Here is a 57,671-nt window from a genome sequence, read left to right as displayed (position 1 = left end):
GACCTTAGCAAGCCGGAACCTATGACAATAATCTCACCAGCAGAGGGAGAAATGAGTTTGCTCAAAACAGTAGCGCCGAATGTTGTGCAATCCATTCGTGCTTTCCGGGTGCCTGATTTACAAAAAGAAGCGGCTAGCCTTGGTCAGCATTTTTTATATGCGTATTGCCTGGAAGCTGCGACCAAACAACAGGTTCTGGGAAAAATTGCGACGTCATTTGGCTTTCCCAAGCATTTTGGTAAAAATTTTGATGCCCTGTCGGATTGCCTGACGGATCTCATTCATCAATCTGGTTCTCAGCCAGGTTTTGTAGTCGTGCTGGAGCAATTACCTAATACACCGAAGTTTGATAAGGAAGCGCGGGAAACCTTATTGGATGTTTTTAGGGATGCCGCTGATTTTTGGGCGGACAGGAAAGTTGCTTTTAGAGTTTTCTATTCGTTCGAATAAGCAATAACATGATACTTTGCCATCAAATATAGGTCTTGCTCCCGTCAAATGACATGTATTTGACATGTATTTCTTGTTCATAGCGACAATGTCGCTTGGTACCGATGATCGAATTATTTGAGGCTCAGGGCCTTACAGCGGTACAATGCTGCCATGAAAAAGATTGTGATTTTAATTTCTGGACGTGGCAGCAATATGCAAGCGATCGTTCAGGCAGCTAAAACAGAGCAATGGGCAGCGCAAATTGCGGCGGTAATTAGTAATCGGGCAGATGCTAGCGGACTTGAGTACGCCGCCAATATGGGTATCCCAGCTGTCGTCGTTCCAAGCAAGAATTTCACCTCGCGTGATGCATTCGATGCAGAGTTGAAAATGGTCATTGATCAATTCTCCCCGGATCTGATTGTGCTGGCGGGATTCATGCGCATTCTGACCACACCATTTGTCGAACATTACATGGGGCGCATGATCAATATTCATCCGTCTTTATTGCCTAGTTTTGTTGGTCTTGCCACCCATCAACAGGCGCTGGACGCCGGTGTCAAGATCCACGGTGTTACTGTGCATTTTGTTACGCCGGATCTTGATCATGGGCCGATTATTGATCAGGCTGCGATACCGGTATTCCATGACGATACAGCAGACAGTCTTTCTCATCGTGCTCTTGAGCAGGAACACATCATCTATCCCAGAGCGGTGAAATGGTTTATCGACGATAAACTAAGCATTGTTGATCAGCGCGTTCGCGTAGAGCTACACTGATTTGCTCGTATTACCGTTCGCCCGGACTCTTTTTTGTGATGAGTCAGGTGCTGCAGTCAACTAAAGAATTGAAAAAGGAAACCAAATGAGATTACCTCCGGCCATTGTTGGTCACACAGAAGAAGTGTTGCGTGAAATTCTGCGCTTTACAGGTCCCGCAGACGTGACCTTGTCGCGCTATTTCCGCGAGCATCCTCGCCTCGGGTCGCGCGAACGTGGCGTTGTTGCGGAGGGTATTTACGGTCTTCTGCGTAATAAAAGTGTTTACACGAGTTTTTCTGAGTCCGGCAGCGGCCCGGCAATGCGTCGCCTGACCTTATTGGGGCTGGCAGATGCGGTAGGAGTTGATTCTTTGGGTGGTCTGAGTGAAGAAGAGACGGAATGGTTGCAGCGCGTCATGCTGATTGACCGTAACCATTTGCCGCCTGCATTGAAATCGAATTTGCCAGGTTGGTTGTGGGAAAAATTCTTGGCTAAATTCGGTGAGCCAGAAGCTTTGGCTTTGGCCGATGCCTTAAATACACCAGCCTCACTGGACTTACGTGTCAATACGCTGAAGGGGAATCGCGACGATGTGATTGCCGCTTTAGCTCAGGCGCCGATTATCGCGGAGCCTACGCCTTATTCTGCGCTGGGATTGCGCATCAAGAAAAAACCAACCATCCAAAATTTGCCGTTGTTTAAAGACGGCACAATCGAAGTGCAAGACGAGGGTAGTCAGATTCTTGCCCAACTGCTGGGTGCGAAGCGCGGTGAGATGGTGGCTGACTTCTGTGCCGGTGCTGGCGGTAAAACTCTGGCGCTGGGTGCCAGTATGCGTAACACAGGCCGTTTATACGCCTTCGATATCTCTGAAAAACGTCTGGCAAAATTAAAGCCGCGCCTCGCAAGAAGTGGTTTGTCAAACGTGCACCCAGTTGTCATCGCGCACGAAAAAGACGCCAAAATCAAGCGTCTTGCCGGTAAGTTAGACCGTGTCCTAGTCGACGCACCCTGCAGCGGTTTGGGTACTTTGCGTCGTAATCCGGATGTCAAGTGGCGCCAGACGCAAGTCGGTGTTGCTGAGTTGAACGTCAAACAGGCATCGATACTAGATAGCGCAGCAAGACTGGTTAAGGCAGGTGGTCGCCTGGTCTATGCAACATGTAGCGTTCTTGACGAAGAAAATGAAGCGATTGTTCAAGCTTTCATTGCTGCGCATCCTGATTTCAGCTTGTTACCTGTGTCGCAAGTGTTGGCTGAGCAAAAAATTGATTTGGAAATGGGTGACTATTTAAAGCTGATGCCACATGTGCACCAGACGGACGGTTTTTTTGCCGCTGTCTTAGAGCGCAATAAATAATTGATCAAGCCTTTTTATTCGCTGCGTTGATGAGTACACCTTTACTGGCTAGTCTGCTATCCGATTTATCGGACGATCTGCACGATACCAACTTCTTATGGCAGGTAGGAACGGTGTTGCTTTGCTTTTTCCTGGCATGGTATCTGGCAGGATTGCTGCGAAAAAGCTTTTCCAGTTCGGAGAGTGCCTCCGGAATGATGAGGATGGGAGTTGAGAGCTTCCATCGCGTCTTGTTTCCCAGTTTATCTCTGATATTCATCCTGATCGCCAAAGGTATTTTAGGCCGCTGGCAACATACTCATTTGCTGAGCCTACTTTTTCCTATCATCGGTTCACTTGCATTAATCCGCTTCGGTTTTTATGTAGTCAGAAGAACTTTTGTCAAGGAAGGCAAGATCGGTGCTTTTCTGACGATTTTTGAAAAATTATTTGCCGGATTAGTCTGGCTCGGTGTGGTGCTGCATTTCACCGGCTTGTGGCAGGAATTATTGACGAGTCTGGATGAGGCGATTTTGCCAATCGGGCACAACAAGGTATCGTTACTGTCCATATTGCAGGCGCTTGTTTCTGTTGCTGTGACGCTGATCGTGGCGTTGTGGGCGAGTGCTGCGCTAGAGGCGCGCCTGATGCTATTACCGACGATGCATACTTCCTTAAAGGTAGTGTTATCGCGATTTGGCCGTGCCTTACTCATTTTGCTGGCAATTCTGATCAGTTTGACCATTGTTGGTATCGATTTGACTGTTTTATCCGTATTCGGCGGTGCATTGGGTGTTGGTCTTGGTTTCGGTTTGCAAAAAATTACCAGTAGCTATGTGTCTGGTTTTATCATTTTGCTTGACCGGAGTTTATCCATAGGCGACATGATTGCTGTCGATAAGTTTAATGGTCGTGTGACACAAATTAACACTCGGTATACGGTATTAAAAGGGCTTGATGGTGGAGAATCTGTCATACCGAATGAAATGCTGGTGTCGAATCCGGTACAGAATTTTTCTTTAAGCGACAGTTCTGTGGCGATGGGAACGGATATTACGGTAGCTTATCAGACCGACATTGAAGCTTTGCTGCCGCTGCTTGCGCAATCCGCTGCTGATGTAACCCGTGTATCGAAAGATACTCCACCTTCTGCTTACTTAATGAGATTCGGTGCCGATGGGCTGGAATTGCGTGTCGGCTTCTGGATATCCGACCCTGAAAATGGACGCTCTAATGTTTTATCTGAAGTAAATCGTGCAATATGGAAATTATTGCAGGAACGCAAAATCGAAGTGCCATTTCCTCAACGGGTTCTGACCTTCATCAATACGCCAGAGAAAGTTTCAGGGCAGACTTAAAAAGAGCGTACAATACAAAAAATTTTAGAAAATTTTTGATGCTTTGCTTTTGTCAATAGACGACAAGATAGTGTCATTAACCATGGAGTACATGTCATTTTGAGCACTTTTATCGATACCGCAATTGATTTTTTGTCTAACGGCATTACTCGTGCCACTGGTTGGCAAGTATTCATCTTCACGATGGTCGTTACCCATATTACGATTGCCAGCGTCACAATCTTTTTGCATCGTTGCCAAGCACATCGTGCTCTGGAACTACATGCGATTCCAAGTCATTTCTTCCGCTTCTGGCTGTGGCTTACTACTGGCCAAGTGACCAAGGAGTGGGCGGCAATTCACCGTAAACATCACGCAAAATGCGAAACTGAGGAAGATCCTCACAGCCCGGTGACGCGCGGTATTAAAAAAGTGTTTTGGCAAGGAGCTGAGTTATATCGTGCCGAGTCAAAAAATCTGGAAACCATGCAAAAGTATGGACATGGCACACCCGATGACTGGATTGAACGTAATTTATATACCCGATTCAGTTGGCAGGGCGTCGCGTTGATGCTGATCATCGATCTTATTTTGTTCGGTGTAATTGGTATTACGGTGTGGGCTGTTCAAATGTTGTGGATCCCTGTAACAGCGGCGGGCATTATCAATGGTATCGGTCACTACTGGGGATATCGCAATTACGATTGCGTAGATGCATCTCGTAACATCGTGCCTTTTGGTATTTTGATTGGCGGCGAAGAGCTGCACAACAACCACCACACTTTCGGTACTTCGGCTAAGTTGTCATCCAAATGGTATGAATTCGATATCGGCTGGTTGTATATTCGTACAATGGAGATTGTCGGTCTGGCTACCGTGAAAAAAGTTGCTCCTGAACCGAAGTTTGCCGAGATTAAATCCGTGATTGATATGGACACTCTGCAAGCGGTTATTACAAACCGCTATGACGTAATGGCGAAGTATACAAAATCCTTGCGCCGTGCCTGGAGAGATGAAGTTGCTCAGTTGCGCGAAAAAGCGCAGTTTGAAGCGAGCTTGCTTAAATCGACAAAAACACTTTTACAGCGTGAGCCTACTAAATTAGAAGCACCGCAAAAGCAACAATTATCAGAAGTGTTGGCACACAGCAGTGCTCTGAAAACGATGCACGACATGCGTGTGGAGTTGGGCTTAATCTGGGAGCGCTCTACGGTGAGCCGCGAGCAATTGGTACATCAATTGCAAGACTGGTGCGTACGTGCTGAGGCCTCAGGTATTCAGACTTTGCATGACTTCTCGCTCAGATTACGTACATACGCTTAAGTTATTAAGCTTGATTAAAAAAGCACCTTCGGGTGCTTTTTTATTGCGCCTTAATCTCTGGTATCGATGAGCTATGGTAATAGTGGGCACTAATCCACAAACACTGCTGCAATAGAAAATAACGGCGAAAAAAAACCTGCAAATTGCAGGTTTTTTTGAGATAACTAAAATTATTTAATCTTAGTTTCTTTGTAGATTACATGCTTACGTGCCTTGGGATCAAACTTCATGATCTCCATTTTTTCAGGCATTGTGCGCTTGTTTTTTGACGTGGTATAGAAATGACCTGTACCAGCAGTCGATTCCAGTTTGATTTTGTCGCGACCAGATTTAGCCATGATATTTTCCTAACAGTGATTTTCGCTTAAACTTTTTCGCCGCGAGCACGCAGGTCAGTCAAAACCGCATCAATGCCGATTTTGTCAATGACGCGCAGACCAGCGTTAGACAAACGCAGGGAAACCCAGCGATTTTCTGATTCTACGAAAAAGCGACGATTTTGCAGGTTAGGCAAAAAGCGACGTTTAGTTTTGTTGTTCGCATGGGATACGTTGTTGCCAACCATTGGCCCCTTCCCAGTTACTTGGCAAACACGTGCCATGTTTAACTCCTTAAATGTTTCCGAATTTGGAAAAAATGGAAGTATAACGAAAATCCTACTAAATATCAACGACTTGCGAAAAACAATTGTGTCTTGTATTTTTATTTTATTTAACAATTGAAAATTTCAAAGCTTTTGGATCAATTCATGCATATGTCGTTTAGATTTGCCCATGTTCGGCGAATGAGTAGACATGAGGATTGGCTACAATGAAATGATCCAGTACTCTGACATCAACTAATGCCAGAGTTTGTTTTAAGGTTCTGGTTAAGGTAATGTCTGCATCGCTCGGTTCTGCGCTGCCAGAAGGATGATTGTGCGCCAAAATGATACTTGCTGCGTTATGTTGCAATGCTGCTTTGACCACCTCTCTTGGATATACACTGGCTTGACTAAGACTCCCCCGGAACAGCTCGGATGAGGTAATGAGACGATTTTTGATGTCGAGAAACAATACTGCAAATGATTCGTAAGGTTTGCTGCCTATCATAAGCTGTAAATAGCTTTTGACCGCTTGTGGTGAGGACAGTAGCGGAGCGGCCTGTAATTCTTCAGAAATAGCGCGCTTAGCCAGTTCTAGGACGGCATGTAATTGCGCATATTTGGCATTACCTAAACCGTGCATCGCAGAAAAATTTTTGATATCCGCAGCGAATAACCCAGTCAATGAACCAAATTGACTCAGCATGTCACGGCCTAAATCTACAGCGCTTTTACCGCTGACGCCTACTCGCAAGAAAACTGCTAATAACTCAGCATCAGATAATGCCTGAGCGCCAAATTTAATTAATCGTTCACGCGGACGCTGATCTTCGGGCCAGTCAGTAATCGCCATCAAAAGTCCTTCACAAAATGAGAGAATAATCAGTACTTCATCGAGCTGACATACAATAGAGGCTTGATCGAACTTCACCTTAATTATGTCAAACCACGCTATCCCTGTCGTTACACCCGATGCTTATCTGACTTTGCATTATCGCCTTGCCACGCTGGATGGTGAGGATATTATCAGTACTTTTAAGGAAAGTCCGGCGACTTTGCAAATGGGAAATGGTCAGCTCGCCCCTGAGCTGGAGAGCGCGCTGCTGAATCTTGAGGAAGGTTCTCATACGACACAAGAGCTTGCGCCGGAACAGGCATTCGGCCCACGTAATCCCGAGCTGATACAGCGTGTTTCTCGCGCAACTTTAAAAGCAAATTCTGCTTTTGGTGAGCAATATGTCATTGGTGACCTGGTTGAATTTGCCGCTCCGTCTGGCGGGCGTTTTGCCGGGATTCTCAGAGCAATTGATGAGGACGGTGCTTTATTTGATTTTAATCATCCGCTGGCAGGCCAGACGGTCCTGTTTGAAACAAAAATCATTGGTATTTTATGACAACGGACAAAGAAATTGTATTGGCGCAGCCGCGTGGGTTTTGCGCAGGGGTTGATCGTGCTATTGAAATCGTAGAGCGGGCATTGCGGCAGTTTGGTGCGCCTATCTATGTCCGTCACGAAATTGTACACAACGCTTATGTAGTCAATGACCTGCGGCAGAAGGGGGCTATTTTCATAGAGGAATTAGCTGATGTTCCTGCTGGTAATACGGTGATTTTTTCTGCGCATGGCGTTTCTCAATCGGTCCGTAAAGAGGCAAGCGCAAGAGGTTTGACAGTTTTTGATGCAACTTGCCCTCTCGTTACTAAAGTCCATATTGAAGTTGCGAAAATGCGCAAAGAAGGTCGTGAAATCATCATGATCGGCCATCAAGGGCACCCGGAAGTTGAAGGAACAATGGGGCAGACGGAAGGCGGGATGCATCTTGTTGAAACAGTCGATGATGTGGCTAATTTGAAGGTGGCCAACCCTGATTTACTTGCTTATGTTTCTCAGACAACTTTGTCGGTTGACGACACGATTGAAATTATCGCTGCACTCAAAACTAAATTTCCCCAAATTAGTGAACCAAAAAAAGGCGATATTTGTTATGCCACAACCAATCGCCAGGAGGCTGTTAAGTTTATGGCGCCACAAGTTGACCTGGTGATTGTTGTAGGCAGCGCGAATAGTTCGAATTCCAATCGTCTGCGCGAAGTTGCTGAGAAAAAAGGTGCGGCATCCTACATGGTTGATAATGCTTCCCAGATTCAGGCGGACTGGTTGAAAGATTCCCGTCGTATCGGTGTCACCGCGGGTGCATCTGCACCTGAGGTTTTGGTACAACAAGTTATTGATCGACTGAAGCAATTAGGTGCGCAAAGTGTGCGTGCTTTGGATGGTGCTGAAGAAAATGTAACTTTCCCTATGCCAAAGGGGCTGACGGGGTAATGCAAAATGCGCTCTGGCTAAGCGCATTTTGATCTTGCGTAAATAATAAATTGCTACATGCTGTTTATTCAGTATTTTATTTCGCGAATTCATCGCTAACATTGCTGAACTTTGATTGACCACGAGTCATTTTTACACTGTGCAGTATCAGACCAGTATAGTAGTATGGGCTCGGGCTTAATATGGTGGTAGTATTTTTGTTCATGCTTTCCAGTCAATCTCTGTATAATCCCGCCGAATTTCACGACCTTCCTTTCGATTCAACAGGCAGGCGTGGAATAGGTTACATAAAAATATTACAAAAGCTTTTTGCCAAAAGTTGTTGAGGAGAGTTTTACTATGCGTCATTCCACTATTTCAATTGCTCCACATTGTATGAAGCGTCTTTTCGGATAACAGGCGCTTAAATTGAGCGGCACACAAGAATTACTTGGTGCCGTTTTTGTTATCAGGAATGATTTTTGCTGAGTAGTCTTTAAGTGAGATATTCAGGTATCTCGGTAAAAAATTCCATCCGTTCATAAAGAGAGAAGCAATATGGATACATTTATCCAACAAATAATAAATGGCCTGGTATTAGGGTCTATGTATGCTTTGGTCGCGCTGGGTTACACCATGGTTTATGGTGTACTGAATCTGATCAACTTCGCTCATGGCGATGTACTCATGGTCGGTGCTATGGCGGGACTAAGTATTTTGAAATTACTCGGTGTTATTGCACCGGATCTGCCCGGTATCGTCCAATTACTGATCGCGATTATCGGCGCCATTCCCGTTTGTATCATTGTGAATGTAGTGATTGAGCGTGTTGCATATCGCAGATTGCGTAATGCACCGCGTCTGGCTCCATTGATTACCGCGATTGGTATTTCTCAATTGGTTCAGGTGTTCGCTATGATTATCTGGGGACGCAGTCCAATTTCTTTCCCAAGTGTGATGCCGTCAACACCGATTCCCGTCGGTGGCGCAGTGATTTCGCAAACACAGATTTTATTGCTGGTTCTGGCGACTCTTGCGATGGTCGGCTTAGTTTTGCTGGTAGAGAAGACCAAGATGGGACGAGCTATGCGCGCCACGGCAGAGAACCCACGTGTGGCGGGTTTGATGGGCGTTGATTCTAATAAAGTCATCGTGGCAACCTTTGCCATTGGCGCCTCACTTGCGGCAATTGCGGGTGTGATGTGGGCGGCTAACTATTCGTCCGCACAGTTCGCAATGGGCTTCCTGCCAGGCCTGAAAGCATTCTCTGCTGCGGTCTTGGGTGGTATTGGCAATATTTATGGTGCGATGGTCGGTGGCATTATTCTTGGTCTGATCGAGAGCCTGGGAGCGGGTTATATCGGTGAATTGACTGGCGGCCTGCTAGGTAGCCAATACCAAGATATTTTCGCGTTTGTTGTATTGATTATCGTGTTGACTCTGCGCCCATCCGGCATCATGGGTGAACGTGTTGCTGACCGTGCATAAGGAGAGCATGAATGTCGAATTTTTTTGATATAAAAGCGAATCCAAGCAAGGCCTACACGAGCTTTGCCGTCTTGGGTATCGTCTTGGTGTTGTTCCCATTTATTGCTGCCAATTTTGGTAACTCATGGGTTCGTATTATTGATTTTGCCTTGCTCTACATTATGTTAGCGCTGGGGTTGAATATTGTGGTCGGCTTTGCCGGTTTGCTGGATCTGGGTTACATCGCGTTTTATGCTGTCGGTGCTTACATGGCAGGTTTGCTGGCATCACCGCAGTTTGCTGTGGTTCTCGAATCCTTTGTTAATAATTATCCGCCAGTCGGTAATTTTCTGATGTGGGTGTTCGGACCTGAGATCGCACAGACCGGTCTGCATTTATCTGTCTGGGTTATTGTGCCGCTGGCAGCTGCGCTGGCTGGTCTGTTTGGTGCATTGTTAGGCGCACCAACTTTAAAGCTGCGCGGCGATTATCTGGCCATTGTGACCTTGGGTTTTGGTGAAATTATTCGTATTTTTATGAATAACATGAACTCGCCGGTGAATATCACTAATGGTCCTCAGGGTATCAATATGATTGATCCTATCCGCATCTTTGGTGTATCGCTGTCAGGTGAGGCCGGCTCTAATGCGACAGTCCACTTTGGTTTCATCAGTATGCCGTCCGTGAATGCCTATTACTTCCTGTTTCTGGCTCTGTGCATCGGTATTATTTTTGTTTCTTTGCGCTTGCAAGACTCCCGTTTAGGTCGTGCCTGGGTTGCGATTCGTGAAGATGAGATTGCTGCTAAGGCGATGGGAATAAATACACGTAATATTAAGTTGCTGGCGTTCTCTATGGGCGCATCTTTTGGTGGCGTTTCTGGTGCAATGTTCGCATCATTCCAAGGCTTTGTCTCACCCGAATCCTTCTCTCTGACGGAGTCAATCGTAGTGTTGGCAATGGTTGTTTTGGGCGGAATTGGTCATATACCTGGAGTGATTCTTGGATCGATACTGCTTGCCGCATTGCCTGAGATTCTGCGTCATAGCGTCGAACCTATTCAGAATCTGTTATTTGGCAAAATTTTGATTGAGGCTGAAGTCTTGCGCCAATTGCTATACGGCTTGGCTATGGTATTGATTATGTTGAACAGACCAGCCGGTTTGTGGCCAGCACCCAAGCATGAAGACAGAATAACCAGTAGCAACGATACGCCAGCTGCGGCTTAAGGAATACCGACATGACTGAAAAAACTATATTAAAAATCGAGGGAGCAAATAAGCGCTTCGGCGGTTTGCAAGCTTTGTCGAATGTTGGGATCAATATAAAACAAGGTCAGATCTACGGCCTGATTGGTCCTAACGGTGCCGGTAAAACGACATTCTTTAACGTTATTACAGGCTTATACCAGCCAGACACAGGGACATTTGAACTGGATGGCAAGCCTTACTCACCATCAGCTCCTCACGAAGTCGCAAAAGCGGGTATTGCACGTACATTTCAAAATATCCGCTTGTTCGGTGAAATGACTGCATTGGAAAATGTCATGGTTGGCCGGCACATCCGTACTCATCAGGGTGTTTTGGGCGCGGTCTTTCGCGGCAAGACTGCGCGTAAAGAGGAAGCTGATATCAAAGCTCGCGCGCAGGAGTTGCTCGATTTTGTCGGCATTGGACAGTTTGCAGATCGTACTTCCAAATATTTGTCCTACGGCGATCAGCGTCGTCTCGAAATCGCACGTGCATTAGCAACAGATCCAAAATTGTTAGCGCTCGATGAACCGGCTGCAGGTATGAATGCGACCGAGAAACTGGCTCTGCGCGAGTTGCTGGTTAAGATCAAAGCGGAAGGCAAGACAATTTTGCTGATCGAACATGACGTCAAATTGATGATGGGCTTATGTGACAGAATCACGGTATTAGATTACGGCAAGCCAATTGCTGAAGGCGTACCTGCGGACATTCAGAAAAATCCAGCAGTGATTGAAGCGTATTTGGGAGGTTCTCACTAATGGTTGATAACGTATTAAAGATTAGTAACCTCAAGGTTGCTTACGGTGGCATTAAAGCGGTTAAGGGCATTGATTTAGAAGTCAATAGAGGTGAGCTGATTACCTTGATCGGTGCCAACGGCGCAGGTAAAACCACGACGCTCAAAGCTATTACAGGTACTTTGCCAAGCTGCAAGGTAGAAGGAGAAATCCTCTATGACGGCAAATCTATCCGTGGCATTAACTCATTTGAGCTGGTGAATAATCATCTGGCGATGGTGCCGGAAGGACGGGGTGTTTTTACCCGTATGACTATTCTGGAAAATCTCATGATGGGTGCATTCACTCGCAACGATAAAGCAGGCATCAATCAGGATATCGAAAAATGGTTCGCCGTTTTCCCACGTTTGAAAGAGCGTGCCGCGCAGTTGGCTGGTACTTTGTCAGGTGGTGAGCAGCAGATGCTGGCAATGGCCCGTGCGTTGATGAGTCACCCAAAATTACTGCTGCTGGATGAGCCATCCATGGGCTTGTCGCCGATCATGGTAGAAAAAATCTTTGAAGTTGTGCGGAATGTTTCCGCACAAGGCGTGACCATTTTATTGGTCGAGCAAAATGCGAAACTCGCGCTGCAAGCCGCGCATCGTGGTTACGTGATGGATTCTGGCGCGATCACAATGACTGGTAAGGGTAAAGATATGTTGAATGATCCTAAAGTGCAGGCAGCCTACTTGGGCGAATAAGCTAAATGGAATACAAAAAAGCCTCGATTTATATCGAGGCTTTTTTATTTCAAACAACGCCGGAAGACCATGTTTGAAGAAATGATACTCAGGACGCCGAAATTATTTCTTAGAGCGAGTTGTTGCTTTTTCTGTCGCTGTAGAGATCTGGGTTACTGCATTATTCAGATTGGCTTCCAATGCCTCTACCGCTTGTTTGCTCGATTTAGTGAATTGATCGTAGCTTGCATTGGCATTATTGAATGCCGTCTTCACAAATGCGACGACGTTTTCTGTACCGGCTGGTGCATTTTTGGAGACTTCGTCAAACAATGCCAGAACTTTACGGTTTGTTTCAGCGATTTGAGTTTCTGCAGCACGTGTAAATTCGGCTTGCGTGCTGGAAGCAATGTTCGACAGATGACGACCGTAAGCCAATGCTTTTTCAGCATTCGGTTGCGCTTGTGCTGCAGACAGACTGAAAAATTCTTGTGGATCTTTTGCCGCTAATAATTGCTTTGTGGCTGCTGTGGATTCTTCCAGCGATGTTTTTGCAACGGTCAAATTTAATTCGACAAATTTCTCTACGCCTTCAAATGCTTTGCCAGTCAACGCAGTGATCAGCGCTAATTGCGCATCGAAGTTTGCTTTAGTAGCAGCAGAAAACTGTTCAGGTACGGAAAACATAGATTTCTCCTAAAAGGAATGAGTCGGTTTGATCAAGTAGCGGGTTTGTTACAGTGAATTATATTGCATTGATGCCGCGTTTTGTGCGCTGCAATATGGTGCATATTATTGATTAATAGAGGAAAGTCAAGAAAAATTGTGCAATGCAATAAAAATGTCTTTTTTAAAACAACCTAGATTCCCAATAAAATCTATCACCAGCTTTCTTGGGATGAATTATTGTTAATCATTCATGATTATCTGTAGGAATTGTGACTGGTTCATGAAACGGCGCGGTTAAAATTGAATCTCTGCGCAAATCATAAAAAGCAATTGTTACGTCTTAAATTGCTTGGTAAAAACGTTGCGAATGCAAAGTGATGAAAATTTTTAAATGGAACTGATGCGCTGCTCTGTAATAAGCTTGGAACTTCAGGCTGCGGCAATAAAGATGTTTGACCGATGTTGACCCGAAGTGATCAATACGCAGAACAGGTAAAGTCGTAGCGTCAACAGCTAACTTTAAAAGCAGTGACCTATTTTTTGAGGAAAAAATGGCGATAGAAGCAAAAAACCGAGGGCAATTTCAACATTTTCATACGATACAGACACGTTGGATGGATAACGATGCATATGGACATGTGAATAACGTCATCTACTACAGTTGGTTTGATACCGTGGTCAATCAGTTTCTGATCGTCAATCAGGCGCTAGACATAGAGAAGAGCCAGGAAATCGGTCTCGTGATCGAGACACAATGTAATTACCTGGCCTCAGTTGCTTTTCCCGATGTGATATCCGCAGGCGTGACAGTGAGCAAACTTGGTAACTCCAGTGTTCGTTATGAGATCGGTATTTTTAAAAATGATGAAGAGATGGCTGCGGCTCAAGGCCATTTTGTGCATGTCTATGTGGACAGGGAGAGTCGTCGGCCTGTGTCCATTCCGGAAAAAATTCGCAGTTTATTATCAACCTTAGAGGTACCTGTCTGATGATCCAGTCACCAACCCAGCAATGTGTCGATGAAGTGATAACTTCTCGCCGTTCGATCCGTGCTTTTTTACCGACTGCGGTAGAGCGTGAAGACATTCAGGCGATATTGGAAGTTGCTGCACGTGCACCCTCCGGCAGTAATACACAGCCATGGAAGGTCTATGTCTTAACAGGTAACACGTTGACGCAGTTAAGTTCCGCAATTCTGGCCGCGCATAACGATAGTGAGCAGGCGCAAGCCCATAAAGAGGAATATAACTACTACCCTGTCAAATGGATTGCCCCTTACCTTGAGCGCCGGCGCAAAGTAGGCTGGGATCTGTACGCATTGTTAGGGTTAGGGCGAGAGAATAAAGCCGGTATGCATACACAGCACGGACGTAACTATGCTTTTTTTGATGCGCCGGTTGGTCTGATATTGACGATTGATCGCGTGATGGAGCAGGGCTCGTGGCTGGATTACGGCATGTTTTTGCAAAATATCATGCTAGCAGCGCGCGCCAGAGGTCTGGACACTTGTCCACAAGCTGCATTTACCCAATATCATAAAATTATCCATGATGTTTTGGCATTGCCAGAAAACGAAATGCTGGTCTGCGGCATGTCGCTGGGATATGCCGATATGAGCAAAATTGAAAACAGCCTGGTTACTGAGCGTGATGAGATTACAAAGTTTACGCAATTCCTCGATTAAAATGCATCGGGAGACATCAAAAGGAGTTGGAAGTTTACGAAGATTTTTCCAAATTACTTAGCGTTAAGTGATCTCCGGGGAAAGTGTTTTATTGATAAGCATAATGCTGCTCAGTTGGGTGAGAAAAATAAGTAAAACTGACATAGTTCGTCGCAGAACTCTGGCGCCTTGCTTCGCTTAAACTAAATTCTGTGTTTGTTTTCAAATAATGACACTAGATTTTTGTTCAAGTAGATAGCATAAGCCTTTAATTCTCTTGCGAATTTTCACAATTTTGCTACACTGCACTAAATTTTTTCATTTGCATGAGGAGCGATTGATGGTGAAATTTACCCGTCAAGCACTAATAGTTATTGCCGCGATGCTGCCAGCATCCCTCGTGTTTGCTGAAGCCACGCATCACAAAAAGCATATCGTTCAGAAGAAAGTTGTTACCAAGCTTGCTGCCGGTAAGTTGGTGAAGCGCACGATTATCGTCAACGGCAAACGTAAAATCATCACGGAACGTGTCGCTGTTGCACATATCGTCCCTGAAAAACCAACTGCGGGTGATATTGCCGGCCTTAAGCATTCAGAAGATCCTCTGACATTGCAATCGAATGTCGCTTTCGTCGTTGATCAGGCGAGTTCCAAAGTGTTGTTCGATAAAAATTCCAATGTATCTTTGCCGATTGCTTCCATTACCAAGCTGATGACCAGCCTTGTTGTGGTTGAGGCGAATCAGGATATGAACGAAGAAATCGAGATCACGAATGACGATCTGGATAAAGAAAAAGGTACCGGTTCACGCCTCAAAGTCGGCGCAAAATTATCGCGTGCCGATTTGCTGCACATTGCCTTGATGAGCTCTGAAAACCGTGCGGCATCCGCTTTGGGTCGCAATTATATCGGTGGCTTGCCAGCGTTTGTCGCCGCGATGAATGCCAAGGCAAAACAACTCGGTATGGCAGAAACGCATTATGTCGACTCATCAGGTCTGTCTAGTCAAAATGTGGCCAGTGCGCAGGATTTGGTAAAGCTCATCAATGCGGCGTATCAGCATCCGCTAATCCGTCAATACTCTACTGATTCCAGCTATGTTGTTGCGCCAGGCGGTGGTCGTTCATTGCAGTATTCAACCACGAATAAACTGGTAGCAAATCCAACTTGGGATATCGGTTTGCAAAAGACAGGGTATATCTCTGAAGCAGGTCGTTGTCTGGTCATGCAGGCGATGATACAAGGCCGTGCAATTGTCATGGTCTTCCTGGATTCTAAGGGTAAATATTCTCGTTTGGCTGACGCAGGACGCATTCGTAAATGGCTGGAGACGGTCAAGCCACAGGCGTAACGCAGATATGGCAAAGATGTGGCGCCGAGTTTGTAAATAAGTGTCTGAACATAAGCATACAAAGCCTGTTGATATGAAGATCAACAGGCTTTTTTTATTCCAGCAAACTGTGCCAGAGAGTTTTCGTACTCTGAATTTCAGTCGCGACCTGTTCCCGTTCGACGCGTGCTTTTTCTACCCCTTGCAAGCGTTGATTGTGTTGGAGCTTGCGGAATAACCGATAAGCGTCGGCGTTCCCGGCAGCCAGGCTGGCATCAATTAAGCCGAGCTCTCCGCATAATTTCAACAGTGCGATATTGCCAATATTTGCGGTCAGTTGCGGATAAGTGTGAGCGTGCTGCAGCACCAAAAATTGGACGATGAATTCAATATCGATCATTCCGCCCACATCCTGTTTTAGATCAAACAGGTCCGTCCGGTTCGGATGAGCATCATGCATTTTCTTACGCATGCTGACGACTTCCTGCTTCAGCTTGCCGGTATCGCGAGCTTGTCTCAATACTTTATCTCTGATCTGATCAAACATCGGCGCGATGCGGAAGTCGCCTGCGCAAAAGCGTGCGCGGGTCAGCGCCTGATGCTCCCATAACCAGGCAGACTGCTCCTGATAACGGGCGAAGGCATTGACTGACGAGACTAGCAAGCCACTCGCGCCATCAGGACGCAGGGCAATGTCGATGTCAAACAAAATACCTGCTGGTGTATGTGACGTCATCCAGGTAATGAAGCGCTGTGCCAGCTTTGCGTAGTTTGCCGGAGCCTCCTGATCATCGTCGTCGTATAAAAAAATCACATCAAGGTCGGACGCGTAACCCAGTTCTTTGCCACCTAATTTACCGTAAGCGATTACCGCAAATTGCGGTTGCTCACGATGGCGGCTGGCGATGGTTTGCCATGCTGCCTGTAGTGTCGCGGCGACCACCAGATCGGCCAGTTGCGATAGTTCATCCGCCAGATGTTCGACGCTGACTTGTCCTTCCAGATCTTGTGCGAGCAAGCGGAATTGCAAAGCGTGATGCATCTCCCGCAGGGTTTCTAACTGACGTTCCGTGTCGTCGGTGTGCTGGTCGAGTTGTTGTTGAAGTTCTGTACTAAAGCTGGACCAGTCAGGGTCTTGCCGCAGCGCTGTTTCGTCAAGTAATTCATCGAGCAGGATAGGATGGCGCGTTAAAAATTTAGCTGCCCAGTCACTGGCACCCATCATTCTGACAACCCGTTCCAGGGTGTGAGGATATTCCGTGAGCAAGGCGAGGTAGGCTGTTCTGCGGGCGATTGCTTCGATAAAGTCGAGCAAACGATTTAACGTTGCCAGGTGGCCGTGTGCCTGTTTCGCAATTTGCGGTAAGGCGCTGTTGACAATGGCAACCAGCTTATTACGACTGATTTCGCTAAGCGATTGCAGACGAGGAGATTGCCATGTGCTCATCAGACGTTGAACGGCGTCGGTCACATCCTGAAAATGCAAGACACTTAAATGGGCCTCCAGCATTTCATCACTATCCGCTGCGGCCAGCGTCGCTGCCAGGGCGTGGTCATCGGTATGTTTTTGCGATGTTTTTTTCTCTTTAAAAATGGCGTCGAATTGCTCTGCGACGAATTGCCGGTGTGGTGTGAGCTGGCTGAGCAATTCTTCTGTCGTTGCACAGCCCATCATGTGTGCAATTGTGGTCTGGTCTTCTTCTTTCACCGGAAAGGTATGGGTCTGCGCATCATCCAGATATTGCAGGCGATGTTCAAGATTGCGTAAAAAATGATAGGAGCTTAATAATTGCTCAACGACCCCGGGTTCCAGAATGTTTTTTTCTGCCAGGGTGAGCAGGGTAGTTCTGGTTGATCGATCGCGTAAATTCGCTTCACGTCCTCCTCGTATTAACTGAAAAACCTGACTCAGAAACTCAACTTCACGGATGCCACCGCGGCCGAGTTTGACGTTATTGCTGCGCTCGGGATGCTTAGTTTCCTGACGGATGACTTCGGCGCGAATCTGCCCGTGCATCGAACGGAGCGAGTCGATCACACCATAGTCCAGATAGCGGCGATAGACAAAGGGCCGGATGATTTTGTCGAGCGCCACGATATCGTCGGGTTTGCCAGTGATTGCCCGCGCCTTTACCCAGGCATAGCGCTCCCACTCACGGCCTTGTATTAAAAAATATTCTTCAACCATCGCAAAGCTCGCCACTAAGGGGCCTGAGTTACCGTTAGGGCGCAAGGCCATATCAACCCGAAAACTAAAGCCATCTTCGGTCACCTCTGAGATTGCAGCGATCAGTTTTTTTCCCAGTCGGCTGAAGAACTCGTGATTGGAAAGACTGCGTTGCTCGGCGTGATGTGCGTGGGTGTCGCCATCCTCGGCGTAGCAAAAGATCAAATCGATATCGGAAGACACGTTTAGCTCCATTCCCCCCAGCTTACCCATGCCCAGCACGATCAATTCTTGCGGTGCGCCAGAGTCCTCGCCTGTCGGCGTGCCATACAGGGCAATCGCTTCCTGCATTAACGCAGACAGATGCTGCTGCACCGCAAAATCGGCAAACTGACTGATCGTCGTGACAACTTCATCCATGTCAGCCGCGCCTGTCAGGTCTCGGGCAATTAAGCTTGATACGACCAGGTTGCGCAGGCGGCGCATTACTTTGTTAAGAGGAATGCCAGCCTGTATTTCTTTTTGTAAAATCTGAGCAAAAATCTGCGGGCTCAAGGATAATCTGCTGTGTTCTTCCAGTAAGCTGATACGTGCGGGATCCGCCTGTAACCAACGTTTGACGAAGCGAGAGAGTTGCGCAGTGCTGATGAGGTCGGATGGGGTTGCCAGTGCTGGTGTCATGGAGGACTTCGTGAATGATTGTGGCATCGATTTTAAAGGCAAACAGATAAGGCTGGAGCTGTCGTGGCGGATAAGTTTACGCGCTGTCATCAACGCGAATGTGACGTACTGGCTAGATTGACCGGTATGTTAGATGTCGTCAAAGCGTGTCGATTTCTTATGGAATTTTGACATACTCCAGGGTAGTAATTATATTTGTCTTCGTAAAGCTTGCGGATTGGGCTTGTTTTTATAAAATATCGGGGGAGTATATTGTTTTTCGCGTTTTTTCAGGAAATGTTGTCAAGCTGTTTTGCTGCCGCAAGAGAGTGCTAAACCATTGTGTCAGTGATGAATAAAACGCCAGTGCCACCATCAGATGAAGCAGCTTCAGCTCCTGTGCCCGAGGTTGGGTCTGACCACGCGCCAGTCAACGCCTTGCGACAAGGTCGCGGTGTGATGGATAACTGTCGTTCTGCGACGGCATTTTGTGGCCGCGGTGTTCGCATCCTGGTGAAACTCCTGGTGCTCTGTTATTTCCTCTTCTGCGTTTTGTTCCTGGTGTTGCGCTATGGCGTCCTACCGAATGTTGAGCGTTATAAAACTGATGTAGAGCAACTCGCCAGCCGGTCCATTGGGCGTCAGGTCGAAATCGCCAGTCTGCAGGCGAGGTGGCAGAGCCTTAATCCCGTTCTGGCATTGAAAGACGTAGTTGTACGTGATCAGAAAGGGCAGGCTGCTCTGGTATTGCCCGAGGTTTCTGCCACTATTTCCTGGTGGTCAGTCCTGTTATTTGAACTACGACTGGATAAACTTGATATCGCGCATCCCTCATTAACGATACAAAAACAAGCGGATGGCAAATTACTGGTCGGCGGATTTTTTATAGACCCGGCGCAGGCTGGGGATGGTAAAGGTCTGGACTGGATGCTGGCGCAACGCGACATCGTGATCCGCGACGGCAACCTGCGCTGGATTGACCAATACCGCAACGCCCCTGAGCTCCATCTCGCTTCAGTCAATTTCGTACTGAATAATCAATGGCGTCATCATAGATTCGCGTTGAAAGCAACGCCGCCGGCATCGCTGGCGGCTCCGGTCGATATTCGCGGCGACTTTCAGCATGCAGTATTTAATCGCCGTACTACGGAGCTCAGCAGCTGGAGCGGCGATCTCTATGCCGATCTGGCGCAGTCGGATATCAGCATGCTTAAAGCGTACGTGGATTTGCCTGCCGATGTAAAAAAAGCGCATGGTGCAATACGAGCCTGGTTGCATCTGGATAAGGGCCGGGTGGCCGAGCTGACCGCCGATGTCAGGTTGACCGATGTGCTCGGGACTTTTCGCAAGGATTTGCCGGTTCTCGATATGGCGCAGGTCAGTGGTAGGCTGATTGCCAGTGAGCGCGCCGCGTTTGGCCGTCAGTATTTGCGAGGTCTTTTTGGGCAGGCCGGACATCAAATTTCTCTGATCAATTTCTCCATGCAGGCGCGTGACGGTCAGGTCTTACCTGCAACGACCATCAGCGAAAGCTATATTCCCGCACAAAAGGGGCAGCCGGAAAAAGTCGAACTATTTGCCAGACAACTGGACCTGCATACCTTGGCGAATTTTGCAGAACATTTGCCTTTGCCGCCGGATCAGCGTCGCATGTTGGTCGATTTTGCGCCCAAAGGTCAGCTCAAGGATTTCAGCGCAAAATGGCAGGGTACTTATCCAGAGACGGTCTCCTACAGCCTGAAAGGACAATTCCTTAATCTTTCGCTAAAGGCTCAACCCGCACAATTGGCGCTCGCCAAGACCAGCACGACACCTGCCAGTGCGGCAGTGCCTGCTATACCTGGGTTTGAGAATTTGTCCGGTACCGTAGATGCCAGTGATAAGGGTGGCAGTTTTATGCTCGACTCGCAGGATTTATTGCTGCAATTGTCCAGTTATTTTGTCGATCCTGTCATGCCGTTCAAGCGATTGCAGATGCTGGCAAGCTGGCAATTTGAAGCCGATGATAAGCTTGCTTTGCAGATCAGCAAAATGGAGTTTGAACAAGACAACATGATCGCTTCCATTTCAGGAAAGCACACCATGTCGATGCGGACAAATAAGGTGGCAGGGCAAGAGGTGCATCCTGGCGAAGTTGATCTGGTCGGTAAATTCACCGGGTTTGACCTCAAACAGATTGATCGTTTTATCCCGGCGAATGCACCCGAGGATTTGCGCCATTGGTTGGTTGGCGCTTTGCTCGACGGTCGTGCAGATGATGTCAGTTTGCGTATCAAGGGCGACCTCGCCCATTTTCCTTTTGCCGGGCATGACGGCAAACCTAATCCCAAAGGCGAGTTCTGGGTCAAAGGTACGATTGTTGATGGCAAGCTGGATTTTGCTCCGGGTCATTTCGCCGACGACGGCAAAGCACCGCTATGGCCGGTTATTGATAGTATCAACGGTAGTTTTGTATTTGACCGAGCGCGTATGGAAATTCGCGGCGAGACGGCAAAGACCCTCGGTGCAGATCTAAGCAAAGTCAAAGCGATTATTCCCGATCTGATGACTCACAACAGCGTTTTGTCGATTGACGGTACCGCTAGCAGTAATTTACAAACGATGTTGCAGTATGTGGGGGCGAGTCCGGTGGATGGCTGGCTTGGACACTTTTTGAAAGACAGCAAAGCCAGTGCGAACGCACAACTGGGTCTGAAGTTGCAATTACCTTTGCAGCATATTATCGATTCCAAAGTTCAGGGGACATTGCAATTTGCTGGCAATGATGTGCTGTTGCAGGGCGGTATCCCTCCTGTCAGTACCGTCAATGGCAAACTTGAGTTCACGGAAAAAGGCGTGAATCTCAATACGTTGAAGGGCAGTTTGCTCGGCGGCGCTGTACAGGCAACGGGTGGTTCGCAAAAAGATGGCAGTATCCGGATCCATCTTGACGGGGTTGCGACCGCAGATGGCTTGCGTAAAAATTTCCCTGTGTTAGCGAACGAACGCTTAAGCGATAAGCTGACAGGTGCTGCCCGCTATGGCGCAAATATCAACGTGAAAAAACGCCAATTAGAATTGCAGATTGATTCCAGCCTGCAAGGTCTGGCTTTGGGTTTTCCTGCACCTTTGCGCAAGGTCGCTAATGATAATCTGCCTCTGCATTTTGAACTCATTCCGCAAGTATCTGCGGACACAACTCAATTGCGCGACGAGATTAAAATGACATTAGGTCATGCGGTCAATGCGCGCTATCAAAGGCAGAAATCGACGGAGGCAAATGCTAACTGGCAGGTAGTACGCGGCGGGATAGGCGTGAATGCACCGGCACCGGAGCCAGATAGCGGCTTGAATGCGAATATTGATTTCAAAGCAGTTAATGTGGACGAATGGCGACGGCTGGTCGCGACCGGGACTAATCTTGTTGCGAGTGCGGGCAATAATAGTATCAATAGTGTTAACGGTACCCCGTCAAACACGCTTGCAAATAACGTTGCCAATGTTGCCGCTAATGTCTCTGCTATTAATATTAATCCCAGCGACCTGGATATTGCCGCTTACATCGAGCCAAATGTGATCGCAGCACGCACAGCAGAGCTGACCGTGATGGGGAAGAAGTTAGACAATGTCGTGGTCGGTGCTTCTCGTCAAAAAGGTCTATGGCAAGCGAATATCGATTCAAACCAGGTATCCGGTTATCTGACCTGGAGTGATTCTGGCGCTGGCGGACAGAGTTTGGGTAATGTCTCTGCCCGTCTGAGCAAGCTGATCATTCCGCAGTCAGCTGCTTCTGATGTGTCCGATTTACTCGAGGGTAAAAACAGCGATACGCAGATCCCTAGTCTGGATATTGCTGCAGACAACTTTGAATTATTTAATAAAAAATTTGGTCGCCTAGAGTTGACGGCAAGCAATGCGATGACCACGGCAGGGCGCGAATGGCGCATCCATAAAGTATCCTTGAAAAATGAGGATGCTGACCTCAAAGGTACGGGCAAGTGGAGTAATCGCAACGGTGAGAGCATGACTAGCCTGAGCTATGTGCTGGACATTAATAGTGCCGGTAAATTGCTCGACAGAGTCGGGTTTGCGAATGTCATGCGCGGCGGGCGTGGCAAGTTACAGGGCGAGGTTACTTGGAACGGTTTACCGTTTGCCATGGATGTGCCAAGCATGTCGGGACAAATTCAGTTAGAGCTGGCGGCAGGTCAGTTTTTAAAAGTCGATCCGGGTGCGGCAAAGTTGCTGGGCGTGCTGAGCATGCAGTCGCTGCCGAGACGATTGACGCTCGATTTTCGCGATGTGTTTTCAGACGGCTTTGCCTTTGACTCCATCACCGGAACTGCCCAGATTCAGAAGGGTATAGCGAAGACCGAGAATTTGAAGATGCGCAGTGTCAATGCTGCGGTATTAATGGATGGTACGGCGGATATCGTGAACGAGTCTCAACATTTGCATGTGGCAGTTATTCCTGAAATTAATGCCGGTACTGCGTCTGTCGTGTATGGATTAGCGGTGAATCCTGTTATTGGCTTGGGTACCTTTTTAGCGCAATTGTTTTTGCGTGAACCTCTGGCGCGCGCCTTCACCTACGAGTATATGATTACAGGCGGATGGAAAGAGCCAACTGTCACTAAGATCGATCATAAAGAGGCAGAAATTCCACTGCCCAAAAAAGAAGCAAGCGCTAATAAGTAGCCAGTGCGGATGCGTGGTCTCAAATTATGTTGAAGGGTAAAGCAATGAATGTCGCTGCGATACAAATGGTATCCACTCCTGTGCTGCAAGAGAATATGGTAAAGGCAGAGCGCTTATTACAGCGGGCGGCAAGTACTGGTGCGCAACTCCTGCTCCTGCCTGAATACTGGCCGGTAATGGGGTTGCACGAAAGAGATAAGTTTCTGGTTGCGGAACAGCATGGTACGGGCGAGATACAGGCGTTCCTTGCAGAACAGGCCCGCCAGCTTGGTGTCTGGATTATCGGCGGCACTATACCGTTGCTATCTACAGAGCCAGACAAAGTATTGAATACCACCTTGGTGTTTAATCCGCAAGGCGAGTCAGTTGCGCGTTATGACAAGATTCACTTATTTGGTTTTACCAAAGGTGATGAATCATACGAGGAGTCCCGCACGATTACGCCTGGTCAGCAGGTGGTGACATTTGATGCTGGCTTGGCAAAAGTGGGATTGTCGATCTGTTACGATTTACGTTTTCCTGAACTATATCGGGCGATGGGCGAGTGTAGTTTGCTCGTTGTTCCCGCTGCTTTCACTCACACTACAGGACAGGCTCACTGGGAAATTCTCTTGCGGGCCAGAGCCATCGAAAATCAGTGTTACGTTCTGGCCTCGGCGCAAGGTGGCATCCACGTGAATGGTCGCCGTACCTGGGGACAGACTATGCTGATTGATCCTTGGGGCAAGATCATCGACGAATTGGCAGAGGGCGAGGGCGTGGTTGGCGGTGAACTTGATCTGGCAAACATCGATGTGGTAAGGATGAGCTTGCCTGCATTAAAGCACCGCAAATTAGCCTAGATTCTGCCGCTAACTCAAGTAAATTTAATTCAATTCGGATATGCCGTTCAGACGGATCGTGCCACTGAGTTTATTGTCAATAGATAATGAATAATTTCGGTCTCCCTTTTGCCAAAATGTTTTAAAAAAACGATGATGCGTGCAGATGACCGACTTGCTCTACAATTCGTACATCAATCACTTATAGCATTGTTAGAAAAATATGATTCCAATTGACTCAAATCTGCGCCATTTAGCTATCGCTCGTGACATTTTGTTAACGCCGTTCGGGCTAGATGAGGCTAAGTTGGGCAAGGTGCTTGGCTCTATGTTTACGCATAAGGTGGATTACGCGGATCTTTATTTTCAGTTCACGAAAAGCGAGGGCTGGAGCCTGGAAGAGGGCATCGTCAAGACGGGGAGTTTTTCCATTGATCAGGGTGTTGGTGTTCGTGCGATTTCCGGCGATAAGACCGCATTTTCCTATTCGGACGAAATTTCAGAAAAAGCCTTGCAAGATGCGGTTCAGGCGACCCGTACTATCGCCAGACAAGGTGCGGGGAAAATCAAAGTTGCCTCCAGCATGCAAAATGTTGGCAGTCGCTCACTGTATCTGCAACAAGATCCTCTCGCCTCGTTGGATGCGACGCAAAAAGTCAGTTTATTGGAGCGTCTGGAAAAAATCGCCAGAGCCAAAGACCCGCGTGTGGTGCAGGTTATGGCGAATCTGGTTGGCGAATATGACGTCGTATTAGTCGCGCGCAGTGATGGTGTTATTGCTGCGGATATCCGCCCTTTAGTACGGGTATCTCTGACGGTGATTGTGGAGCAAAACGGTCGTCGTGAGATGGCGTCAAGTGGCGGTGGCGGACGCTACGATTATGTTTATTTTTCTGATGCTTTGTTAGAGAAATATGCCGATGAAGCGGTTAAGTCAGCCTTGGTGAATCTGGATGCACGGCCGGCGCCAGCGGGGCCGATGACGGTAGTGTTAGGGCCTGGATGGCCGGGTGTGTTACTGCATGAAGCGATAGGCCATGGTCTGGAGGGTGATTTTAATCGCAAAGGTTCCAGCACTTTTTCTGGACGCATCGGTGACAGGGTTGCGGCTAAAGGCGTGACGGTGGTCGATGACGGTACCATGAAGGACCGCCGTGGCTCATTGAATATGGACGATGAAGGTAATCCGACGCAGTGTACGACTTTGATCGAAGACGGTATTTTGAAGGGCTATATGCAAGATACGATGAATGCGCGCCTGATGAAGATGCCGGTCACCGGTAACGCTCGTCGTGAATCCTTCGCCCATTTACCGATGCCAAGGATGACAAATACATATATGTTGGCCGGAGATAAAGATCCGGCAGAAATTCTTGCCTCCGTTAAAAATGGACTATATGCCGTGAATTTCGGCGGTGGTCAGGTTGATATCACGAATGGCAAATTTGTATTCTCCGCCAGCGAAGCCTATATGGTAGAAAATGGCAAAGTGACCTATCCGGTAAAAGGCGCAACCCTGATCGGTAACGGTCCTGAAGTTTTAAACCGTGTCTCAATGATCGGTAATGATTTACAGCTAGATTCCGGTGTCGGCGTATGCGGTAAGGAAGGACAGAGCTTGCCTGTTGGCGTTGGACAGCCGACATTGCGCATCGATGGATTGACCGTTGGCGGTACTGCCTGATCATTACATTGGTAGGCTTGGCGATGATTGAATTTTCTCTTCCGGGGCAGAGACTATGCCGGTAATTGCGGTCGTCTCAGCCAAAGGCGGTGTTGGCAAAACAACGGTGACTGCAAACCTCAGTCTTGGCTTCGTGCAGCGTGGTTTTTCTGTGCTGGTGCTTGATCTTGATCCGCAAAACGCGATTCAGTGGCATATGGGCGGATTGCCGCATGATGTTGTCAGTGGGCTCAGTGTTATTGCTGGCGACAGAGCTCCCAAGCTGTGGGAAGTTGCTTTCTCCAGCGCGTCTGGCGTAGATTTCGTCCCTTACGGTAGTGCAGGCGAGCAGCAACGTATCGATTTTGAGCAAGTGCTGGAGCAGCAAGAGGAGTGGCTGCTGAAATTGTTGAAGCGGGCTAAGTTGCCGAAAAATACAATAGTCTTGCTTGATACTCCTCCCGGGCCGTCTGCTTACTTAAGTCAGGCGATACATGCAGCCGACTTTTTACTGGCCGTGGTATTGGCGGACGCGGCTTCTTACTCCACTATTCCTGAAATGGAATCTCTCATTGCAGTGCACACTAATGAGGCAGGATTGCTAGTTGACTCTGCTTATCTGGTGAATCAAGTGTCAAGTAGTCAGCTATCTCAGGACGTCGTCTCTTTGTACCGGGAGCAGTTAGGTGCCAGAGTCGTCCCCATTCTTATCCCCGAGAGTGCTCAGATTGAGGAGGCGCTTGCTTACGAGCGATCGGTTCTTGATTACGAACCTGAGAGTCTCGCTGCTACAGCCTTGCAGGAAGTAGCCGACTGGCTATTGCTGCAGTTGCAACTACAGGCTAAGTAATCAATACAAGCGAATACGCGCCAGTATAGATTTAAATACTTAATTGATAAATTAAGAGGGAAGTGGGCACTTTTCTTGCGTCCACTATGTCAAAACTGGCGTGTAGACTTTTGTGCGGCCTGTTTTTCCAAGCATAATCTCAAGATAGAAGAAAATCTGACGTCAATATAGGAATTCAGTGAAATGTGAGTGACAATAAAGTGATGTTGCATCTTGTTTATTTGGTTTGATATCGAGCAGATAACAAATGTTGAAATTGAATGATTTTAACGGTAAATAAGGTGTTGTTAGCTTATGAATAGTTAACATTTATTCAGCGCTATTCGCTAGACTTGCGTATTGATGAAATGCTAAAGTCGAAAATAATAACAATGTTAGTTCAGGCTGCTACAGACCGCCGGATTGAGACTGCAAAGGTGCATAGTGAGTAATGTGTCAGACAATATAAATTATTACGAAGAACAGCAATGTTCCACTCAATGGCGCGCGTTTCTTGGCGCATTTTCTACAGAGTTCTGTGCTCAGGGAGATGTGCAGGATTTACGCGCTTTTATGTTCAAACTTGGACTCAGGATGGCCGCTAGTTTCAAGCTGGATGGCGGCGCGACGATGCGTACTCTTGAAGCTAGCATGAACAAAATCTGGCGTGACCTGAACTGGGGCTGGGTTCAGCTTAACGAAGAAGCGGATAGTTTAATCATTGAGCACAATGCGAGTCCGATCAAGCTTGCGTTTGGTGAGCAGGCATTGGAATGGTCGCCTGCCTTGCTGGAAGGTGTTTATACCCATTGGTTTGAGTCGTTGGGGGTTGATAAAGCTTTGCGGCTTACCCAAAAAGGGACTGCCCTGGAGCAAGGGCGTGTCATCGTTTTTCAATTGAAAAAACATACAGGAGAACACGCACATTTTACTCGTCGCTAAGCAGGCGTGACCGCTAGACGGAGTGCAAAAGGTTTAAATTATGGACAACGACATCAAAAATCTCTTTAAGAAAATCGACGGCTCTGCGGACTCGTATAAAGAGATTCATCGTGATGGCATGAATGAACAGGCCAAACAGCGCTGGCCTTTACTCAGAGATGTTCACGTAAATACGGCGAAGCCAGTGGCTGCTCGTGCAGTGCCTAAAGTTGAGTCAACGTTGCCAATGGATGGTTTGCCGTCGATAGCATCTGGAAGAATGGTTTCAGATCAACAGGCACCAGCGGCATTAGCCCCGGCAGAGAGTTCTTTTCTGCGTCAAGCTGAATATGCCTCCGGAGCTTCGGGACATTCCTCACGTGCCGGCCCCATACCAAAAGAATCCTCTTTATTCGCGCGTGCGGCTAATGAGCCGCTTGCTTCCTCGCCCGAGGAACGTGGCGATCCTACACTTGCAAGCTTGTTTAGCCGTTTGTCAGGCGCACGTGTAGCGGATCAATCGCCAGAACCTGCAGTTAGCTCCTTCTTCAAAAAAATATTTAAACCATGAGGGTAATTGCGGTCATCTCTCCTAAAGGTGGCGTTGGAAAAACAACGGTAACAGCAAATCTTGCTGCAGCAATTGCTGCATTGGGAGCGAAAGTCACCATACTGGATCTTGATCCACAAAATGCGTTGCGTCTGCATTGCGGTATGCAGCATGAGGATCCGGCAGGCGTTGTGCGGCAAACGATGTCGGGTCTACCCTGGACGGATGCTTTGTATGAAAGCTCTTATGGCGTGCATTTTTTACCTTATGGTGTCGTTGATGAGCCGGACAGAGTCGCTTTTGAGCATTTCATTAAGAGCAAGCCGGGTTGGCTGGCAACGCAATTAAGTTCGCTCGACCTAGCGGACGAAGAAATTGTATTGATCGATACACCTCCGGGACCAACCGTATATTTGCAGCAGGTATTACATTGCGCGAATATTGCATTGATTGTAATTAAACCGGACGCAGCCTCGTATTCAACTATTCCTTCAATCGAGTCTCTATTGCACTATTACTGCAGCGACCGGCAAGATTTTTTTGGATCTAGTTATATCGTGAATCAAATGGATGCAAACAAACAGTTGCATCGAGATATATTACAAATGTTGAGAGCCAACATGGGAGCGCAACTGGTGCCAATTACGATTCATAAGGACGAAGCCGTTAGTGAGGCGCTGGCTTGCCAATCTCCGGTTTCTCTCTACGCGAAACATTGCTCGGCTACCCATGATTTATTGCAAATTACGACGTGGTTGCAGGATCGTTATAAGTTAATTGCCTGATGCGCTCAATACTCAACTCACGATATCTGTATGGCCGTCTGAACGAATTTGGCCGCACCCTGGTTAACTGGCCCGGCTGGGAACTAAAAACGACCCGGGCGATTGCTCTGGTAATTGCCGCTGGTTTGTATTGGACCAGTATCAGTATTCCTCTGGAATTGATTTGGCAGACCTTGTTTTCGATTGTCGTGTTCTGGACGGCTATGTATTTGCGTCGCTATACCGGTACGTTGGTATCGCTAGTGATGATCATGTTCTCCGTCAGTGCAACCAGTCGTTATATTTATTGGCGTATCAATTACACGATTGATGCTGAGAATCTGGTTGATCTGATTTTTGCGTTAGTTCTTGTTTCTGCCGAGGTGTATGCCTGGCTGGTGTTGTTGCTCGGTTACTTGCAGACGGCATGGCCATTGAAGCGCAAACCGGTTCTGATGCCGGAGGACACAAGTTTGTGGCCTGTCGTTGATTTATTTATCCCGTCTTACAACGAAGACCTCAGTGTAGTGAAGCCCACTGTGCTGGCAGCAATGGGAATCGACTGGCCAAAAGATAAACTCAATATTTATATTCTGGATGACGGACGCCGCCCTCAGTTCCAGGAATTTGCCAAGTCTGTTGGAGTTAATTGCTATATCCGTAGCGATAACAAGCATGCGAAGGCCGGTAATATTAATGCAGCACTGGCCAGAACTACCGGAGAATTCGTCGCGATTTTTGATTGCGATCACATGCCGACACGCTCCTTTTTGCAATACGCGATGGGGTGGTTTTTAGTAGACGAAAAATTGGCGATGGTGCAGACGCCCCATCATTTTTTATCTCCCGATCCGTTTGAGCGTAACCTGAACACGTTCCGCAATGTTCCCAATGAAGGCGAATTGTTTTATGGCCTGATACAGGACGGAAACGATTTATGGAACGCGACCTTCTTCTGTGGTTCGTGCGCAATTCTGCGTCGCAAATATCTGATGGAAGTTGGCGGGATTGCGGTAGAAACCGTGACGGAAGATGCGCACACCGCGTTGAAGATGCAGCGACTTGGTTACAACACGGCTTATCTCGCTTTACCTCAGGCCGCCGGTTTGGCGACCGAAAGTTTATCAGCTCACGTCGGACAGCGTATTCGCTGGGCGCGGGGAATGGCGCAGATTTTCCGTACGGATAATCCCTTGTTGGGCAAAGGACTGTCATTCGGACAAAGACTTTGCTATAGCAATGCGATGCTTCATTTTTTCTATGGATTTCCGCGCATGGTATTTTTGCTTGCGCCTATTTCGTATTTGTTTTTTGAAGTCCATATTATTAAAGCATCTGCTTTGGCGATCGCGGCGTATTCTTTGCCGCATTTATTGCATGCCAACTTGACTAACTCCAGGATACAAGGCGCGCATCGTCACTCGTTCTGGGCGGAGGTTTATGAGGCGACACTAGCCTGGTATATTTTCCGGCCAACGCTGGTCGCGCTGATCAACCCTAAACTGGGTACTTTCAACGTGACTGCTAAAGGTGGTCTGGTTGAAAAAGAACACTTTGACTGGGTAATTTCCAAACCTTATCTGGTGATGCTGGGGTTGAATATCCTCGGCTTCATTGTCGGTATCGGTCGCGCACTTTGGTGGAATACCTATGAATTAGACACAGTGATTTTAAATATGCTGTGGACGATTTATAACCTGATCATCCTTGGAGCGACTCTTGCGGTGGCTACCGAATCGAAGCAGGTACGCAAAACGCATCGTGTCAGGGCCAAGCTGAGTGCGATCTTGCGTATGCCTGGCGGCCATTCTCTGGTGTGTGAGACGGAAGATTTTTCTTTAGGGGGAATGTCTTTAAAACTACCTGAGGATGTCATGCTCGATAAAGATGCCGAGGTACAGGTGTCTTTGTATGGTACGGCCGGTGAGCATATTTTTCCGGCTACCGTGGTATTTTTAAAACAAGGTTTAGTCAGCGTGCAGTTCAAGACCTTATCGCTTGAACAGGAAATTAATCTGGTGAATTGCACGGTCGGTCGTGCTGACGTCTGGCTTAACTGGTCACAAGAACGTGATTTTGATCATCCATTAAATGGTCTGAAGGAAATTACGATGCACAGCATGGTTGGATTTTCACGATTTGGTTCAAGTATCATGCAGTACTTTGGAAATAAAACAATGCCTTTCAACAAAATAACGAGCTCCACTATGGTGAAAATGATCAAGACAAAGCTGGTGCGTAAGCGAGGCACCACCGCACTGGCGCTCCTGTTTGGTTTGTTAATGCTCGGGCATGACAATGTAGATGCAAAATCCAAGCATGCGAAAGCCTCTGCTTCAGAGGTAGTCAGTGAATCTGTGGCTTCAGTATCGGCTGTGCCTGAAAAAGAACCTGTAGTGAAGTCAGCCTTATCGCAGAGAACAATCAATATCTCTTTGAAGCAGATGGGCTCTGGTTCTAATATCGAATTGCGTGGTGTTGAAGGTGAGAGATCCTTTCCCTTTACCGTACGCAGCGATGAGCTGATTACTGCGGCAAAAGTCCGGTACGGCATCGCTTATTCGCCGGCTATGTTGCCAGAACTGTCGCATATGAAAGTATTGGTAAATAACGAGTTGGTGACAGTCGTGCCTTTGCCGAAAGAAACGGCGAGTGGTTTTGTCCGTGAAACGAATATCGATCCGCGTTTGTTTGCTGACTTTAACCAGCTTGGCTTCAAGCTGATAGGCCATTACACCAGAGAGTGCGAAGATCCCTATCATTCCAGTTTGTGGGCGAATGTCAGTAATACGTCGAATCTGGAATTGACGATTACTTCGATTCCTTTACAAAATGATTTGGCATTGTTGCCAACGCCGTTTTTTGATAAACGTGACAACAAGATGCTGGAGTTGCCGTTTGTCATGCCGGCTGCGCCATCGCTGGATATTTTACGTAATGCCGGTATTGTTGCCTCATGGTTTGGTCACCTGGCAGCGTATCGTGGTGCTAAATTTCCAGTAGCAACTCAGGCGCTACCCGAAGGAAACGCTGTCGTCTTTGCAACGTCGAATGAAGTCCCCGCTGGCTTGAAGTTGCCAGTCATTTCTGGGCCGACTTTAAGCATCATGACTAATCCTTTGAATCAAAATACTAAATTATTGCTGGTGATGGGACGTAATGCCGCTGAGTTGCGCATCGCTGCTCAGTCATTGGTATTGGGGCAGATTGCATTATCCGGTGATCGCGCTTTTATCAAAAATTTCAAAGAAGCGAATCCGCGCTCACCTTATGATGCTCCGAACTGGCTGCCAACGAATCGTCCCGTCAAGTTCGGTGAACTGGTTGCGCATCAGGATTTGCAGGTGAAAGGTCTGACGCCGGACCTGATCCGCGTGAATATGCGTGTTGCGCCGGATTTATTTACATGGCAAAGAGATGGTGTTCCCATTGATTTACGGTACCGGTTTACACCAAGGATTAACGTGGACCGGTCGACGTTAAATATCGGTATAAATGGTGAATTTATCCGTTCTTTGTCCCTGTCTGGCGGACAGGTAGAAAAAGGGAAAATTAAAGAATCCGTGATGTTGCTGTTTAAGGATGGACATCGTTACGCACAAGAAGAAATTCAAGTGCCAACCTTCCAGATCGGTGCAGAAAACCAATTACAGTTTCACTTTTTCTATGACTATGTGAAGCAGGGCCCATGTAAAGATGTGTATCTGGATAATGTCAGATCTGCGATTGATCCTGACTCGACGATTGATTTTTCAGACATGCCGCACTACACCGCAATGCCTAATCTGGCACACGTAGCGAATGCAGGTTTTCCATTTACGCGCATGGCAGATTTGTCAGAGACGGCGATCGTGATGCCGGATCGTCCGACCGCGCAAGAAACAGAAGTGTTTCTGAATCTGATGGGACGTATGGGCGAATCGACGGGCTATCCTGTGACTAATAATAATGTCGTGCGCGGTAGTGATCTGGATAAACTCAGTGATAAAGATATTGTGATTATTGGAACAAATGGCAATGTCTCCTTGCTAAAGCAATGGACGAAATACCTGCCTTTGGTGATGGATGAAGGTGGTAATAAGCTGCAATTACCCACCGGCTTTATGCGTATTCTTGCCCGCTGGTCAGGACGTGACATCGATAAGATTGAACGTCACACAGGCGAAATGCTGGCAAGTACGGGTAATGCTTTTGGCGCGATGATGCAATTTGAATCCCCGCTGAGCAGCGGTCGCAGTGTGGTGGTATTGACTGCCGGTGATGGTGATAATTTACTGGGACTGACCAGAGCCTTACTCAAACCAGACCTGAGAAGCAAATACCAAGGCGATCTGGTGTTAGTCAAAGGTGACAAAATGGAAAATGTACAGATTGGTGATACCTATTATGTCGGTAGCCTGCCATTTTGGACATGGGTGAAATGGCACTTGTCAAACCACCCAATGATTTTGATTGCGTTCCTGATGCTGGCGTCGTTGATTGTTGCCACTGTAATGTTCCGATTCTTAAGAAAAAAAGCGGCATCCCGATTGACAGTCAATGAAAAAAAGTAAGATTTAGCCGACTTTTATATTGATAGGTAGGTCCATTTTTTTTAGTAACTATTCTGAGTTGCATAAGAGACTGCGATCTACGAAAATCCGAATGCAAATGTTCTGACGCAATGCGTGTTCAGACATTTGCATTTGTGTTAAGAGAAGCTGTGACTGGCTATATATAGAAGAATATGTTCTTTAGGGGAATTGAATGGTTTTAAAGAAAAAAGCGATGGCACTAGCGCTTTTGTCGATGGTCTTCGAGAGCGAAGTTGCGCTCGCCAATTCTTCTTCTCCTTTAAATCAGAAACTGATCGAACAAGCCCAGTACTGGTCGCAGCGCGGTCGGGATGATAATGCCGCAGACGCCTGGCGCAAATTATTAAAAATCGACCCGGATCATGTCGACGCGCTGGTGGCGCTGACATTATTTGAAAGCCAGAGCGGTAATGCAGAACTGGCCAAAAGCTACCTGACGAAGCTTAAGCAGCTGAAGGCCGGGAGCTCGCAGATTCGTGTAGCGGAAGAGGCGGTACGTCGCGGCGTTGCAGGTAAAGGTCAGCTTGATGATGCACGGCGTCTCGCGCAGCAAGGTGACTCTGATGCTGCTGTAGAGAGTTATCGCTTGCTGGGGGACCCCACCAAGCTCAAAGGCGATGCTGCGTTGGAGTATTACCAGGCGCTGGCAGGTACTCTGGCAGGTTATAACGAAGCGAAACGCGGCATAGAAAAACTCAGTAAAGAAAACCCGACAAACACCAAATATGCATTGGCGCTCGCGCAGATATTGACCTACCGCGAACCGACCCGTAAAGAGGGGTTAGCAATGCTGGTAAATCTCACGACTAAGCCAGAGGTAGCGGCACAAGCCAATGCATCCTGGAGGCAAACGCTAAGCTGGATGGGGTTGAAAAATGGTAATGCTAAATATTCCCATGATTATTTAGAAAAGCATCCAGGCGACAAAACAATCCAAGACCGTCTGACAAATTTGAGTCGTGCAACAAGCACAACTGCGGCTAATTCGGAAACAGGCACACAACGTCCGGCCAATAAGCCCAAGGTCGTAGCTGAGAATCCCTTGGTAAAGAGCCAAGCGGCCGGTTTTAAAGCGCTGGAAGAGGGGGATATTCAAACCGCTGAAACGGAGTTTAAAAAAATCCTGAAAGCAAAACCTAGAGATCCGACTGCACTCGGTGGATATGGTTTGGTAAAAATGCGTCAGGAAGCATTCATCGAAGCCCGTGATTTGATTAAAAAAGCAATTGATCTGTTACCGAAAAAGAATCAAGATCAATGGAAACAGGCCTACGAAAGCTCGGCGTATTGGGCAATGATAGAAGAAGCCCGAACAGCTTTTGAGGACAGTGACAGCGCGAAAGGCATTGCCTTGTTACGCAAGGCCGTACAACTCAATAGTAAGGAACCCTCAGGAATTTTGCAGCTAGGCGATGCGCTGCTTGCTGAAAATGACCTAGCAGGGGCAGAGGAAAATTATCGCCTTGTCCTCAAGGATGATAAAGACAATAAAACCGCATTGAATAGTCTGGTCGGGGTACTGTCGCTGCAAAAACGTATTAAGGATTTAGAGGCGCTGAGCAGCATGATGTCACCGGCGCAGTTAACCGCCTTGGCTGATATGAAGGCCAACGATTTGATGGAGAAAGCCAAAGCGGCAGAGGCTGCCGGCGATGTGAATGGTGCTCAATTAGCGCTCGAAGATGCGATCCTGATTGCGCCGGATAATGTGTGGCTACGTCTTTATCTGGCGCAGTTGTATCTGAAGCGTGATATGCCGGGACAGGCGCGTTCTTTACTGGATGCATTGACCAACATAGAGAATCCACAACCAGATGCCTTCTATGTTAGTGCTTTACTCAGTGCAGCCCAACAATTGTGGTGGGAGGGATTGACGACGATGGAAAAAATCCCTGCCAAGTCGCGCAAACCAGAAATGTTCGCTTTGCAAAAACGTCTGTGGATTTACGTCCAGCTTGATCGTATCAATTTTTTGCTCAAGCAGGGAGAGTTGGGATTAGCTAAAGAGCTGCTGACTTCGGTTGAAAGTGCGGCTGCAAACGAGCCGGAGTTTGTAGGTGCAATCGCCACCTTGTATATCAACAACGGTGACCCGGCACGTGGTCTGGCGATGATCCGTCAAGCAGTTCAAAAAACAGCATCGCCTTCGGCGGGCTTATTGTTGCAGTATGCCGATGCCTTATTACGTCTTAATCAGGATGCCGAGCTGGAAGCGGTTATCCGGCAAATTGCTGCCTTGCCTAAATTGGCGGATACCGAGGCAACCTCATTTAAAAATCTGCAGCGCGTGATTGCTATGCGCCGTGCAGAACGAGCCAGAGAAGCGGGTGATCTGGCTTTGGCATATGAATATATTCAGCCTTACCTGATTGCCGATCCTGATGACAGTTTGTTGTTGCTCTCTCTGGCCCGTATGTATGCGGCGGCTGGAGAGACAGACGCTACTAAAGAGTTGTACACGCGGGTCTTGCAGACAGAGCCGGAAAATATCGAAGTAAGGCAAGGTCTGGTCTATGCCGCAATTCAGATCAAGGATTTTCCGAACGCCGAGATTCATCTCGCAGCCTTGTTGAAATTGCAGCCTGATAATCCGCGCTTTATTGCTCTGGCAGGACGGGTAGCGCGAGCTCAGGGAAACAACAGCAAAGCGCTGAGTTTGTTTAAGCAGGCGTTGGCACTGGAGCAGGCGCAACACACGATGGCAGGAATGGGGGCTAACGGTTTACGCTTAGTCGGACCGGAGCCTGTTGCCGTGCCCGCCGATTTTAAGGTGAACCCATTTGCCGAACGTAAAAACGCCGGCCCTGAGGTCAGAACTATCCCCGGTCCGTTACTGAAAGAAGTTGCTCCGGTAGCCAGAACTCCTGGCGTAACGCCTCCTTTGCCAGCCAAAGCGCCGGTAACATCATCGACCTTGCCTATTACTGCTGCTCCACCCGCTATATCAACCGTCACGCAGACTGCGTCTGCGGTCGCTGCCACGGCATCGTCCTCCGCTGCCGGACTGCCACCTTTGAGCGGCTCGACCGCAGTGATGAATGCATCCTCGACACCTGCGGCGAGTGCGAATTTACCTCAAATTACCCCCGGATTGCTACCGGCAACATCGTCAGCATCCGTGTCATCGCAGACTATACGTGGACTGCCTGATGTGCCTAAGTCTGCTCAGCTTAAGCCTGCCTTACCTGCAATACGTACGACACAAGCCGCCACTGGCAGCGATAGTGTTGGTGGTACTGCGAGGTCCGCATTAACTCGTGCGCCTGCCAGTGCAGAAGAAGCCTCATTGCTTGAAGAAATCGATGCGCTGAATTCTCTGAACCGTTCTCAGGTGTCCGTAGGATTTGCAGCGCGTGCGCGTAGTGGTGAAAAAGGGTTATCCCAGTTAAAAGACATAGAAATGCCAATTGAGCTTTATCTGAGTTCTCTTGGTATGGGGCAAATGGGCTTAAAGATTATTCCTGTATCCATTGATGCCGGAACTTTATATTTGAATGATCAGGCTATCTCCGGTCAATTTGGTAAGAATGCTGGGATCAACGAACGTGCGAAATTCGCCAAGCAATCTTTTAGTAGTGTGGCTGCAAAAGCAGGATTATCGAGTGTCTCTCAATTATCTGAACAGGCTAAAGGTGTGGCTTTAAGTCTGACCTATGAGCTCAGTGGCTTTAAACTCGACGCTGGCACGAGTCCTACAGATTTTCCTGTACGGAATGTTGTCGGTGGTCTGCGCTGGTCCACTCGCGTTGACGACTTGAACTTGAGCGTTGAATTATCACGCCGCTCCGTCACGGACAGCTACCTTTCTTACGCTGGAACCAATGACAGTTTATATGGACTGACCTGGGGTGGCGTAACCCGCACGGGTGTTCATCTTGATGCCTCATATGACACAGATGATGGCGGTGTTTATGCCAGTGCTGGTTACGCTGGTGTCAATGGTAAAAACGTGGCGAGCAACAGTATGTTTGAGCTAGGTGGCGGTGCTTACTGGCGTTTCCTGCGTAACCGGGATATGGTTGCCACCGCAGGTCTCAGCATGACTTCAATGTTTTATAAAAAGAATTTGCGCTACTTCAGTTATGGACAGGGCGGTTATTTCAGTCCTAAAAATTATGTCGCATTAGGTGTCCCTCTGGAATTGAACGGACGCAAAGGCAATCTCGCCTATCAAGTCGGTGCTTCTGTCGGTATTCAGCGTTTTACCGAAGAAAGCAGTTTGTATTATCCGAACTCCAGAGCGGATCAGGCCGAGTTAGAAGCATTGTCAGCGGCGAATCCTAGTCTGAATATAGCAACTTCCTATCCGGGACAGACCCGTAGCGGAGTGCAGTATAAATTTTTAGGTGGCGTTGAATACCAATTGGCGCCGAAGTTTTTTATCGGTAGCCGCTTCTCGATTGATAACTCCGGGGATTTCACTGATGCATCCGGTGCTGTTTATCTGAAATACACATTTGAAGCGCAGAGACGACCAATACCATTTCCTCCGTTTGCGCCGAAACCTTATTATCTCGGGAATTAAATCGTGACAACAATGTTGAAATTTTTATTGAAATGCCTGCTGGCGAGCATGCCAATGCTGGCGTGGGCAGAAGATCCGCAGGCGGAGGGGCGCGCTTATCTGGCGCAAGGCGATAATGCTGCCGCGATCAAAAAATTCGCAGAAGCTGCAAAAACCAATCCATTTGATGCCTCCGCACTGAATAATCAGGCGGTTGCCTATGCGGCACAGGGCGATCATGAAAAAGCGTTGAACTTGCTTGAGCGTGCGACCAGACTGAGTCCGAATCGTACCGATATCGCCGCGAATTTAACTGAATTGCGTAATTGGATGAGTCGCAATACTCCCCAGTTACTCACTGCAAAAAAAGAGCCGATTATGGATGTTTATCCAAATCAAAATAATTTGCCGCCGGAGCCGCCCGCACTCTGGAAAAAATAAACATCATTCTCTGGCCTAAGGCTTGCTAAATGCTACTTTTTGATGCACTATAGGTTTCGCTTATGATGTATGCCACGGAATAACAGGCCTGCACCTCAATTACTGATCGCAGATAAAGCTCCGAATTTGAATTACTAATACAGATGAAATTTACACGTTTCTTTTTCTTTTTTTACTTTAGCTATTCCCAGCCAACGGCGGTGGAAAAACGGTAAGCGCACGGAAAAAGAGCCAACCAAATTTCTAAAAAACCGCCAGTGATGGCGGTTTTTTTTTGATCAGCTTCAGCATTTGTTTAGTACTTATTCAGCATTGATTAAATTTTGTATTAACTAAATTTTGTATTAACTAAGCTTTGCATTCAACCAGACGTCATTTTTACGAATACCTATTTTTGCACATTAAACGGAGAGACTATGTTACGCACTGATGATCTACGCATTCGGGAAATGAAAGAATTAATCCCTCCTTCACACCTGATCCGAGAGTTTTCCTGTTCTGAAAAAGCTGCCGATACCGCTGCCAATGCGCGTACTGCTTTGCACCGGATTTTGCATGCGCAAGATGACAGAGTCATGGTGGTGATTGGCCCATGCTCGATCCATGACACCAAGGCCGCGATGGAATATGCGCATAAGCTTGCTAAAGAGCGTGAGCGTTTCGCTGGTGAACTGGAGATTGTAATGCGCGTGTATTTCGAAAAACCACGCACGACGGTCGGCTGGAAGGGGCTGATCAACGATCCGTATATGGATAACAGTTTCCGTATCAATGACGGCTTACGGATTGCGCGAGAACTACTGTTGAATATCAACGAACTCGGTTTGCCTGCGGGAACTGAATATCTCGATGTGATCAGTCCGCAATACATTGCTGACCTGATTAGCTGGGGCGCAATTGGTGCACGTACGACGGAATCTCAGGTTCACCGCGAGCTTGCATCCGGCCTTTCTTGTCCGGTAGGTTTTAAGAATGGCACTGACGGTAATGTGAAAATCGCAGTGGATGCAATTAAAGCGGCATCGCAGCCGCATCATTTTTTATCCGTGACCAAAGGCGGACATTCTGCCATTGTGTCCACTAACGGCAATGAAGATTGCCATATCATTTTACGGGGTGGCAAGACGCCGAATTATGATGCAGTCAGCGTTGACGCGGCATGCAAAGACATTGCGAATAATGGACTGGCATCGCGTCTGATGATTGATGCTTCGCATGCAAACAGCTCTAAAAATCCTGCCAACCAGATTCCTGTATGTGCTGATATCGCAAGCCAGATCGCTGCGGGCGATACGCGGATAGTCGGTGTGATGATTGAGTCGCATCTGGTCGCAGGTCGTCAGGATCTGGTGCCAGGCAAGGAATTGGTGTATGGACAGTCGGTGACCGATGGCTGTATCGCTTGGGATGACAGTGTGAAAGTGCTGGAAGGTCTGGCCGATGCGGTCAAGTTGCGCCGCCTGAAATTGCGAGAATAGTCCCGTCTCATTGCTAAGTTGCGAATAAGAAAAAAGCCTGACAACTGTGAAGTACGTCAGGCTTTTTTTGCAGAGCTTCATTGTGTTTTTACATATCAGGTCATGATGTCAGTCTCTGCTCTTCCAGATGCTAATATCGTTTCGTCAGTGTCAATCGTTCGCCATCGCGTAACATTTCTACACGCTTTAAAAATGACATGCCGAGCAGGGTGAAGGGAAGGCCACTTTCATTGACTGATGCGTCAACCTGCTGTAATTCAATATCCCCGATTTTGACAGTATCCAAACGTACCCGATATACGTTAATGACACCATTCGCTGTGCTCGAACGACCTAACTGACCTGCTTTGTAATTGATCCCCAGTTTGGTTGCATCTGCTGCTGGTATCGAGATTAAACTAGCTCCCGTGTCGACCAGCATATTCAGGCTGCTACCGCCGTTGATCTGAGCTTTCGTGAAAAAATGTCCTTGTGCATCGGCTTGCAGTATCACGCTATTCCCGCTGCTCGGTGCAGCGCGATGCACATACTGACCAATCATCAAAACCTGACGTTTGCCATTGGCTTCAATGGTGGCGGTTTCATTATCGACTGATAATAATTTCATGCCGTCGCCAATAGTGCTGCCGACCGAATAGGTTTTTGGCTCATTCCCGTCGATGACCAGTACGGCCTTGCCTGGAAATAATCCCACTACGCCGACATCTGCCTTTGCTGCTGCATAGACGCATCCAGTTGCGCTTAGGATAAGTGTCCAGAGCAGGAGAGAAATCTTTTTCATAGCGAAGATAGTCGAGGCATGTTGTAGTGGAGTTGCAGTCTCAGGAACGGCTCACGCAAAAAACTGATGCGTAGCAATCAATCTCTGAAGTTATTGAATTCCAGCGGCAGATCTTTAATCTCTTTACGCAGCATTGCCATTGCGGCTTGCAAGTCGTCTCGTTTGGTGCCGGTCACGCGTACGGCATCACCCTGAATGCTGGCTTGCACTTTCATTTTGCTGTCTTTGACGGCTTTAACGATTTTCTTTGCATCTTCGGTTTCGATGCCATTTTTGATCTTGATAACTTGTTTGACTTTATCGCCACCGATTTTATCGATTTTGCCAAGATCCATGAAACGTACATCGACATTGCGTTTACCCATGGTCATCGTGAGTTCTAGACGGACCTGGTCGAGGTGAAACTCCGAATCGCCGTAGATAGTGAGTTCACGGTCTTTTTGCTCGACTTTGGCGCTGCTGCCTTTCAGATCGAAGCGATTGGTTACGACCTTATTGGTCTGATCCACCGCATTCTTGACATCAACCATATTGGCTTCTGAGACGGTATCAAATGAGGGCATGGTAATCCTTAGTGAAAATGTGAGTAAGCATCATTTTAGCAAATGCGCGCCGACGCTATGAGCCTAAGGCTATAATTCTGCGCTTATGACGAACAAATTTTCCCTTTTTTACGATTATTCGCTGCAAAAGCTCAATACCTTCGGAATTGCTGCCTGCGCCAGACGTTTTGTGCAAATTACTCAGCCAGAGCAGCTATCTGCCTTGCGCGATGATCCTGATTTGTCTGCGTTGCCGCGCTTAATTTTGGGTGGCGGCAGTAATCTGGTGCTATCAGACCAAGTTGATGCCCTTGTTCTGCACATGTCCTGCCTTGGTAAATACATTGTCGGTGAGGATAGCGACAATGTGCTGGTACAGGCAGAGGCAGGCGAGAGCTGGCACGAGTTTGTATTGTGGACGCTAAAGCAGGGTTTAGGTGGACTGGAGAATCTCTCACTCATTCCCGGTACTGTCGGTGCCGCACCGATACAAAACATCGGTGCCTATGGTGTTGAAATGCAGGATTTATTTCATAGCCTGACGGCATTCGATTTTGCCACTGGTGACATCATCATCATGGATAAAGCCGCTTGTCAGTTTGCTTATCGCGACAGTATTTTTAAACATGCCTGTAAAGATCGCATGGTGATACTGAGCGTCACTTTTGCTTTGCCCAAATTATGGCAAGCACGTTTGAATTACGCCGATGTTGCCCGCTATATTGCGAGCAAAAGGATAGTGAGCCCGAATGCCAGTGATGTTAGTGATGCCATTATCGCCATCCGGCAGGCAAAATTACCGGACCCGCAAGTGATTGGTAACGCAGGCAGTTTTTTTAAAAATCCTGTCGTCAGTGCTGCGACCCGTGATCGCCTGATTGCAGAATATCCTGCGCTGGTGAGTTATCTGCAAGAGACAGGTCATTACAAGCTGGCAGCGGGCTGGCTGATTGAGCAGTCTGGCTGGAAAGGTCAGGCACTTGGCAGGGCCGGCGTGTATGACAAACAGGCATTGGTATTGGTGAATCTTGGTGGTGCAACAGGAGTCGAGGTCAGAGCATTGGCATCCCTGATACAGGCAGATGTGAGAGCCAGATTTGATGTGGATTTAGAGGTCGAGCCTGTGTTTGTATAGATTGAAACCATATACTCCCCTATTTTGTAAGAAAAATAGCCGGATTCCGCAAGTTATATGGAGTAGTTCGAAATATACTGTATAGGAGTATATAAATTCTCTGCGTACTAAGGTTTTTTGCGTATGGCGTCGTAGTCACCGTACTACGACGCCATATCGACAAATAAGATCGAGGGACTAAGACCGATTAGGCGACGAAGTGGCAAACGTAGTCCAGTGTCTCCAGTGTTTCTATAGTGAAACTAGAATTGGCTGGAATATTAAATTGCTGTCCGCCATGATAAGTCGTCCAGTTCTCTTCACCCTGCAAACGAATCCGGCAAGAGCCCGCATTCAGTTCCATGATTTCAGCCGCGCCGGTATTAAACACCAGGCTGGAGGGAAAAATCACACCGATGGTTTTTTTGCTGCCATCGGCGAACAGGATAGTGTGCGAAACACATTTGCCATCGAAATAGAGATTAGCTTTTTTGATGACGCTGACTTGATCAAATTGTGTGCTCATAGAATGCTCATAAAAAAACAGCCCGCTATCGTGAGGTTGCGGGCTGAGGATATTAAAAATAGCGACTGAAATTCTTATTGTCCGCGTTTGGCGCGGGCATTTGCGGCAATGCGCATACGCAAGGCATTGAGTTTGATAAAGCCGCCAGCATCAGCCTGATTGTAAGCACCGCCATCTTCGTCAAACGTAGCTATGTTCATGTCAAACAAAGAGTCTGTTTTGGAGTCGCGTGAGACCGTGATGACGTTGCCTTTGTAGAGCTTGACGCGAACCCAGCCGTTGACAGTCTGTTGTGTGTGGTCAATCAGCGTCTGCAATGCCAGACGTTCTGGCGCCCACCAGTAGCCGTTATAGATCAGACTCGCATAACGTGGCATCAGGTCGTCTTTCAGATGGGCTACTTCTCGATCCAGTGTGATCGACTCGATTGCACGATGCGCGCGCAGCATGATAGTGCCGCCTGGTGTTTCGTAGCAGCCACGTGATTTCATGCCGACGTAACGGTTTTCTACCAGATCCAGACGACCGATACCGTGCTTACCACCGAGGCGATTGAGTTCGGTCAGTACGGTTGCCGGAGACATCCTCACACCGTTTAATGCGACGATATCGCCGCGTTCATATTCGATATCCAGATATTCTGGCGCATCGGGTGCGGCTTCCGGGCTGACAGTCCAGCGCCACATGGATTCTTCGGCTTCGGCACTTGGATTCTCGAGATGACGTCCTTCAAAACTGATGTGCAACAGATTCGCATCCATGGAGTAGGGCGCGCCACCGTTTTTATGTTTCTGATCAATCGCGATGCCAGCATCTTCAGCGTATTTCATCAGTTTTTCACGCGATAGCAAATCCCATTCACGCCATGGAGCGATCACTTTGACGCCTGGCATCAGGGCATAAGCTCCGAGCTCAAAACGAACCTGATCGTTACCTTTGCCTGTGGCGCCATGAGAGATTGCATCCGCTCCGGTCTCTTTGGCGATTTCGATCAGACGTTTAGCGATCAACGGGCGCGCAATCGAGGTGCCTAAGAGATATTCGCCTTCATACACTGTGTTGGCCCGGAACATCGGAAACACAAAATCACGCACGAATTCTTCGCGTACATCATCGATATAAATGTTCTCGGGTTTGATACCGAACTTGATTGCTTTCGCGCGAGCCGGTTCCAGCTCTTCGCCCTGACCCAGATCGGCTGTGAAAGTAACGATTTCGCATTGATAATTATCTTGCAGCCATTTCAGGATGACTGAGGTGTCCAGACCGCCTGAATAAGCTAATACAACTTTTTTGATGTCGCTCATGATGTGCTTTCTTTGTACTGAAGGTATTTAAATGAGTGTTAGGCGTTCTCGGTGACATTGCCAACCACGAGATATTCCAAAAGCGCTTTTTGGATATGCAACCGGTTTTCTGCCTCGTCCCAAACAACGGATTGCGGACCGTCAATCACGCCTGCCGAGACTTCTTCGCCGCGATGGGCTGGCAGACAATGCATGAACAGGGCGTCGGGTTTGGCGCGTGCCATCTTGGCCTCGTCGACAATCCAGCCGTCAAAGGCTTTCAGTCGGGCCTGATTTTCTTCTTCATAACCCATGCTGGTCCACACGTCGGTATTCACCAAGTCAACCTGGACGCAAGCATCGGATGGATTGTCGAATAGGGTGTAGTGCGTATTTCCCGCTTCGACCAACGACAGATCAATGTCGTAGCCTTTAGGCGTCGAGATATTCAGATGAAAATCAAAAATCTGCGCTGCCTGCAACCAGGAATACAGCATATTATTGGCATCACCAATCCAGGCAACAGTCTTGCCCTGAATCGAGCCGCGATGTTCGATGTAAGTAAATACATCGGCAAACACTTGACAGGGGTGATGCTGATTTGTCAGGCCGTTAATGACCGGCACACGTGAATTGGCGGCGAAACGTTCGATCATTTCCTGTTCAAAGGTGCGGATCATGATGATGTCACACATGCGTGACATTACCTGGCCTGCATCTTCGACCGGTTCGCCGCGACCAAGCTGGCTGTCGCGTGTATTCAGATAAATCGCCGCGCCGCCGAGCTGATGCATACCAGCTTCGAAAGACAGGCGGGTACGCGTGGAATTTTTTTCAAATACCATGACCAGCGTGCGGTCGAGCAGAGGATGATAAGTTTCGTAAGTCTTGAACTTGCGTTTGATGATGCGGGCGCGCTCCATCACATAATTGAATTCAGCAAGTGTGAAGTCTGAGAACTGCAGGAAATGTTTGATAGCCATAAATAGAATCGGCGGCAAGAGGAAATTTTGCCGCCGCTTGTTATAACTAGTTCATTATAAGGTATTTACTCATTCTTACCGTAGATATTCTGGAATTCTCGTTTGCACCTTCATTTAAGCAGTTATGGCAAAAAAATGCAGGCGCTTATTTTTGTAGTGTTTCTTGATGTTGGCAATGCTGACCTAGGATCAGCGATGTATGCGGGTATGCCCCGATATTTTGCTGTTCTAAAGACAATATATGAAGCTGAGCCGTATTTCTTTTGTGAAATTGTGTGAATTATTATCGTGATTTATCGTAAATTTCAGCTTTTTTACTTGTATTACTGTAACAAATTAGAACATCAAATTTATAATCGCTTACTAACATTCTTTTCGCGTGATTGACGCTGTCTAGTTTCGGCTTCTTAGGCGGAAAGTACCCCTGAACATCCCATTGTATTGATAGGAATAAAAATGAGCGCACTTCTTGCTGGCCTGACCGTCCTGATCATTGGCGATAGCCATATGTCGACACCGGATTATCTGATCACCACATTACATGATGATCTGATGAATAAAGGTGCTGTCGTTTATTCCTTCGGCGCATGCGGCGTAGCGGCGGGTGAGTGGATGGTAAAAACTCAGTCTTCATGCGGCGGCGCAGTTCGTCTCAAGGATGGTCCGGTTGAACAAAAAACAGGCCCGGAGGCAGCGACGCGTCCTTTTAACGAATTAATTAAGACCTACAAACCAAATTTAGTTGTCGTGGTCAACGCTGACACCATGGCAGCCTACACACAGCCTGAATTACCAAAAACATGGATCTGGCAGCAGGTGTCGCGCTTGACCAAAGGTGTGAAAAATAACGGTGTTGCCTGCGTCTGGGTTGGTCCGGCGTGGGGTACCGAAGGTGGTCCGTTCAACAAAACATATGCACGCGCTAAAGAGATGTCGACTTACATGGCGGATATCGTCGCACCTTGCACTTATATCGATTCACAAACCATGTCCAAGCAAGGCGAATGGTCAACGATCGATGGTCAGCATTTCACCTCATCTGGCTATAAATCATGGGGCTCTGCAATCGGTAATGCGATCGTCGCTCCTGCGGTATTGAATACGATCAAGCGTTAAATTCGAGTATTGATCTAGTATTTTATCGCTGACTTCTCACCTTATTTTCTTGAAAATATGAAAAAAATTATTGTCGCTTGCATCGCTACTCTGGTTTCTGTTGCTGCTCATGCAGATATACAGCTTTATGAGACCGGCCCCGGCGAAGATTCGTCTTTTGTACGTTTTCTGAATGCAAGTGACGATAAGGCCAGCGTCGTCAATGGTGCTGCCAAAATCGCTCTAGGCAATCAAGGTGATGCACGCGTGTCGCGGTTTTATCCTGTAAAAGCGGGAAGCAAATTATCCGCAACAGTGCAGATTGGCAACCATAAATTGCCGGTCGAAGTGACGGCGAAACCTGGTGAATTTATTACGATCGCCGTCGTCGGTAAAGATGCCGCGGCCAAAACGCTGATCGTCAGGGAAACTCCGACGGATTTTAATGCGATGCGCTCTTCCGTATCGCTATCAAATCTCGATGAAAAATGTAGTGCTGCCAGTTTAACCGGCGGTGCCAAAAATGCGGCCATCGTAGAAACCGTCAAACCGGCAACACTGCAACGCCGTCTGATTAACCCGGTCAAGCTGTCGGTGCAGGCTAATTGCGACGGACAGGCGGTCGGCGCTGCCATCGACATGTCTCAATTGCAAGCGGGTGAGCGCTACAGCGTTTTCCTGCTGTCCTTGAAAGCCGGGCGTCAGGCGTTCTTTGTCCGTGACAATAATTCCTGACCGAAAGCCGATCCATGGTATTCGCGTCTCTGGAGTTTTTGACACTCTTCCTGCCGATTTTTTTTGCCTTCTATTTAATTACACCCCAGCGCTTTCGTAACCACACCCTGCTGGTTGGAAGCTGGTTGTTTTATGCATGGTGGACGCCCAAGTTTTTGTTGTTGATTATTGCGCTGACGATACTCGCCTGGGGTGCTGCGATCCTGATTGATAAGGCCGGTGATGAGCGTTCAAAGACGCGCATCATGGCTATTACCATCGTACTGAACCTGGCATCACTAGTCTGGTACAAGTATACCAATATGGTAGTGCAGTCACTGAACAGCCTGCTGACCGGACACGACCTGCCCTTGATTCCCTGGGAAAACGTGATGCTGCCGATTGGCCTCTCGTTTACCGTATTGCATGCGATTTCGTATTTGGTCGATGTGCGCCGTAAAACAGTACCTGCGCAGTACAGCATTATTTCCTTCAGTGCTTATATGGCGATGTTCGGGCATCTGATTGCAGGTCCGATTGTGCGTTATAAAGTCATTGATAAAGAGCTTCGTGAGCGAATTTTTTCCAGCGCAGAATTTGCAGCGGGTGTGCGTCGCTTCATGATCGGTTTTTCGATGAAGGTATTGATCGCCGATACGCTGTCGCCATTTGTCGCCTTAACTTTTGGTTTGCATAACCCTAGCTTTGTTGATGCCTGGACGGGATGCGCCGCCTATACACTGCAACTCTATTTTGATTTTGCCGGCTATAGCGCGATGGCGATCGGGCTGGGCCTGATGCTGGGGTTCCGCTTTGAAGAGAATTTTAATAATCCTTATCTTGCGGTGTCTATCCAGGACTTCTGGCGGCGCTGGCACATGACCTTGTCATCATGGCTGCGTGACTATCTTTACATCGCATTGGGTGGCAATCGTAACGGTGCAGCGCGTACTTACGTCAATCTGATGCTGACTATGGCAATCGGTGGTTTGTGGCATGGTGGTGATAACTGGAATTTTTTAATCTGGGGAATTATCCAGGGTACCGCATTATGTTGTGATCGCGCGTTCACCATGCGCGGATACTCCATGCCGAATGTCGCGTCCCGTACTTTGACTATGATTGTAGTGATGCTGGCCTGGACGGTATTTCGTACCGACGGTTTTGTATCGGCAATGGTAATGCTTGCGGGTCAGTTCGGTGTGAACGGTTTTGCGATGGGAGATACTGTTGCACTGGCTCTGCGACCAAGTATTTTGCTGACCTTTGCGATTGGTGTGCTGTGTGTGGTTTATCCTGCGACAAGGATTGCTGCACGTGGTGGCTTAGGGTCTGTGACCTGGAGCGCAATCTGGCCAATTATTACTTTTGTCTATGGCGTGATTGTGCTGGCTGGTCAAAAAGCAATCCCATTTTTGTATTTTCAGTTTTAAGGACGCATCATGACTGAACTGAAAACAGCAACAATACCTGCCACATCAAAGTCATCTGCCTGGATCACTTATGTACCTGCGTTAGCGTTCGTGCTTGTCATGCTCACCGGTTTTTGTGTTACTGTGATTTCCTTGAGTAAGGTGCCTGTAGAGTCTTGGAAAGGTATAGGCGAACCGAAGCAATTGTTTGGCGGAGAATCCACCAGACGGTTCTCCGCACAACTCAACGCCCACTTCATCTGGAGTAAAGTATTTAGCCAGATTGAGCGTGCCGTGACTTGGACTGTCGCTGGTGATACCGGGACTGCGGTGCGTACGGGTTGTCAGGACTGGTTTTTTCTCAGCGATGAATTAGAGGTATTTCCAGATGCGGAAAAATCTGCACTGGCTAGAGCTGGTATCGTCAGTAACCTGGCGAAAGATTTGAAAGCGCGCGGAATCCAGTTAGTCGTTGCTGTTGTACCTGATAAGTCCAGAATTGAGCAAGCGCATCTGTGCGGATTGCACCGCCCAGCCAGTTTTGCACCACGTCTGGATAGTTGGGTTGATCAACTGAAAAAAACGGGTGTCGATACGATCAGTCTTGCACCGGCCTTACTGGCAACGACAGGCGAGCGCTATTACCGAACGGATTCGCATTGGAATGAAATCGGTTCTAACGCAGCAGCAGCAGCCATTGCAGCTCACTTGCATGCGGAGAGGCTACATGCCGCCCCTGCGGTTGCGCCTGATCCTGCTGCGCTTAAGAGTAAAGTAATTGACCGTTCCGGCGACCTGTTGCGTGTAGCTAATCTCGATGGTTTACCCGCGGTGTTGCGTCCCAAAGCTGAGGCAGCGCAGTTAACTACGATAGTTGCCAGCACCAGCGCGACAGATCCCGCGGATCCTGCCGGTGATGATTTATTTGGCGATAGTGGTTTGCCTACGGTGGCCTTGGTCGGCACGTCATTTTCGCGGGCATCGAATTTCGTACCATTTTTAAGCTATCACCTGGGCGCACCAGTCGCTAATTTTGCCAAGGACGGTGGAAATTTTGAGGGAGCGGCTATGGCCTACTTAAGCGGTAAGACCTTTCAGCAAAGCCCACCAAAAGTCGTATTGTGGGAAGTGCCGGAGCGTATGCTGCCAAAACCGCTAACGCCATCCGAGCAAAAATGGATTGCTTATTTTTCAGCTAAGAAAAAATAGCGGCACCTACTGTATCTAAACAGTTGTATCGATATGCGGACATGTGCGTGACATCTGTATCGTCACAATTAATAGTGGCACTTATATAGCGACTCTTAAATAATGACACTTAATGAGATGCCTGACGATATCGGAGTAACTCTGTCTTTAACCAGCTAGCGCTCTCTACCGGAGCGCTAGCCTGGCATTTCACCATATAAGCCTTGCCACTCATACTGCTTTCGGTGGCCGCTTTAGCAATAAACGATTCGGCAGTCGAGATCAGATCTTTATCCAGCAAGTATTGATATTTCTTGTTCAAATGCGCAGTCGCTTCTTGCGACGTGTACCAGCTCCCATTTCGGTTTAACTGACATCCTGATTGCTCTACATACGTGAGCAGATGGGTAATCTCATGTTTGCTTGTCGGATTCGGCGGGGCTGCCTGAGACCAGCAAGATAGCGAGAGCAAGATTGAACTTATGGATGAGAGGTAGAGTGTTTTCATATCGACTTGGATTCAGGATTGGTTATTGCGATGCCGCACAACCATCACATAATTTTTATATTTGACGCCATCCAGCACAAAGTCGGTATCACCCTCATGCCGGTATCCGAGTTGATTGTAGAACGCAATGGCATTTTGATTTTTTGCGTTCACGGTGAGCCATACCGATGAACTCGCGCAATAGTCATATGCCGTGAGTTGCGATGACGCGAGTAAAGCCTTACCTATCCCCTGACCGGTAAAATATTCCTGAACATAGAGTTTTTCAATTTCTACATGAATATTTGCAAACGTATTGCCCAGACCGATTATCACGTAACCCACGAGATATCCATCGACTTCAGCAATCATCAATTGTTTTTTTGTGTCTACAATCAACTGACGGTAACGATCTTCGGTGAATTCCTTTAGTACGTAATTCGCAATGGGTGTTGATATACCCGTAGTTGCATAGGTGCGCAGCCACACTTGCATACCTAGTGCTGCAATGCGCGGAGCATCGTCACTTGAAGCAAGCCTGATAGAAAAATGTGTAGACATAAGGCCGAAATTTGATGGACTTCATTAATGCATCAGCCAACGCCTGAGAGAAAAACTCAGTGCATCGACCATGGCGACTAACAATAGCATGGCGATGATGACAGTAGCCGCAGTTTGCATCTGAAACAGAGATAAATGATATTTCAACATTTGCCCGAGACCACCTGCGCCAACCACCCCTAAGATCGCCGCAGCGCGAATGTTATTTTCCCAGCGGTACAAGGTGTAAGACAGCATTTGAGGCAATGCCTGGGGCAGGGTTGCGTATAAAAAACTACTGAGTGTGCTTGCCCCATTTATTCTAAGAGTCAGTGCAGCGTGATTTGGGGCATTTTCCAGCGCCTCTGCGAAGAGCCGGCCGAGCACACCTGTTGTATGTGCTGCGAGCGCGATTGTGCCGGCAAACGGTCCCAAGCCCGCTGCAATCAGCATGATTGATGCCCAGACCAATTCAGGAATCGCTCTTGCAATATTCAACAGCAAGCGAGTACAGCGCATCGCAAGCACACCAAAGCGCCCGCTGGCCGGGATCGCCAGACAGAGTCCTGCCATAGCGGCGAGGAACGTTCCCAGAGCAGACATGGCCAGTGTTTCAAATGCTGCAAAAAAGGTTTTAGTCAACAGTGCCGGAGATAAGTCCGGGGGCGCAAATCCTTGCAGGAATTCCCAGGACGTTTTGACCGCGCTATCTGAAAATAGGGCCGACCATTTCATATTCAGCGTATAAAAACTGCTCACGATCAGGAGCGCCAATACAACGATAAAAATGAGCATTGGCGCACTCACGCGCTTCGGTGCCGGTGGTAGGTCAGCTTGTGTTGCTAAGGGAGATGAGCGGGATGCATTCATTGCAGGTGCTCCCTGAATAATTTGCTGACGACATCGGCGACGGCAACCAGCAGAACAAAGACCATCAGCATTGTTGATACCTCCGCGCCGGACAACATTTTCATGGACTCATCCATGCGCTGGCCCAGACCACCAGCGCCGACAAAGCCCATCACCACCGAGCCGCGTATTGCGCATTCCCAGCGATAGATCGTATAGGACATCAGCTCTGCTGCCGCATTCGGCAAGGCGCCATAGAAGAACGCAGAGAGCCTGCCAGTGCCATTTTGCAATAGCGTATTACCCGTATGCGCGTCGCTGGCCTCCAGGATTTCTGCATACACTTTACCCAACATACCGCAATAGGTCAGCGTAATTGCCAGCACACCAGCCGTGGCGCCAAGGCCGACTATCCTGACGAGTAACAATGCCCAGACCAGTTCCGGCACGCTACGCAGCAATACAAGTAGCCAACGTACTATTTGTCGTATCAGTACCGCCAGCAGACGCATGCGTCCTGTGCCGATACGTGAAATTGACAGGTGTTCTGTGACGATCAGTGTCATTGGAACCGCGAGAATAAATGCCAGTGTCATTCCCGCAGTTGCCATGGCGACAGTTTGCCAGCTTGCTTCAAGTACGATCCAAAGAAATTCGGCACTATGAGCAGGTGGAAAAAATCCCGCCAAAAAACGCCCGGTGGCATCCAAACTTTGCGCATCCGTCAGCAACCATGGTTTAAATTCAGTGGCGACCAGGATGGGCCAGAGCAAGACCAAAGCAAGTAAAGAGAATGTTAAACGCTGACGCCAGGCAGGATCATGCCCGGGCATACTATCAGACTGATTTTGTAGACCGGGTTGCGATGGCCTCATACGTTTCATACGCTTAGATGCAACGAGGATCATGAATAATGTCAGCGACGGCTGCTGCATTGGCGATAAAGGCATCTGTTGAGAAGGAGCTTGCAACCGTGTCGGTATGCGTATCACTCCTGATATTGGCATAAAGCGCAGCGATCATGTCATCAGTGACATGTTCACTGTCAAATACGATTTTTCCGTCTCGCAAGCCAATAATACGTTTGAAATGTTTGCGTGCCAGATCGACCTGATGCAGGCTACAAATCAGGGCCGCGTTACGCTCACGGGCTTCCTGTTGCAGAGTGTGCAGCGTGTGAATTGCCAGGGTGGGATCGAGTGCAGATAATGGCTCATCAACCAGCAGCAGATTCGCATCAGACAATAGCAAGCGCGCCAGGCCGCAGCGCTGACGCTCACCACCTGACAGCCGGTCAACACGCTCGTACAGCTTGTGTTGCAGGTGGAAACGGGCAAGTGCATCGAATGCGATTTCCGGTTCCATCGGCTTGATTAAATTTCGCAGGGCATGCCATAAGGACCAAGATGGCAAACGTCCTGCCAGCACGGTTGTAACAACGCGTTGACGTGGTGGCAGTGGTGGTGTTTGTGGCGCGAGAAACAGACGACGACGCAACGCATGCCTTGCGTGTTCAGAAAGAGACCAGGGCTGCTGATCGAATAACCGATAGCTGCCCTGCGACGGTTTGTACGCACATGCCAGCATATGTAGCAATGTCGTCTTGCCCGCGCCTGAAGGGCCGATCAGCGCAATTTGCTCACCAGCATGAACGCTAAGAGTCAGATCGCTTAACGCAGCCTCATGTCCTGCGGCGGACGCTGGATGAGATACGGATACATTTTGTAGTTGCAACAGCATGTGGATGAAAGTCGCCTTATTTCAATAAGCCTGCATTGTGTGCAGCAGCCTCAATCGCTTTGTAGTTATCTGCTTTGGTGGTAATGAAGCGGTTAGTACGTTGCAGATCTAGGATCTCTTTGTCTTCAGGTTTACTGGCATCCAGTGACAGGAATGCATCGGTAATTTTTTTCCGTAATTCCGCTGGCATATCAGGGCGTACTGTCCAGTTGTAATCAAAGTAGCCAGGCGTGGTATAGAACACGCGCACTTGCTTTGTATCGACTTTGTTTTGCGCGACCAGCTTTTCCCAGACAGAGATATTCAAGGCACCGGCATCGACTTTGCCCCCCGATACCGCAGCCACGGTAGCATCATGCGCGCCTGAGAAGGCGATGCGTTTTAAATCGGTATCAGGATTGATTTTTGCCGCGAGCAAATAGGAGCGCGGCATCAGATGACCGGAGGTTGATGATTCAGAACCGAAGGTAAATGTCTTGCCTTTTAAATCATCCAATTTAATGATGTCCGTTTTCGTCGTGATGAACACAGATTTAAATTTTTCGTCTTCTTCCCGCTGTACCAGAGGGATTACCTGATCTTTGCTACGCACCTTGGCCTGAATAAAAGTAAAACCTCCGAACCACACCATGTCGAGTTTGTTGTTGATCAATCCTTCAACCGATGCCGCGTAATCTGTGACCGGAGTGAATTCGACCTTCATTCCCAATTTCTTTTCCAGATAAGCACCTAAAGGTTTGAATTTACGCTGCAATTCTGTCGGTGCCTCATCAGGAATCGCCGAGACGCGCAACACCTGTTGAGCAAGACTGAGGCCGGAGAGTGACAGTAATCCGGCAGTAGCTAAAACATGAAATAAACGACGGGAAGGTGAAAAGCGCATGGTGATGTTCCTGATAGGGGGAAGAGAACGCGTATTTTGACTGGAAAGACAGTGAATGCAAAGACAAATACTTTTGGGTCATTCTGAACGAGTTGGGTGAAAGTAGACGGGAATAAAGGAATCTTAAAAAAGTTAAACAAAAGTCATGTAAATTGACTATCATATTTGAATCAGATAACTATTTAAAACAGGAGAGCTTTCATGCCTGCAAACCTCGTTAACACTGCCCAACGTCAGGTACTCATTATTCACGGCTGGAGCGATACGTCCAAGTCTTTTCATACTCTTGCAGAATTCCTCGAAAAAAATAACTATCAGGCTAAACAGCTTTGGCTTGGGGACTATATTTCCATGGATGACGATGTGCGTGTCGCAGACGTTGGTAAACGTATGGCAGAAGTGATTGACGAGTTGATGCAAACCGGTGAGCTGGCAGCGAGTTTTGATGTGATTGTACATAGTACCGGTGGTCTGGTCGCCCGTGAGTGGCTGACGACTCATTACAAAGGACGTGCTGAACAGTGTCCGATGAAACGCCTGGTCATGCTAGCACCGGCGAATTACGGTTCTAAGCTTGCGGCAACCGGCAAGAGTTTTTTAGGGCGGGTAGTGAAGGGATATAACAACTGGTTTCAGACTGGTAAGTCGATGTTAAATGATCTTGAACTGGCCTCACCCTATCAGTGGGAGCTGGCGCAACGCGATATCCTGGTTGGTCCGGAGGCACTGGATGCGGCTAATCCCGTGCAATTTTATGGGGACGATAAGGTCTGGCCATTTGTGATTGTCGGCACCCACCCTTATGCGAGCCTGTTGCGCCAGATTGTGAACGAGAACGGCGCCGATGGTACCGTCAGAGCATGTGCCGCGAACTTGAATGCACAAGGTGTGACGATTGATTTTCGTGAGCAGGATTCATCAAGTGCAATCACTAACTGGGTAAGCCGCTTGCAGAGCGATATTCCATTAGCTGTTCTGCCGACGCGCACACATGGCTCGATTATCGATCCTGATCGCGCAGAGACATCGAATCATGAGGATATTGCGGAGACGCCGGAACAACTGGCGCAATTGGGACTAGTGATTTTGCAAGCATTGGGATGTGACAGTTTCCCGGCCTACCAGTTATTACAAACGCAATGGCACGATCTCAGTGAGGCAACTGCGGCGCTGAGTAAAACTACGACGGAGGAGCCGGAGTTTTTTCATCAATACCTGCAAGTGAACTGCAATGTCGTCGATGATCAGGGTAAGCCAGTAACAGATTATTTTCTAGAATTTTTTGCTGATACGAAACGCAATAACACAGATGCTAATGTCTACCTGCATGCTAATGTCATTGAGGATGTAAAAACCAATTCGCAAAATCCGGCACTAAGGAATTTGTATTTCGACCGTACAGACCTGATGGAAGGCTACTACCCCTTGCTGCCAAAAGGAACTGAGCAGGTATTGTATATGTCGATCTCGGCAGCATCGCCGGGCAACAATATCAATTATTTTGAGCGGGAGAAAGTGGGGTCTGCGATGCAGATTCCGCTGCATTTCTTAAACGAGAACCAGCAGCGATGGCTGAAACGGAATTCAACACACTTCTTGCAAATTATTATTCCGCGTATACCAAATACGAATGTTTTTAAATTAACGAATTTAGGTTAGCGAGAAAACGGGGGTCATACTTTTTTTTCTGTCTCTGCCAACTCGGCAATCGATCTGGCATTGATATAGCAGCAACTATTCCGACCATTTTGCTTTGCTTTGTAGAGTGCCGTGTCTGCTGCTTCCAGCAGATGTTGAATACTCACATCTTCGCTCTGTTGATATGTACTTACACCTATACTGATGCTGATCTGTTCACTGATGCGTGATTTAAGGTGTGGGATTGCTGCATCCCATACAGCAGCCCGTATTTTTTCTGCGAATTGCATGGCTAAGTCTTCGGGCATATTCGGCAGCATGAGTATAAATTCCTCTCCGCCGTATCGCGCGACGATATCATTGGCTCTAACTAGCTGCGTTTTGAGGGTTTTTGCAACTATTATCAGCGCTTTGTCTCCGGCTACGTGGCCATAATAATCGTTGTATTCCTTGAAGAAATCGATGTCTACCATAAACACAGAAAGTGGCAGTTTTTGACGCTTCGAATGACCCATCGCCATCTTAAAATGTTCGTCGAAAAAGCGGCGGTTATAAATACCGGTCAAACTATCCGTCGTAGCTTCTTTTTTCAGTATTTCGGAATGAGAGCGCAACATTTTTTCGCGTTTGATTGATGCACTGGAGTCCATAATCTGGATCAGGCAGTGCGTTTCATCAGGGCTGGCTGAGATAGGCGTAATGGTGATTGATTGATGCATTCTCCCAGGGTCTTTACTTAGTTCGCTGGGGTCGAACAAGGGCAATGGTGAGCGGTGCAAAGCATTCGAGAGGACCGCCGGCAAACCATAATTGATAGTGTTGCGCAAAGAAGTTAAGAAAGCCGCGCTTGGTTTGTCTGGGAAGACGTCTGAAATTTTTTTTGAAGTGCAACTCCAGTCTCAATCATACTATGTTTGACCATCCAGTCGTTCCACATCAGGATGTGTTCGTTTGCGTCAATCAGAACTAATCCCATATTGACCGCATTAAAAATCTGTACAGCCTTGTCTGCGCTGACTTTCTCAGGATGCTTCATCAAATGTTACCCAAAAAACGATCGATTTGATTGACGAGGTTTTTTAGCGAAGCTGAGCTCAGTAAGAAAATGAGATGGCCTTCAGAGTGTCTCTTTTCAATCGCCAGATCAATATGTAAAACCAAAACATAAGGGTGATCCGCCGTCTGACCAATGCGCCGGAACAGATCATCTGCAGATGCAATCGTATAATTGGGGAAAGAGCTGTTAAACGAGATGTCCAGCATGTCAGCAACGGCTGACAAGCAGGCATTCAGAATGATATTACCTAACTCACACATCGCCTCTTGTTCGAATTCCGCGAGTTCTTCGATACTCATTTGTGAACTCATCATGTCACGTACGATTTCGAGCGCATGATCTTCGGTAAAAAGCAGAACGGCCTCAGCATCAAAGGGGCCGGTAAATTGCTGGCTTACCGCGCCAAAGCGATTACCTTCAAATGCTAATGCCGATGCATCCATCTCAGAGCTTTTCTTCACCTCAACCTTGGGTACGGATAGCTTGACTTCATCACCCACGATTTCACTGAGACTCGCCGCAGCTCGTCCTGCACCGATGTTAAACACTTCGCTAAGAGCATCGAGATGTAGTTCGGTGAGAGTATCCACTTAGCTTCCTAAGAAATGGGTCAAGGCTTGTGCAATTGATTTTTCAGTCACTGGTTTCGCCACAAACGTAGCGCCTAGATTGCTTGCGCGATTTTTGAATGTTTCTTGAATATTGGCGGAAAAAATAACTATGCGTATCGCTGGATGTTTCGTGAGAATAAGTTCGGCGGCATCTGTTCCGAGCATGCCTGGCATGTTGATGTCCATCGTGCAAAAATCAGGATTTTCTTTGTCCGCTAGCAGGATAGCGTCGTCTCCACTGATGGCTTCGATGA

General features: G+C 47.8%; 51 protein-coding genes (2 of these 51 running past the window's edge). 31 read left to right on the top strand and 20 right to left on the bottom strand.

Features of this window, described 5'->3' with window-relative positions; all coding sequences use genetic code 11:
- From ACO0LE_RS08035 to ACO0LE_RS08015, 5 genes are all read left to right on the top strand, one after another.
- Positions 1-450 carry the 3' portion of a barstar family protein gene (locus tag ACO0LE_RS08035; RefSeq protein WP_422959908.1) on the top strand. Its footprint begins 15 nt before the window's first position, so the window shows 450 of its 465 coding nt (coding positions 16-465); the start codon falls outside the window, past its left edge; its stop codon occupies positions 448-450.
- Between the two features lie 153 nt (positions 451-603).
- A complete protein-coding gene (purN, locus tag ACO0LE_RS08030; protein WP_422959883.1) occupies positions 604-1,212 on the top strand; it encodes a phosphoribosylglycinamide formyltransferase in 609 nt (202 codons plus the stop codon).
- Between the two features lie 85 nt (positions 1,213-1,297).
- The gene (locus ACO0LE_RS08025; protein ID WP_422959882.1) at positions 1,298-2,554 is read left to right on the top strand and encodes an RsmB/NOP family class I SAM-dependent RNA methyltransferase; all 1,257 of its coding nucleotides are present in this window, start codon (positions 1,298-1,300) and stop codon (positions 2,552-2,554) included.
- A 29-nt stretch (positions 2,555-2,583) separates the two neighbouring features.
- Entirely contained in the window at positions 2,584-3,891 is a 1,308-nt protein-coding gene (locus ACO0LE_RS08020) for a mechanosensitive ion channel family protein (protein WP_422959881.1), read from the top strand.
- A gap of 99 nt (positions 3,892-3,990) precedes the next feature.
- Complete coding sequence (locus ACO0LE_RS08015) at positions 3,991-5,193, top strand: DesA family fatty acid desaturase (protein ID WP_422959880.1); 1,203 nt, start codon at positions 3,991-3,993, stop codon at positions 5,191-5,193.
- Positions 5,194-5,363: 170 nt separating this feature from the next.
- On the opposite strand, the gene rpmG is transcribed toward ACO0LE_RS08015, so the two are convergent.
- The 3 genes from rpmG to radC form a co-directional block, all read right to left on the bottom strand.
- Entirely contained in the window at positions 5,364-5,531 is a 168-nt protein-coding gene (gene rpmG / locus ACO0LE_RS08010; protein ID WP_110257750.1) for a 50S ribosomal protein L33, read from the bottom strand.
- A 26-nt stretch (positions 5,532-5,557) separates the two neighbouring features.
- The gene (gene rpmB, locus ACO0LE_RS08005) at positions 5,558-5,794 is read right to left on the bottom strand and encodes a 50S ribosomal protein L28 (RefSeq protein WP_186947587.1); all 237 of its coding nucleotides are present in this window, start codon (positions 5,792-5,794) and stop codon (positions 5,558-5,560) included.
- A gap of 160 nt (positions 5,795-5,954) precedes the next feature.
- On the bottom strand, positions 5,955-6,629 hold the full coding sequence (radC, locus tag ACO0LE_RS08000) for a RadC family protein (RefSeq protein ID WP_422959879.1): 675 nt from the start codon (positions 6,627-6,629) through the stop codon (positions 5,955-5,957).
- Between the two features lie 85 nt (positions 6,630-6,714).
- Between radC and ACO0LE_RS07995 the strand changes: the two genes are divergently transcribed.
- From ACO0LE_RS07995 to ACO0LE_RS07970, 6 genes are all read left to right on the top strand, one after another.
- Complete coding sequence (locus ACO0LE_RS07995) at positions 6,715-7,170, top strand: FKBP-type peptidyl-prolyl cis-trans isomerase (RefSeq protein ID WP_422959878.1); 456 nt, start codon at positions 6,715-6,717, stop codon at positions 7,168-7,170.
- A complete protein-coding gene (ispH, locus tag ACO0LE_RS07990) occupies positions 7,167-8,102 on the top strand; it encodes a 4-hydroxy-3-methylbut-2-enyl diphosphate reductase (protein WP_422959877.1) in 936 nt (311 codons plus the stop codon). Before ACO0LE_RS07995 ends, ispH begins: the two co-directional genes overlap by 4 nt.
- Before the next feature lie 537 nt (positions 8,103-8,639).
- The gene (locus ACO0LE_RS07985; RefSeq protein WP_422959876.1) at positions 8,640-9,569 is read left to right on the top strand and encodes a branched-chain amino acid ABC transporter permease; all 930 of its coding nucleotides are present in this window, start codon (positions 8,640-8,642) and stop codon (positions 9,567-9,569) included.
- Between the two features lie 11 nt (positions 9,570-9,580).
- Positions 9,581-10,777 (top strand): ABC transporter permease subunit, encoded by a 1,197-nt coding sequence (locus tag ACO0LE_RS07980; protein WP_422959875.1) that lies wholly within the window; start codon positions 9,581-9,583, stop codon positions 10,775-10,777.
- Between the two features lie 11 nt (positions 10,778-10,788).
- On the top strand, positions 10,789-11,559 hold the full coding sequence (locus ACO0LE_RS07975) for an ABC transporter ATP-binding protein (RefSeq protein WP_422959874.1): 771 nt from the start codon (positions 10,789-10,791) through the stop codon (positions 11,557-11,559).
- Positions 11,559-12,281 carry an ABC transporter ATP-binding protein gene (locus ACO0LE_RS07970; protein WP_422959873.1) on the top strand — a complete coding sequence of 241 codons (723 nt, stop codon included), beginning with the start codon at positions 11,559-11,561 and terminating at the stop codon, positions 12,279-12,281. The genes ACO0LE_RS07975 and ACO0LE_RS07970 overlap by 1 nt, the downstream gene beginning before the upstream one ends.
- Positions 12,282-12,383: 102 nt before the next feature.
- On the opposite strand, the gene ACO0LE_RS07965 is transcribed toward ACO0LE_RS07970, so the two are convergent.
- Positions 12,384-12,947: a phasin family protein gene (locus ACO0LE_RS07965; RefSeq protein ID WP_422959872.1), complete on the bottom strand. Its 564-nt coding sequence runs from the start codon at positions 12,945-12,947 to the stop codon at positions 12,384-12,386.
- 533 nt (positions 12,948-13,480) lie between these two features.
- Between ACO0LE_RS07965 and ACO0LE_RS07960 the strand changes: the two genes are divergently transcribed.
- The 3 genes from ACO0LE_RS07960 (at position 13,481) to pbpG (ending at position 15,943) form a co-directional block, all read left to right on the top strand.
- Positions 13,481-13,918 (top strand): acyl-CoA thioesterase, encoded by a 438-nt coding sequence (locus ACO0LE_RS07960; protein WP_422959871.1) that lies wholly within the window; start codon positions 13,481-13,483, stop codon positions 13,916-13,918.
- The gene (locus tag ACO0LE_RS07955; RefSeq protein ID WP_422959870.1) at positions 13,918-14,613 is read left to right on the top strand and encodes a nitroreductase; all 696 of its coding nucleotides are present in this window, start codon (positions 13,918-13,920) and stop codon (positions 14,611-14,613) included. The genes ACO0LE_RS07960 and ACO0LE_RS07955 overlap by 1 nt, the downstream gene beginning before the upstream one ends.
- Positions 14,614-14,932: 319 nt before the next feature.
- Positions 14,933-15,943, top strand: a complete 1,011-nt coding sequence (gene pbpG / locus ACO0LE_RS07950) for a D-alanyl-D-alanine endopeptidase (protein ID WP_422959869.1) — start codon at positions 14,933-14,935, stop codon at positions 15,941-15,943.
- Positions 15,944-16,037: 94 nt separating this feature from the next.
- Here pbpG and glnE read toward each other — a convergent pair whose 3' ends face one another.
- Positions 16,038-18,770, bottom strand: coding sequence for a bifunctional [glutamate--ammonia ligase]-adenylyl-L-tyrosine phosphorylase/[glutamate--ammonia-ligase] adenylyltransferase (glnE, locus tag ACO0LE_RS07945; protein ID WP_422959868.1), 2,733 nt, complete (start codon positions 18,768-18,770; stop codon positions 16,038-16,040).
- Between the two features lie 330 nt (positions 18,771-19,100).
- Between glnE and ACO0LE_RS07940 the strand changes: the two genes are divergently transcribed.
- The 11 genes from ACO0LE_RS07940 to aroG all read left to right on the top strand — a co-directional run bounded on the left by ACO0LE_RS07940 (position 19,101) and on the right by aroG (position 39,971).
- Positions 19,101-23,426 (top strand): YhdP family protein, encoded by a 4,326-nt coding sequence (locus ACO0LE_RS07940; RefSeq protein ID WP_422959867.1) that lies wholly within the window; start codon positions 19,101-19,103, stop codon positions 23,424-23,426.
- A gap of 26 nt (positions 23,427-23,452) precedes the next feature.
- A complete protein-coding gene (locus ACO0LE_RS07935) occupies positions 23,453-24,268 on the top strand; it encodes a carbon-nitrogen hydrolase family protein (protein WP_422959866.1) in 816 nt (271 codons plus the stop codon).
- 202 nt (positions 24,269-24,470) lie between these two features.
- A complete protein-coding gene (tldD, locus tag ACO0LE_RS07930; RefSeq protein ID WP_422959865.1) occupies positions 24,471-25,931 on the top strand; it encodes a metalloprotease TldD in 1,461 nt (486 codons plus the stop codon).
- Positions 25,932-25,986: 55 nt separating this feature from the next.
- On the top strand, positions 25,987-26,760 hold the full coding sequence (gene bcsQ, locus ACO0LE_RS07925; RefSeq protein WP_422959864.1) for a cellulose biosynthesis protein BcsQ: 774 nt from the start codon (positions 25,987-25,989) through the stop codon (positions 26,758-26,760).
- A gap of 432 nt (positions 26,761-27,192) precedes the next feature.
- A complete protein-coding gene (bcsD, locus tag ACO0LE_RS07920) occupies positions 27,193-27,681 on the top strand; it encodes a cellulose biosynthesis protein BcsD (protein WP_422959863.1) in 489 nt (162 codons plus the stop codon).
- Between the two features lie 40 nt (positions 27,682-27,721).
- A complete protein-coding gene (bcsP, locus tag ACO0LE_RS07915) occupies positions 27,722-28,231 on the top strand; it encodes a cellulose biosynthesis protein BcsP (RefSeq protein WP_422959862.1) in 510 nt (169 codons plus the stop codon).
- Positions 28,228-28,995 (top strand): cellulose biosynthesis protein BcsQ, encoded by a 768-nt coding sequence (gene bcsQ / locus ACO0LE_RS07910; RefSeq protein ID WP_422959861.1) that lies wholly within the window; start codon positions 28,228-28,230, stop codon positions 28,993-28,995. Before bcsP ends, bcsQ (ACO0LE_RS07910) begins: the two co-directional genes overlap by 4 nt.
- Positions 28,995-33,527: a UDP-forming cellulose synthase catalytic subunit gene (gene bcsA, locus ACO0LE_RS07905; RefSeq protein ID WP_422959860.1), complete on the top strand. Its 4,533-nt coding sequence runs from the start codon at positions 28,995-28,997 to the stop codon at positions 33,525-33,527. The genes bcsQ (ACO0LE_RS07910) and bcsA overlap by 1 nt, the downstream gene beginning before the upstream one ends.
- A gap of 193 nt (positions 33,528-33,720) precedes the next feature.
- Positions 33,721-38,073: a cellulose synthase subunit BcsC-related outer membrane protein gene (locus tag ACO0LE_RS07900; protein WP_422959859.1), complete on the top strand. Its 4,353-nt coding sequence runs from the start codon at positions 33,721-33,723 to the stop codon at positions 38,071-38,073.
- 12 nt (positions 38,074-38,085) lie between these two features.
- Positions 38,086-38,493 carry a tetratricopeptide repeat protein gene (locus tag ACO0LE_RS07895; protein WP_422959907.1) on the top strand — a complete coding sequence of 136 codons (408 nt, stop codon included), beginning with the start codon at positions 38,086-38,088 and terminating at the stop codon, positions 38,491-38,493.
- Between the two features lie 416 nt (positions 38,494-38,909).
- A complete protein-coding gene (aroG, locus tag ACO0LE_RS07890; protein WP_422959858.1) occupies positions 38,910-39,971 on the top strand; it encodes a 3-deoxy-7-phosphoheptulonate synthase AroG in 1,062 nt (353 codons plus the stop codon).
- A 130-nt stretch (positions 39,972-40,101) separates the two neighbouring features.
- Here aroG and ACO0LE_RS07885 read toward each other — a convergent pair whose 3' ends face one another.
- Together ACO0LE_RS07885 and ACO0LE_RS07880 are read right to left on the bottom strand one after the other, a co-directional pair.
- Positions 40,102-40,752, bottom strand: a complete 651-nt coding sequence (locus tag ACO0LE_RS07885) for a retropepsin-like aspartic protease family protein (protein ID WP_422959857.1) — start codon at positions 40,750-40,752, stop codon at positions 40,102-40,104.
- A gap of 77 nt (positions 40,753-40,829) precedes the next feature.
- Positions 40,830-41,315 carry a YajQ family cyclic di-GMP-binding protein gene (locus tag ACO0LE_RS07880; protein WP_422956220.1) on the bottom strand — a complete coding sequence of 162 codons (486 nt, stop codon included), beginning with the start codon at positions 41,313-41,315 and terminating at the stop codon, positions 40,830-40,832.
- Positions 41,316-41,400: 85 nt separating this feature from the next.
- Between ACO0LE_RS07880 and murB the strand changes: the two genes are divergently transcribed.
- The gene (gene murB / locus ACO0LE_RS07875) at positions 41,401-42,429 is read left to right on the top strand and encodes a UDP-N-acetylmuramate dehydrogenase (protein ID WP_422959856.1); all 1,029 of its coding nucleotides are present in this window, start codon (positions 41,401-41,403) and stop codon (positions 42,427-42,429) included.
- Positions 42,430-42,616: 187 nt separating this feature from the next.
- Here the strand turns inward: murB and ACO0LE_RS07870 are convergent, their stop codons facing one another.
- The 3 genes from ACO0LE_RS07870 to argF form a co-directional block, all read right to left on the bottom strand.
- Complete coding sequence (locus ACO0LE_RS07870; RefSeq protein ID WP_422959855.1) at positions 42,617-42,934, bottom strand: pyrimidine/purine nucleoside phosphorylase; 318 nt, start codon at positions 42,932-42,934, stop codon at positions 42,617-42,619.
- Positions 42,935-43,008: 74 nt separating this feature from the next.
- The gene (locus ACO0LE_RS07865) at positions 43,009-44,241 is read right to left on the bottom strand and encodes an argininosuccinate synthase (RefSeq protein ID WP_422959854.1); all 1,233 of its coding nucleotides are present in this window, start codon (positions 44,239-44,241) and stop codon (positions 43,009-43,011) included.
- 38 nt (positions 44,242-44,279) lie between these two features.
- Complete coding sequence (gene argF, locus ACO0LE_RS07860; RefSeq protein ID WP_422959853.1) at positions 44,280-45,203, bottom strand: ornithine carbamoyltransferase; 924 nt, start codon at positions 45,201-45,203, stop codon at positions 44,280-44,282.
- 456 nt (positions 45,204-45,659) lie between these two features.
- Between argF and ACO0LE_RS07855 the strand changes: the two genes are divergently transcribed.
- The 4 genes from ACO0LE_RS07855 to ACO0LE_RS07840 are packed head-to-tail and all read left to right on the top strand — an operon-like array spanning position 45,660 to position 49,633.
- Positions 45,660-46,319: an SGNH/GDSL hydrolase family protein gene (locus ACO0LE_RS07855; protein ID WP_422956215.1), complete on the top strand. Its 660-nt coding sequence runs from the start codon at positions 45,660-45,662 to the stop codon at positions 46,317-46,319.
- A 57-nt stretch (positions 46,320-46,376) separates the two neighbouring features.
- Entirely contained in the window at positions 46,377-47,033 is a 657-nt protein-coding gene (locus tag ACO0LE_RS07850; protein ID WP_422959852.1) for an alginate O-acetyltransferase AlgF, read from the top strand.
- 14 nt (positions 47,034-47,047) lie between these two features.
- On the top strand, positions 47,048-48,445 hold the full coding sequence (locus ACO0LE_RS07845) for an MBOAT family O-acyltransferase (protein ID WP_422959851.1): 1,398 nt from the start codon (positions 47,048-47,050) through the stop codon (positions 48,443-48,445).
- 9 nt (positions 48,446-48,454) lie between these two features.
- The gene (locus ACO0LE_RS07840) at positions 48,455-49,633 is read left to right on the top strand and encodes an alginate O-acetyltransferase AlgX-related protein (protein ID WP_422959850.1); all 1,179 of its coding nucleotides are present in this window, start codon (positions 48,455-48,457) and stop codon (positions 49,631-49,633) included.
- 109 nt (positions 49,634-49,742) lie between these two features.
- On the opposite strand, the gene ACO0LE_RS07835 is transcribed toward ACO0LE_RS07840, so the two are convergent.
- From ACO0LE_RS07835 to ACO0LE_RS07810, 6 genes are read right to left on the bottom strand one after another with little or no spacing between them, the layout of a single operon-like run.
- Complete coding sequence (locus ACO0LE_RS07835) at positions 49,743-50,120, bottom strand: DUF5329 domain-containing protein (RefSeq protein WP_422959849.1); 378 nt, start codon at positions 50,118-50,120, stop codon at positions 49,743-49,745.
- Positions 50,121-50,132: 12 nt separating this feature from the next.
- The gene (locus ACO0LE_RS07830; protein ID WP_422959848.1) at positions 50,133-50,660 is read right to left on the bottom strand and encodes a GNAT family N-acetyltransferase; all 528 of its coding nucleotides are present in this window, start codon (positions 50,658-50,660) and stop codon (positions 50,133-50,135) included.
- A gap of 24 nt (positions 50,661-50,684) precedes the next feature.
- Positions 50,685-51,509 (bottom strand): phosphonate ABC transporter, permease protein PhnE, encoded by an 825-nt coding sequence (gene phnE, locus ACO0LE_RS07825; protein WP_422959847.1) that lies wholly within the window; start codon positions 51,507-51,509, stop codon positions 50,685-50,687.
- On the bottom strand, positions 51,506-52,363 hold the full coding sequence (locus tag ACO0LE_RS07820) for a PhnE/PtxC family ABC transporter permease (RefSeq protein ID WP_422959846.1): 858 nt from the start codon (positions 52,361-52,363) through the stop codon (positions 51,506-51,508). The genes phnE and ACO0LE_RS07820 overlap by 4 nt, the downstream gene beginning before the upstream one ends.
- A gap of 13 nt (positions 52,364-52,376) precedes the next feature.
- On the bottom strand, positions 52,377-53,228 hold the full coding sequence (locus tag ACO0LE_RS07815) for a phosphonate ABC transporter ATP-binding protein (protein WP_422959845.1): 852 nt from the start codon (positions 53,226-53,228) through the stop codon (positions 52,377-52,379).
- 16 nt (positions 53,229-53,244) lie between these two features.
- The gene (locus ACO0LE_RS07810; protein WP_422959844.1) at positions 53,245-54,111 is read right to left on the bottom strand and encodes a putative selenate ABC transporter substrate-binding protein; all 867 of its coding nucleotides are present in this window, start codon (positions 54,109-54,111) and stop codon (positions 53,245-53,247) included.
- Between the two features lie 201 nt (positions 54,112-54,312).
- On the opposite strand from ACO0LE_RS07810, the gene ACO0LE_RS07805 reads away from it, so the two are divergent.
- A complete protein-coding gene (locus tag ACO0LE_RS07805) occupies positions 54,313-55,770 on the top strand; it encodes an esterase/lipase family protein (protein ID WP_422959843.1) in 1,458 nt (485 codons plus the stop codon).
- Between the two features lie 14 nt (positions 55,771-55,784).
- On the opposite strand, the gene ACO0LE_RS07800 is transcribed toward ACO0LE_RS07805, so the two are convergent.
- The 4 genes from ACO0LE_RS07800 to ACO0LE_RS07785 all read right to left on the bottom strand — a co-directional run.
- Entirely contained in the window at positions 55,785-56,507 is a 723-nt protein-coding gene (locus ACO0LE_RS07800) for a GGDEF domain-containing protein (RefSeq protein WP_422959842.1), read from the bottom strand.
- A gap of 74 nt (positions 56,508-56,581) precedes the next feature.
- Positions 56,582-56,785 (bottom strand): PAS domain-containing protein, encoded by a 204-nt coding sequence (locus ACO0LE_RS07795; protein WP_422959841.1) that lies wholly within the window; start codon positions 56,783-56,785, stop codon positions 56,582-56,584.
- Positions 56,785-57,396, bottom strand: a complete 612-nt coding sequence (locus ACO0LE_RS07790; protein WP_422959840.1) for a chemotaxis protein CheC — start codon at positions 57,394-57,396, stop codon at positions 56,785-56,787. Before ACO0LE_RS07790 ends, ACO0LE_RS07795 begins: the two co-directional genes overlap by 1 nt.
- Positions 57,397-57,671 carry the 3' portion of a response regulator transcription factor gene (locus ACO0LE_RS07785; RefSeq protein ID WP_422959839.1) on the bottom strand. The gene runs 106 nt beyond the window's last position, so the window shows 275 of its 381 coding nt (coding positions 107-381); its start codon lies off the right edge, out of view; the stop codon is at positions 57,397-57,399.

Source organism: Undibacterium sp. Xuan67W (genome assembly GCF_049340165.1).
Taxonomy (GTDB): domain Bacteria; phylum Pseudomonadota; class Gammaproteobacteria; order Burkholderiales; family Burkholderiaceae_D; genus Undibacterium.
The sequence above is the reverse complement of the archived record's forward strand: the minus strand, read 5'-3'. Positions and strand labels throughout refer to the sequence as shown.

Coding starts and splice junctions, on each gene's coding strand:
- murB (WP_422959856.1), top strand. CDS start 41,401: ATGACGAACAAATTTTCCCTTTTTTACGATTATTCGCTGCAAAAGCTC.
- ACO0LE_RS07995 (WP_422959878.1), top strand. CDS start 6,715: ATGTCAAACCACGCTATCCCTGTCGTTACACCCGATGCTTATCTGACT.
- ACO0LE_RS07960 (WP_422959871.1), top strand. CDS start 13,481: ATGGCGATAGAAGCAAAAAACCGAGGGCAATTTCAACATTTTCATACG.
- ACO0LE_RS07955 (WP_422959870.1), top strand. CDS start 13,918: ATGATCCAGTCACCAACCCAGCAATGTGTCGATGAAGTGATAACTTCT.
- rpmG (WP_110257750.1), bottom strand. CDS start 5,531: ATGGCTAAATCTGGTCGCGACAAAATCAAACTGGAATCGACTGCTGGT.
- argF (WP_422959853.1), bottom strand. CDS start 45,203: ATGGCTATCAAACATTTCCTGCAGTTCTCAGACTTCACACTTGCTGAA.
- glnE (WP_422959868.1), bottom strand. CDS start 18,770: ATGACACCAGCACTGGCAACCCCATCCGACCTCATCAGCACTGCGCAA.
- ACO0LE_RS07970 (WP_422959873.1), top strand. CDS start 11,559: ATGGTTGATAACGTATTAAAGATTAGTAACCTCAAGGTTGCTTACGGT.
- tldD (WP_422959865.1), top strand. CDS start 24,471: ATGATTCCAATTGACTCAAATCTGCGCCATTTAGCTATCGCTCGTGAC.
- ACO0LE_RS07965 (WP_422959872.1), bottom strand. CDS start 12,947: ATGTTTTCCGTACCTGAACAGTTTTCTGCTGCTACTAAAGCAAACTTC.
- purN (WP_422959883.1), top strand. CDS start 604: ATGAAAAAGATTGTGATTTTAATTTCTGGACGTGGCAGCAATATGCAA.
- bcsQ (WP_422959861.1), top strand. CDS start 28,228: ATGAGGGTAATTGCGGTCATCTCTCCTAAAGGTGGCGTTGGAAAAACA.
- ACO0LE_RS07810 (WP_422959844.1), bottom strand. CDS start 54,111: ATGCGCTTTTCACCTTCCCGTCGTTTATTTCATGTTTTAGCTACTGCC.
- ACO0LE_RS07900 (WP_422959859.1), top strand. CDS start 33,721: ATGGTTTTAAAGAAAAAAGCGATGGCACTAGCGCTTTTGTCGATGGTC.
- phnE (WP_422959847.1), bottom strand. CDS start 51,509: ATGAATGCATCCCGCTCATCTCCCTTAGCAACACAAGCTGACCTACCA.
- ACO0LE_RS08025 (WP_422959882.1), top strand. CDS start 1,298: ATGAGATTACCTCCGGCCATTGTTGGTCACACAGAAGAAGTGTTGCGT.
- radC (WP_422959879.1), bottom strand. CDS start 6,629: ATGGCGATTACTGACTGGCCCGAAGATCAGCGTCCGCGTGAACGATTA.
- ACO0LE_RS07830 (WP_422959848.1), bottom strand. CDS start 50,660: ATGTCTACACATTTTTCTATCAGGCTTGCTTCAAGTGACGATGCTCCG.
- bcsP (WP_422959862.1), top strand. CDS start 27,722: ATGGACAACGACATCAAAAATCTCTTTAAGAAAATCGACGGCTCTGCG.
- ACO0LE_RS07855 (WP_422956215.1), top strand. CDS start 45,660: ATGAGCGCACTTCTTGCTGGCCTGACCGTCCTGATCATTGGCGATAGC.
- ACO0LE_RS07870 (WP_422959855.1), bottom strand. CDS start 42,934: ATGAGCACACAATTTGATCAAGTCAGCGTCATCAAAAAAGCTAATCTC.
- bcsA (WP_422959860.1), top strand. CDS start 28,995: ATGCGCTCAATACTCAACTCACGATATCTGTATGGCCGTCTGAACGAA.
- ACO0LE_RS07815 (WP_422959845.1), bottom strand. CDS start 53,228: ATGCTGTTGCAACTACAAAATGTATCCGTATCTCATCCAGCGTCCGCC.
- ACO0LE_RS07980 (WP_422959875.1), top strand. CDS start 9,581: ATGTCGAATTTTTTTGATATAAAAGCGAATCCAAGCAAGGCCTACACG.
- ACO0LE_RS07835 (WP_422959849.1), bottom strand. CDS start 50,120: ATGAAAACACTCTACCTCTCATCCATAAGTTCAATCTTGCTCTCGCTA.
- ispH (WP_422959877.1), top strand. CDS start 7,167: ATGACAACGGACAAAGAAATTGTATTGGCGCAGCCGCGTGGGTTTTGC.
- aroG (WP_422959858.1), top strand. CDS start 38,910: ATGTTACGCACTGATGATCTACGCATTCGGGAAATGAAAGAATTAATC.
- ACO0LE_RS07805 (WP_422959843.1), top strand. CDS start 54,313: ATGCCTGCAAACCTCGTTAACACTGCCCAACGTCAGGTACTCATTATT.
- ACO0LE_RS07840 (WP_422959850.1), top strand. CDS start 48,455: ATGACTGAACTGAAAACAGCAACAATACCTGCCACATCAAAGTCATCT.
- ACO0LE_RS07795 (WP_422959841.1), bottom strand. CDS start 56,785: ATGAAGCATCCTGAGAAAGTCAGCGCAGACAAGGCTGTACAGATTTTT.
- ACO0LE_RS07895 (WP_422959907.1), top strand. CDS start 38,086: ATGTTGAAATTTTTATTGAAATGCCTGCTGGCGAGCATGCCAATGCTG.
- pbpG (WP_422959869.1), top strand. CDS start 14,933: ATGGTGAAATTTACCCGTCAAGCACTAATAGTTATTGCCGCGATGCTG.
- ACO0LE_RS07880 (WP_422956220.1), bottom strand. CDS start 41,315: ATGCCCTCATTTGATACCGTCTCAGAAGCCAATATGGTTGATGTCAAG.
- rpmB (WP_186947587.1), bottom strand. CDS start 5,794: ATGGCACGTGTTTGCCAAGTAACTGGGAAGGGGCCAATGGTTGGCAAC.
- ACO0LE_RS07865 (WP_422959854.1), bottom strand. CDS start 44,241: ATGAGCGACATCAAAAAAGTTGTATTAGCTTATTCAGGCGGTCTGGAC.
- ACO0LE_RS07940 (WP_422959867.1), top strand. CDS start 19,101: ATGAATAAAACGCCAGTGCCACCATCAGATGAAGCAGCTTCAGCTCCT.
- ACO0LE_RS07885 (WP_422959857.1), bottom strand. CDS start 40,752: ATGAAAAAGATTTCTCTCCTGCTCTGGACACTTATCCTAAGCGCAACT.
- ACO0LE_RS07850 (WP_422959852.1), top strand. CDS start 46,377: ATGAAAAAAATTATTGTCGCTTGCATCGCTACTCTGGTTTCTGTTGCT.
- ACO0LE_RS07985 (WP_422959876.1), top strand. CDS start 8,640: ATGGATACATTTATCCAACAAATAATAAATGGCCTGGTATTAGGGTCT.
- ACO0LE_RS07935 (WP_422959866.1), top strand. CDS start 23,453: ATGTTGAAGGGTAAAGCAATGAATGTCGCTGCGATACAAATGGTATCC.
- bcsQ (WP_422959864.1), top strand. CDS start 25,987: ATGCCGGTAATTGCGGTCGTCTCAGCCAAAGGCGGTGTTGGCAAAACA.
- ACO0LE_RS07820 (WP_422959846.1), bottom strand. CDS start 52,363: ATGAGGCCATCGCAACCCGGTCTACAAAATCAGTCTGATAGTATGCCC.
- ACO0LE_RS07845 (WP_422959851.1), top strand. CDS start 47,048: ATGGTATTCGCGTCTCTGGAGTTTTTGACACTCTTCCTGCCGATTTTT.
- ACO0LE_RS08020 (WP_422959881.1), top strand. CDS start 2,584: ATGAGTACACCTTTACTGGCTAGTCTGCTATCCGATTTATCGGACGAT.
- ACO0LE_RS07975 (WP_422959874.1), top strand. CDS start 10,789: ATGACTGAAAAAACTATATTAAAAATCGAGGGAGCAAATAAGCGCTTC.